We start from the raw sequence: 55320 nt of genomic DNA, 5'->3' as shown, positions 1-55320 counted from the left end.
CAGATCTTGGCATGACCGGTGCCGGTTTACCAGGGTCGGTCGGAGTACCTACCCTGGTAATACCGCGTATTACCAGGGTAGGCTGTGCCGGTGGCTATCGATTGGCACTACCGTCTCGCGTACTTGCTCGGCGTCGCCGGAATAGACATCGACGATGTCGTGGACGCTCTGGTCGATTGGCTCGGCGGGCAACAGCGAGTATGGGTGCGCACTACCGATAGCCAGTACGTCGTCGTGTGGATGCGCACGGCTGGCGGGCAACCCGTGGAAATCCTGGCGCGTGTCGCCGGGAGCGATCTGTACCTGGTCGCGGGGCGGGTTTTGGCCGGTGACCGGCTCACCGACTTCGAGAAATGGGAGAACGCCGATGACTGAACAGAATGATCCCACCACCCCCGACGAGGTGAACGCCCTGCTCGATCGCCTCGTGTTCACCGACGCGCCGATCGACTTGCCGGTGGAGCTCGGCCAGGACGACGGGCCGGAACTGAAGCCGCGATCGGTCAAGATGAGTGATGACCTGACGCGCCGCGGCAAGGCGCGCGCTGTCAATCTGGGGCAGTCGTTCTCCGCCTATGTCCGGTCTCTCATCGAGCGCGACCTTGCTCAGGCCGAGCACAAGGGACCGGCCGCGGAACTGTCCCGGATCGCCGCCGACCTCAGCCGCGCGGCGGCCGAACTCGACCACACCGCTGCGGAACTCGGCCGAACCGCCTGATCGTCAGTTGTCAGGCTGATCTCGCCGCTAACCCGCTGGCTGCGGCGCGCGTCGTGACGATGGCTGGCCGCCTGGGCTGAGGTCCTCCCGCACAGGTGACCTCTTGGCGAAGTGGCTACTGGCCGCGTTTACCTGTTGTCGCCGGGGTGGGGCGCGGGGGGAGCTTGCGGCCCAGATCGGTCCACACCTGAAGCCACTCGGCTGCGCGATCGTGCCGCCCAAAGACCGGGTGGGGGCCACGGTGGTGAATCCTGCTGTAGGAGGCGGCCCGATGCAGCGTTCCTGGCTCTTGATCGACTGGCTGATCCGTGCCTGGGACAGGTGCAGCCGCCGCGCGGTACGCCCGAAATGCAGTGTCGCTGGTAGTGAGGCCGTCGAGTTCTCCCTTGTCACCGCGGGGGAAGGAAAAGATCTGACCGACGTGCACGCCGATCACCTGTTCCGGTGCGAGACGCCCCAATTCGGCGGCAACGGCGGCGCCCACATCGCTTCCGTGCACGCCGTAGCGGTCGTATCCCAGGCGCAGCATCAGTGTGTGGTAGGCCGCCGCTGTGCGCGCCGGATGCCAGGCGGGAACCCGCGTCGGCCCGGAGAACGCATACCCGGGGTGCGACGGAATCACCACATCCACGATCCAGGGTGCCGCCACAACGAAATATCCTGCACTGCAACAGAACCCGATGCCAACTCGCCGAACCTGTTAGGAGCTCTCAGGCACAGTAACCCGAATAGATCACGTCTATTTCACGCGATTCGCCGCCTGTTTGCGGCTACCCTGCCGCACCTCATTGTGCGGCGGCCGCGCCGGTGTCGCCGGGGCCGTGCGGATCCGGCTGGCCAGCATCGGATCCGAGGTCCAGTTGAAGCTGTGGCACTGGCACTTTGCGTGGCTTGCGCCAGTGGCGCAGCCGGACCTGCTCTGCCGGTTCAGGTTCCGGCACTGGGGGAGGGGTCAGGTGCGGTCCAGAGAGCTCAGCGAGGGTCTCGCAGTCCAGTTCGGTGCCGGGTATCTGCTGGCGGGCGGTGTTGCGCAGGGTGCGCGGTGAGATGACCAGACCTTCCTGGGCGCCGATTGCTCGGATGACGAAATGGACACCGCGGCCGGTGAGCGCGGTGGGTTCCTCGTTGAGGTTCAGGAACAGCGCCGATACCTGTCGCCGCCCGAGCAGTTCACGACGACGGTGTAGCCAGCGCCGCTGTACCGTCACCGTCCCCGGTCGTAGCGGCCGCCACACGGGCTCGCCGTCGGGACGCCGGCAGCAGAGCTGCCCGGTGTTGTGGCTCGGGTCCAATCGCAGATCCGCCGCACCGAGCGCGACCACCTGGTCCACGGTCGGCCCGAGATCGAGTATCAGGGCTGCCAAGGCGATATCGCGCTCACCTCGGCTGGCCGCGCTGCGCAGCACGGCGCTGTACTGCTGCCGGTCGAGGATCTCCAACGGCCGCTCGGGGGGCTCGGGCCGGGGCAGACGCAGACGTGTGGTGAAACCCAGCCAGTAGTAGAACAGGTCCACGGCCCGCAGCATCCCGCTCACGGTCGACTCGGCGAGGCTGTGCTCGACCTGCATCGCGTCACGGTACTGTCGGACCGCGCGTCGTCGACCGTCGTCGTCGGCGAAGGCTTCGCGATGGCTGATCCAGCCGGTTTCCACCTCGAAGACGTTGTCGCTCAGCCAGTTCAGGAACAGCCGCACGTGGCGGTAGTAGGTCGCACGCGACCCCTCCGACAGTGGGCGGTCACCGATATCTCCGCGGGCAAGGGCCCGCGAAAACCGCGTCAGCGCTTCGTCATTGGCGTCGGGACCGCGCTCACACAGCACGACCCGGACAGCGGCACCACTGCTCGTCACGGTAACCGGGCCCCTCTCCTCACTGCTGAGTTGGTGCCACCAGGATGGCAGGGCCCACCGACAAATTGATACCATCACAGATTTTTACAGCAGCAGTGTCGGACTGCTGTAAAAGTCATGCCGCTGCCGTCCTTTCGAGGACCAGGACCGGCTGTGTCGCGATCTTGGTTCCGCCGGTGCGCCAGGCAGGGTCACGCATTCCTCGGTAGATCGTCATTGGTGCGTGCTCGAGCAGGTGGCCGTCGTAGGGGTCGGGGACGCTGGCGAGGATCCGGTCGCAGGCGTTGGCGATGCGTTCGCGTTGTTCCAGCCACAGCAGCCATGCCCGCAGATCGGCGGGATCCAGACCCCGCAGCAGCTTCCGCCGCGCCGACCGTCGCGCCTGCTGCTCCTGTGGGCTCATCTCGCGGAACCACCGGCGCTGAGCCCACATTGAGCGCAGTAGCTTCGCCGGTCGGGTCTGGCTGGTGGCCAGGCGCTCTCCTGGACCGAGCTGGGCCAACGCATCGTTCAGCAGCCGCCACAGCTTGCGTTCGTAGCTGTGGCGGCGGTCTTGTTTCGTGGCGTTGCAGCGGCCGCGGGGAGCCGTCGGGGAGGGGGTGCTACGGCTAGTGGGGGACTTTTCCGAACGGACCCGCGAGATCTCGGTCTCGACGATCGGGGTGACCGCGAAGGTGTCGCAGCTCTTGGCTCCTCCTGCGTACCGCCCGGCGAAGACCAGCAGGCCCGCCTCGATGGCTGCGTCGCGGGCGCGACGCACGGTCTTGTCGTCCATCCTGGTGGCCCGGGCCAGATCCCGGATGCTGATCGACCCGTCTCGGGTCACCAGGATCGGTGCCAGGTGGTAGAGCATCGTCTTGATGCCCTGCAGGCGATCCCGGCGCATCCGGGTGCCAGCCAGCACGAGATCGGCGGCGGCGTCCAGGCCACGGCGCACCTGCGCGATCCGGTCCTCGATCTCCGGATCCGGCGTCGTCGGCGCATCATCGACACGCCGCCGCCGCGGACGCTCCTGCGCAGCCTCCTGCAGCGCTTTGCGCCACAACGGCTTCCACCACCGGAACCTGATCTGCGCGAAACGGGCCGGGCAGGCATCCAGAGCCGCCTGCCACGCCTCGGCTTCCGACAGGCCGTTTTCGGCGGCCGCGATGGTGACCGCGGGCAGCCAGATGTAGCGCCGCCACCAGCGTTCGCTGCGTTGCGATTTCGCGCCCGGGCCGCTGATCAGCTTCCACGCCTGCGCCCCGGTGTAGCCCGCCCGCGCCATCGCGCACGAGCGCCCGTACTCGGCCGCCGAGCGGCTCGCATCCCCACCACGGGTGCGCGTCTTGCGCGCACTGGCGCGGACAACGGATTTCGCGCGTGTGCGCGGGGGCACCGCGGCGGCGACGACCGCCGGGGTGAGGGTGCAGCTCACCACCGGACTCGGCAGGCCCCGCCGGTGCGGCGCGGTCAGCGTCCGGATCACCTTGCCGGTGCGGTCATCGACGGTGATGCCCAGCTTTTTGCTCAGCCGCGCGCACACCAGCGCCCACGCCGCCGCCTGCAGCGGAGTCCGAGCGGCCGCATACACGTGCCATCCGCCGGGCCGCCCGGAGCGACGCGTCAGATACCGCAGCCGATGCTCGACGCACCACGCCACCAGCGCCTCCGCGCACACGTCACCCAGCACCGCCTGGTCCGGGCCGGGGTCGATGTCGGCACCCAGCATCCCCGCATTCAGGTGGCCGGCCAGCGTGCGGGCGCGGCCCGTCTCGACGGCGGCGTGCGCGTCGGCCAGCGTCTTGACCCATCGGATCTTCTGGTTGTCGGCATCGATCAGCAGCCACTTGCCCGAGTACATCGCCTCGTCGAGCGAGGCCAGGAACTCCGCCGTGGCGGTGTCGTAGGCACCGACCGTGTTTTGCGCGTGCTGCTCCGCGCTTTCTCGCGCACATGCGCTGAGCAGCGTCATCCATGCGAGACCGACACGGACGGCGTGTCGTTCGCGACAGGGGTGGAATCGATATGAGGGCGTGCGCTACCCTCGGACCTGCATTCCAATGCAGCCTCCGCGGTAGACGGTGGCAACGCGGCCGACGAGTTCCTGCTCGTCTCCCGCCGAAGTCCTTGGGGCCGAGAGTGTTCCCGCACTCTGGCCTTCGTCCTTAGCCGACCGAACCTCCCTTCCCGGGGAGGAGTTTGTCCGGCTGGCGGATTGCCGTGATGCCTCTGTGTAGTTGGCCCATGTCATAGCGGTAACTAGTTCTGCTGAGTCCTCCTCACATGCGTGTTCAGTGCGCAATCAGCACGCTGGATGACACGCCTTCGGAATGGGTGGCGGACACTGGCCGCGCCGTCCGTAGTGGGGCCTGCGGACTTCCGCTGCCGATCGAAATAGTCAGCGTGTGTGCCGCATGTGGCCAGCTGAGTCGGGTGGGGGAGGCGGGCGGTAGGGGCTGGGGTGGTACATCCAGTGGGGGAAGATCTCCTGTGATCTGACGAAACAGGTTGCAGCGCAGCAGGTCCGATCAGGTAGGAATCGCAGTCGCTGGATCCTCCGCCGTAGCGGCGGCCGTAGAGCAGTAGTCCGCTGGCGATGGCTGTGGCGAGCGCAGCGCGGGCCCAGCACAGCCGTGCCCATTCATTCATCGGGACAACGGAATTGGGGACGACTGCGACGACATGGCGGCCGCCGGATTCGCGCAGCAGGTGAGGGACGGCGTGCTCGACGCGCCTCGCGATGAGAGCTTCGGCGCAGGCGTCACCGATGAGCGGGTCGGCGGCATCGATGCCGGCGGCGAGCAGTCCTTCGGGGAGCTTGCCCGCGGCCGTGGCGACACCTTCGTCGCCGAGTGCCGCCCGGGCGGCGCCGAGGGATTTCACGATGCCGATGCCAGCTTGTCGGCATCGATCTTCACCAACTCCGGGCGGTACATGCCCCGCTCGAGTGTGGAAAGAAAGCTGGGGGAGCGGTGCGAGACGAGCGCTGCGGCGCTGTCGAATTGCGATCGGGTGAGGTCGGGATCCTCGACACGCGCCGAACCGACTGTACCGGGCTCAGGGCGCAAGGTATCCTTGGACCTGGATTCTTTCAGCAAGAAGCCTGTCCTTTAGCGGGGATGAGTTGCTGGAGGGATCCACGGGGCGAGTGGGCAAACTCGCCCCCCACACTTCCGAACCCCCCGGCTGACGCCGGGGGTGTTCTGCGTTTACGGGGGGATTCCTCCAGAAACGAAAGTCTTCAGTTCTGAGGCATCTGCCGGGTTTGGCTACCCGGCCGGGATCGTCGTCGTCGCAGCGTCCGCGCTAGGCGGACTCGGGCAAAACCTCCTGGTTGTTGTCGCGCAACAGCTCTTCCAAGGGCACGCCTGTCTCTCGCGAGATCAGTTGCGTGACGAGCATTCCGGCAGACACGCCTTTAGTTTTCGCTACTTCACCCAGCGCCTCCTTGGCGCATTCAGCCATCCAGAGCTTCGTCTGATGGAGTTCATACGGTAACGGGGCTGGTCCGCGTGAGCCTCTTTTGCGAGCCATGCGGGCGATCCTTCCACAACCCGTAACTCTGGTACCAGAGCGACACGCCATTTCAGGTACCGCAGTTTCGGGATTTCGGGATTTCAGTTGTTCTGTGGCTGAGCTGGATTCGGCGCGGCAGGTTCGCACGTTGCCCGCGTGCGAGGGGCTGCCGCACCAGCTTCGCTGGCTTGCCACGGAATATGTGCTGGTCACTGGAGGTGCGCGAGCTGAGTAGTGGTCCATACGGGTTGTTTCTGTGTGGTGATGAGGCTGATAACGGTCATCGTGATGGGTGGTTTGCCCGGGGTGGTGATGGTCAAGGTGGTGGCGGTCTTGCGTTGCCATTGGGCGGCGGTGTCGGCGGGGTGTTGTTCTGTGCCGATGGCGGTTTGAGCTGTGACGGTGGTCTTTTCGTCCATCCACGCTTGCCAGGTGGGGCGGGGGATGGGGTAGGGCTTGTAGTCCTCGGCACCGCGCACACTGAACAGCGGCGCGGCGCGGCGGGCGGCGTTTTCGGGGCCGGTGTCGCCGCGCTCGGGGTGCCAGTCGAAGACGGCTTGCACGGTGGCGACGGCGACCGCGGCGGGGTCGTTGCGGTCCAAGGCATTCCACGGTGAGGGCAACGGCGGCAGGGTGGCGATGCTGGCGCCGGAGGGCACGCCGGTGCCGGTGTCGTCGTGTTCGCCGTAGGTGTTGGTGTGGGTGCTTGAGCAGGCGGCGGCCGCGGCGGTGAGCGCCACAGCGGCAAAGGCGGCCAGGCGGCGCGCGTGGCGAGGTGTGTGCGCGGTGGCGGTGCTCATCGGGCCCCCTCGGGCAGTGCGGCGGCCGGTGCCAGCGCAGTCGTGGTCGTTGTTGTCGTGGTGGAGTTTTGGGCGAATCGTCGGATGCCGATGAGCATTCCGCCGGTGCTCACCGGTGCCTCGGTGACGTTTTGTCCCTCGGTCGGGGCGTGCACCATCTGGGGGACTCCGCCGGAGGTGCCGATGTAGACGCCGACATGGGTTGCGTCGGAACCTGATCCGAAGAACACCAGGTCGCCGGGTTGGGCCTGGCTGATGTCGGTGACGGCTTGGCCTTGCTGGAGTTGGCCGGATTGGGTGCTGGTGCCGGTGAAGTGGGGCAGGGTTTGGCCGGTGCCGGCGTGGACGGCGTAGAGGGTGAGTCCGGAGCAGTCGAATCCGCCGTTGGTGGGGCCGTTGGTGTCTCCGCCGCCCCAGACGTAGGGGCGCCCGATCTGGCTTCGGGCGGCCGCGACGATGGCGTTGCCGTTTCCGGTGCCGGAGTTGCCGTTTCCGGTGTTGCAGTTGCCTGCGCCGCCGATGGCGGCGTGTCCGGCCAGGCGCGCGAACAGCGCGCGGGCCTCGGCTTCGTGGTTGCCGTATTTGCCGCGCAGGTCTTCGCGGGGTTTCTGGACGTCGGCGGCGGCTTCGGTGAGGGACTTGTTCTGCCAGCTGGTCGCCAGTAGTCGTTTGTAGAACTCGGTGGCGGCGTGGGAGGGGTCCATGATCTCGGCGACGGTGCCGTAGCCCATTCCGGCCTGCTGCTGCATGATTCCGATGCTCAGTCCGTCGCCGGGGGCCACCTCGTCGTGGGCGTAGTTGAGCGATTCGGGTACGGCGTTGCTGGCGAGGTTGCGTAGTTCGGATTCGACCAGGCCGACGGCGAGGGCGATGACGATGGCGTCGTCGGCTGCTCCGAGGGATTGGCCGACGGCGATGACGGTGGAAGCGTTGCGGTCTTGGGCGGTGCTGGTGGTGGCGGCCTGCTGGTTGCCGTTCTGGCCGGGTGTGGTGCTCGTGCCGGTTTGGCCGTTCTTGATGCGCTCGAGGATCGTGGTGGGGTCGATGCGGGTGCCGCCGGACAGGCGGTTGCCTTCGGCGATCTCGAAATGCAGATGGGGGCCGGAGGATTCGCCCGCGTTGCCCGAGCTGGCGATCACGTCGCCGGATTTGACCTGCTGGCCGACGGTCACGTGTACCCCGCCCTTGTTGATGTGCCCGTAGACGCTGCTCATTTCCTTGCCATCGATGACGTGCGACAACACGACCCAGCCGCCGAAGCCTTGGACTCCTTCGTCCTGGGCTGCGATGACGGTGCCGTCGGCGAGGGCGTGGATCGAGGTGCCTTCGGGCACACCGAAATCCACGCCGTAGTGGAAGCCGCCGTCCCGGGGTCCGTAGCCGCTGGTGATCGGGGTGGACACGTCGACCGGGTAGGACAGACCGCCGACCGAGACACTGGGGGACTGGCCGCAGTTGTTCTTGTTCTTGTCGGTGGCCTTGCTGCATTGGGCAAGGACCAGCAGCAGGAGCAAGATCGTGATGAGGATGGCCCGCCGGTACCGGTAGAGCGCGATGACCGCTGTCACGCTGGGTTACTCGCGCTCCGAGCGCAGGGCCGCGCTCGTATCGTGGATGCCGAGTTGTTCTTCGAGGGGGCTGATCCAGGTGCGGAACGGGACACCGGGTTTGCTGGGGTCGTCGGACCATTTGCAGATGAATCGGCCCATGCCGTCGTGGACGGCGCGGCGGTCGTGGCGGGTGGGTGAGCCGGAGTCGGACCAGGATTTGAGCAAGTCGGCTTCGGCGGCGGTGTATTCGATGAGTCCTTGTTGTTCGCGGATCTCGCTGCCGTTGATGGGGCCGATGAACTTGACGCGGCTGCGGCTGATGAATCCGGTGGCCTGCATCTGTTCGTGGACGCTGTCGGAGACGCCTTTGTAGTCGCCGACGGTGTGGGTGCTGGTGCCCAGGGTGGTGCCGTCGCTGCGGTTGAGTCGGGTGATGCGGTTGACGGTCGAAATCTGGCTCGAGCCACCGACTTCGAACAGTTGCCAGAGCTCGTCGAGGATGATGTCGGTGACGGTTTTGCGGGCCAGGCCGTGCGCGGCGAGGAGGTTGCGGGCGCGGACGGATTCTTGGGCTTCGATGCCGGTGATGGCGATGACGGCGGCGCGTAGGTCGCGGGCGGTCTGCGGGATCACTGAGAGGTCGACGTCGATCATGGCGGCGTCGAGGTTCATGCGTTGGGTGGATTGGCCGTTGAACGCGCGCCCGAGTGAGCCTTGGACCAGTGCGCGCAGCGATTGCAGCAGGCGTTGGGTGATGTGGGCGAATTCCTCTGTGCTGCGGGCGGCGGCGTTGGCGCACATCGCTTCGGTCGGGTCGTCGAATGCGGCGATGAGGTCGGACAGGATCGGGGCGCGGGTGGGGGAGAAGCGGCCGCCTTCGTAGAGGGCGGCGATGGCGGCGTCGATGACGCTGGCTTCGTAGTCGGCGACCGGTCCGCGGCGCACGAGGGAGACCAGGGCGATGACGTTGTGTGCTTGGGCTTCGTGGAGTTGGTCTTTGAGTACCCAGGCGTCGGGGCGGTCGCCGAGCCGGTGCACTGCGTCGGCGAGTGCGCCGGGGTCGAGGGCGTTGAGGACACCGCCGCCGGCACCGATGTGGAAGATCTGCCCGTCGGGCCCGAGTAGTTCGCAGAGTCGCCGGCCGTCGGGTTTGGCGTCGGCCAGCCACATCACGTGTCGGCCTTGATACAACGCGTTGATCGCGAATTGCCGCAGCAGGGTGGACTTTCCGAACCCGTTGGGTCCGATGATGCTGTAGACGGGTGCGGAGATGAGTCCGGCTTCGAACCAGGCCAGGGGGTCGAACATGAAAGGGGCACCGGCGAATTGGCGGCCGACCGGTAGCCCGGGAGTGGTGACCTCCGAGGGCAGCGGGAACGGGTACAGGCCGCAGATGCGGCAGGTGGTGCCGCGCACGTAGGGCAGGGGCATCGGGGTCTTCATGTAGCCGCCGTGCCGGGACAGGTAGCCCTGCGGGGTGGGGATGCGCCGGGCCTGCCAGGGCTGGCGGGCCTCGGCGGCAGTGAGCTGCCACAGCGCCAGTTCATGAGCCGACAGGCGGCGCGAGGCCTTGAACCGTGCCCACGGCCCCATGGTGGGCAGCAGTTCGCGCAGTTCGGCGGCTTCTTCGTAGTCGAGTAGCCCGACGGGGGTGTCGCGGCCGGGTGAGATGCGTTTGCGCAGCGCGGTGGGCAGCGCGTCGGCGAAGGTGTCAGGAAGCAAGAGCATCGGTCACCCCGCCCTGGGTTTCGGTCATGTCGGGGAAGACACCGATTCCCAACGCCACCAGGAACATTGACGCTTGATCGGTGTAGCAGGGCGCGAATTTGAGGCTGCTCGACAGGCCGGTGTCGTCGACCATTTGGGCGGCGTCGCGGCCGTTCTGCTCGAGGCCGACGGTGATGGTGATGAGCATGCCGACGTCGGCGAGGCCGTGGCCTTCGGCGAGGTCTTCGCGGGTGGCGGCCAGGTCGTCGTAGCGCATCTGCTGGCGGGCGTCGACGAGCCCGCGGTTGCGGCGTTGCACGGCGGCGAAGGCGTCGCGGTAGTCGGCATCGACCATGCGGCGCGCGTCCGAGGGCCGGTAGGGGCGGTAGATCAGGGCGACGCGCTTGTAGGGGGCGCGGTGGTTGGGGCGCAGGATCTTGGCCAGGCTCATTTCGTCGACCGGCTGCACCGGGTAGTCGTAGGCACGGTAGGTCATTGACCGGCCCGAATCGTGCAGGTAGTAGCGGGGCTGGTCGTCGTGGTAGCTGGGTCCGGCGTCGGCCCAGCTCATGCCGGTGTCGCGGTGGCGGGCCATGTGTTCGTCGATGAGTGGGGCGGCGGCGGGGTTGAAGGCGGCGTGGACCTCGGCAATGACTTCGGCGCTGGTGGCCCAATCGGCTTCCAGGCCAGCGCGGGCGGCGGCCTGGCGCAGCTCGGGCAGCCGCCGCGAGACCGAAGCCGCGCCGTCATTGAACGCACCGCTCGAGTAGCGGAAGGTGATCGCGATGCGTTGGGTGGTGCGCAGGGTCTCGGAGGCGAGGTCTTCGGTGCGGGCGTCGAGGATTTCGGCGGCGAATTCCGGCGCCAGCGACGAGTGACGGTTGTCGATTTCGACGGCGTGGAACGCGCCGGTCTCGGGCCGGATATCTGAGACGACGACGGCGGCGGCGACGTCGCCGTGTTCGCCGAGCACGCGCAGGAATTCGCCCCATCCGGCGACGCGGCCGTCGATGATCGCCTGGGGCAGGGTGTCTTGGCCGTGGGCGCGGACCCACAGTTCGACGGTGATGGTGTTGTAGACCAGGTTGAGGATGGCCGCGACGTCGGATCCTGTGTCGGGATCCCAGCAGTTTTTGAGCACCAGCGGCAGCGCGAAGCCGGGGAGCTGGGAGCGGCCGCCCGGGATGTGGCTGAACAGGCCGGTTTTCACGATGTGGGCTTCGCGGCGGCGGATGGGCAGAGTGTGGACCCAGGCGGCGACCAGGTCACCGGCGGAGGATCCGCGCACGCGGATCATGGTGGGGGCGATGCACAGCACCGACACGACGAGCACGGTGAGCGCGGCGATGGGGGCGTTGCCGAAGAACCACAGCCCGACCACGATGGCGGCCGCGAGCACGGCGAGCACGGAGGTGGTGACCGACAGGCCCGGAATCAGGCCGGTCGATTCGGGTTTGCGCCAACCGGTGTACTTCTGCTGTCCCATGAGCGGGGAATCTCCTTGTCTGGCAAGCGGTGTCGGGGACCGCGGGCCCGCGGTGCGGGCCCGCGCAACCGGTTAGGTGATGCGCCGGAAGCTCGAGTCGCGCGGGCCGGTGCGGCGGCGGGCTCGGTCTGTCCGGGCGGGGGTCGGTGCGGGTGCGGGCGGGGTCTGTTCGGCGGTGGCGCGGCTGGGGCCGGAGTTGGGATCGCTGCGGTCGCCGGAGCGGGCCGCGCCGGTACCGCTACCACTGGTCGGCGGTGGGGCGGCGGGATGGTTGCCGCTGGTGCGCGACCCGCTCGTGCTCACCGAGGCGCGACCGGACTGCCCGGACCCGGATCGGGTTGCGCTACCGGTGGATCCGGTACTCGACGCTGGGGCACCGTTGCGGCTGCTCGAACCATTCGCGCCGTTGGTGCTGGCGGATCCGGTTGTGCCGCCTGCGGTTGCGCCGCCCCGGGTCGAGGTGGTGGTGCCCGCGGTGTTGGTCGAGCGGGTCAAGGTGGTGTTGGTGCCGGTCTGCGACGGTGCGGGCGCGGGTCCGGCCTTGCCGGTCGCCGTGCCGGTCCCGGTGCTCGGGCTGGGTGGATTGCCGGTCGAGGGCGGGGTTTTCGCCTTGTCGTCGCGGCGTGAGGATTCGCCTTCACCGCTGGTGCCGTCTCCGGCGCGGCCGCGGCCGCCGCCGGTGACCGCTCCGGCCATCCGACCGATGCCGCGAGCCCTGCGGTAGGTGCCTGCCAGCATCGGGGCACCGGAGTAGGCGACGGCGGTGTTGCCGACGAGCCGGGTGAGCACGGGTAGGCAGAACGCGGGGGCGACCATGGCCAGGACGGCGGTCACCACATCCGATCCGGAGTTGAGGTCGCCGATCTGCCAGAACGCGACCGCGAACAACAGCGCGGCAATGGGTTTGAACAACAGCACGCCGACCCCGAGACGGACCATGGACCAGAACACGGCCTTGCCGCCGCCGGTGACTGATGCCGCGCCCGCGATCGGCAGGCCCGCGGCGACGTAGATCAGCCAGGCCTTTTGCAGGACGAGTTGAATGGTGAGCTCGAGGTAGGCGATCAGGCCCAGCAGCGCCAGCGCCAGCGAGATCACGTCCTCGGTTTTGAGTCGGGCGTCGCGGCCGCTGAGTGCGGAGCTGAGTTTGTCGACGATGTGGGTGGTGCCGCCGGCCTGGTTGGCGGAGGTGGTGAACAGCCATTCGGCCAGGGCGTCGCTGGCTCCGGCCAGCGCGAGCAGGGTGGGCGCGGCCAGGGTCGCGGCCAGGGCCCAGCGCACGAATCCGCCGAAGGCCTCCGGCGCGGCGTTGTCGCCGGTGAGCATCATGCGCTGAAACAGGATCTGCAACAACGCGATCAGCAGCCCGAGCCCGCAGGCGAGCACCTGGAGCTCGCCGGTCATGTCGTTGACCTTTTGCAGGGTGCCTTGGGAACTGCTGGCGTTGATGTCGACGTGGACGAACAGCTGCCACGCGTACTTGATGATCCAGATGAACCCGCGCAACACCTGGTCGACGATGTCGGAGAAAAACGAGCTGACCGCATCACCGGCGGCGCTCTGTACCGAGTTGGGGATCGGGGTGCACCAGTCGGTGCCCGGAATGCGGATGTGCCCGTTGCAATCTCCGCCGCCGCCGGTGTCGGTGGTCGTCGGGGCGGCCGTGGTGGTGGCCGGTGTGGTGGTGGCCGTCGGCAGCAGGCCGGTTGTCGTCGGGGTGGCGCTGGTGGTGGGCGCGCCGCTGGTGGGGACGGTCGTGGTCGGCCCGGTCGAGGGTTGCGCCGCGCCGACGGCGGCGAGCACGAGCGTGGCCACCGCCAGCGCGAGGAGCGCGGCGACAAGGCCGCGCAGGGAGCGGCGGGGGGCTTTCACCATCGCGCCCACCCGGCGGGTTCGTCGGCGTCGGTGGGGGTCTTCTGGTGGCCGGAGTAGCCCATATCGAGGATGGATTGCTCGGTCAGGTACCAGTCGTCGCCGGACCAGACGACGGTGACGTCGAATGCCGAGCCGCGCTGTTTGCCTGATTCGGGCAGATACCAGAAGCTGACGTCGATGACGGTGTCGGAGACGGCTTCGGTGTGGTAGCGGGCTGGGCGGCGAATTCCGTTGGTGGCCAGGCAGTTCGATTTCCGGGTGGGGATATCGGTCTGGTCGACTTTGAGCACCGGCACGACACGGTCGTGGTCTGCGGGGGCGATGATGCTGGGCAGGGCCTGACGCTCGGTCGCGGTGCCGCCGAAGTTGCGCAGGTGGTAGGCGGCCAGCGCCGCGCCGAAGGGTGTGCGGGCGAATCCGCCGTAGATGGTGTTGGCGCGCAGCTTGGTCGGGCCGTCGGTGGTGGAGAACGGCAGCGCTTCGCACTGCACGCGCTGCCACATCGCGGGCCCGTCGAGGGGGGCGCTGTTCTGCGGCAACACGGTGCCGTTGATGTCGGTGGCCTGCTCGACCGCGCGCGGCTGGAGCGCGGTGTTGGCGGCGAGCAGGGGCGTGCCGAACGTCTTTTTGAACCAGTCGGTGTCTTTGAGTGCGGTGCTGGAACGGAGCGGGGGCTGACCGGGGACCGTGGCGGTGGTGTCGCTGGTGTGGCTGCCGCACGCGAGCGCGCCGACGGCGAGGGTGAGCACGGCGGCCGTCGCGGCGAGGTAATGGCGGGTCTTCATCGGAAATGTCCTCCGGCGCAGCGGGTCTCAGGTTTGGGGCAGGGCGTTGGTGTCGGTCGGCAAGGTGTCGTAGGCCTTGACGATGCCTGCGGTCTCTTTGGGGAGCTCGATGAGCCAGGTTTCGCCGGACCAGACGAGTTTTCGGGTCAGGCCGGTGATGGAGTGGTCGGGCTGGTCGAACAGCACTTCGACGGTGGCGGCGGTGTCTTCGTAGCCGAAGAACCGGAATCCCTTGATCCGCGGCACTTTGGCGGGGTTGGGGACGCCGGTGATGGTGATCTGTGCGCGGGCGGCGAGGTAGGCGCTGAGGCCTTCGCCCGCGGCGAAGTAGTCGCGGGCGATGCCACCGAAGGTGGCGTCGTCGGCGATGTCGAGCATGGTTTGGGAGTCGACTCCGGCCATGACCGCGCCGTCCATGGTGTGCGGCCATTTGATGCGGTCGCCTCGGCCTGCGGTGGCGGGCGGTTTGATCTTGCCGTCGGTGACCCAGTCGGTGCCCTTGTAGTTGGCGATGGTCAACGGGGTTCTGGTGGAGTGCCCGCCGCAGGCGGTCGCGACCGTGGCCACCGACGCGGCGGCCACGGCGAGGATGAATCGTCGAATCATGGTCGGGGATAGTCGCTTTCGCTTCAGTGGAACCAGTTGGCGATGTCGAATGTCTTCATGGCCACGGCGGCGCAGAACAGGATGACCAGCAGCTCTTTCCACAGGTCGATGAAGTCGGCTCCGCGGTCGTAGCGCAGCCACGCGCGCACGGACAGGATGAGGATCGCGCCGACTGCGAAAATTCCGGTGAGGCTGATCAACTGTGAGGCCAGGTTGAGGAGGGGCCGGGTGACGCTGTCGGGCAGCTGCTGGTACGCCAGGGTGGCCATGGTCAGCTGCCGGTGGTCCAGTTGACGATCTGCGCGGCGCCAGCGGCGACGAACATCAGCACCAGGCCCATGCCGATCCAGGACAGAACCTCGGATTTCTGCATGGTGACTTTTTGGTAGTAGTAGACGCACACCGCGCCGATGAGGGCGGCCACCGCGATAGCGCCGGAGAAGTAGTAGATCAAGCCCAGGAACTTGTTCATGATCGACTCGAACGGCCCGCCGTCGGGGGTGGGCTGGGAAACGGCGAGGACCGCGACCGCGTCGTAGATGTGGGCGTTCACTGGTTATGCCTCCTGGGCGGGCTGGGCCGATTCGCGGTCGGCGATGGTGAAGAACAGGCGGGTGTAGACGCGCGAGAGTGCGCGGGGCACACCGGGATTGGTGGCGTGGTGCGGGGTCCACGCGTGGATGCCCTCGGGTGGGCTGGGCATGTCGGCGAGGGCGGGGTCGTGGTCGGTGGTGATGATCTGCACGCCTGCGGCCTCGGCGGCGGAGATGAGTTCTTTGAGCGCTAGCCCGCCGCTGGTGTTGGCCTTGGCCGGGGCTAGGACGACGATGGCGGCCACGTGCGCGGCGGTGCCGGCGGTGCGGGTGAGTGCTCCGGCGAGCTGGCGGGCGCGTTTGATGCCTTCCTCGGTCTTGGGCGCGGTGAGCACGAGATACGGGCTGCGGCCGGGTGTGGGTCGCCAGGTCGGGTTGTGGGCGATCTCGGCCGAGCAGGCGCACCAGCCGTCGAGGGTCGACGCGCCGCCGCCCTCGACGGCGGGCATGATCTGCCACAGCGGCGCGTCGTCGGTCTCGTCCTGGACCTCGGCGGCGGATTCGGGCGCGGGTGCCGGGGCCGGTTTGGCGAGTTCGGCCGGCGCGGCGGTGGATTGGGCGGCGGCGAACGGGTTGGCGCTCGGTGCATTTGCGGCCTGACCGGTGGCCTCGGCGGCGGCGGTCTGGGCGGGTTCTGCGGGTGCCGGGTCGGGTGTGGGGTCGACGTCGAACGGGTTGGTGTTCATAGCGGCAACACCGCCAACAGAATTGGCGCGGCGGCAGCGATCATGAGCAGGCTGGCAATCGATTTCGCGTACTGTCCTCGGGTCGCGAAGGCGGCGCGGTGACTGCGGGCGCGGACGGTGTCGCGGACTAGGAGCGCCGCGAAGGCCGCGATCCCCGCGAGGCTGGCCACGGTGGTCGCGATCAGCGCGAGCCGGATCAGACACAGCACATCGGGTTCGGCTGTGGCCGTGGGGTTTAGGGCGATGCTCACTTGGTGTCCTTGCTGGTGGCGGTGGTGGCGACGAGCACGGGTGAGGCCAGGTGCAGCAACATGGGCGCGGGCCCGTCGCCGGTGAGGGCGGCCAGGCGGGCGGCGATGCTGGTGGTGCCGTCGGGGAGCCAGGTGATAGGGGTGGCCGGGGTCACGGTCCCGGCCGGGGCAGGCGCGGTGACGATCCGGACGTCGCTGGGGGTGTCCTTCTTGATCACGGTCGACAGGTCGGGCCGGTCGGCAGTCGGGGAGGTGGGCTTGCCGGACTTGTCCTTGTCGTAGGGCTTGTCAGGTGCGGGCGCGTCGTGGTCCTTGGGTCTTTTGGCTTCCGTGGCCGCGACGCGGGCGGCTTTGTAGTCGCGGGCGGCGGCGATGATCCAGTCGGCGGTGATGTCGGCGGGGGTGGATCCGTCCTGGGCGATGCGGGTGGTGCGGTAGCCGCCGTTGGTCGAGGCGTTGTTCCACAGCCGGGCGTCGGTGAGCACGGCGGGCAGGTCGGAGTTGTTGGTGACCTCGTTGATGAGCAGGTCGAATATCGAGCTGATCTTCGTCGATGCCGACTGCGGCGGAATGATGTTGACCAGCGCGGACAGGGCGTTGCTGGCCAGGGTGACCACGGGGGTGAGCAGTCCGGATGCGGTGGATGCGGCACCGGTGGCCGCGCCGGCTCCCGCAGCCGCCAAGGCGGCCTCGGGCCCGGCGACGCTGGCGGTGACGGCGCTGGTGACCGCGCCGGAGGCGGCGGAGGTGAGCACCTGCGCGCCTGCGCTGATGAGTGAGGTCAGGGTGCTCGAATTGAGCACGGTGCCAAGGAAACTGGTGACCGAGCTCATCATGATCTGCCCCATTTTCAGCACCCCCACCAGTGGGTTTGTCTGCTGGGTGGTGTTGGTGGAGTCGGCGGCGTCGGCGAGACGCTGGGAGATCGAAGCCTTGGAATCGAAGTAGACATCGGCCAGGCTCGAGCCCTTGATGTCCTTGTCGGCGAAGGTTCCCAGACCGGTGGCGAGGGTGTTGGCGGTGGCAGTGGCCAGTTGCGCGGCGACACCGAACGGGTCGTGCGTGAAGTCCAGCGAGCTTTGTCCAGCGATGCCGAGCGCGACTTTGGCCAATGAGATCGACTTGGGCGCAGAGCATGACAGATCGCCGGTGATGCAGAACTGCGCGACGCGACCGTCGAGCGCGCCGAACGATGTCGCGATATCGCGGTCGGGCCCGATGCCCTGCCCGGTGGGCGAGACGTACATGTCGGGAAACTTGGTGGCGCTGGGCTGCTTCTTCTGGTCGAGCCCGGGCCACGGTGCGGGCCCGACCTGGCCGGGCTTGTTCGCGAACAGCGGGGCACCCGCGGCGCGAGTGGGATCGCTCCAGGTCACCACGAGCGCGATGTTGTCGGCGGTGATCGCTCCGGCCTTGCCGGTGGCGACCTGTTGGGCGTACATGGAGGCGGCTTGCCCGCCCTGCCCGTTGCCCAAGATCACGAGCTTGGTGTCTTTGCACTGGTAGATAACGCGGGCGGCGACCTGGGCGAGGCGCTGGTAGCCGTCGACGACGCTGGATTTGTAGGCGGCCGAGAGGCCTTGGGATCCGGCGTCGCCGGGGTAGGAGACGTAGGTGCGTTCGATGCTGAGGTCTTGGGAGCGGGCGGCTTCGAGCACGGGCACGATGACCCCGGACAGTTCGCCGCTGTCGGTGTCGCTGGGGGAGTCGACCGAGGTTTGCGTGGTCGGCTGCACGGCCAGGACGTGAATGTCGGGGCAGCTGGTGGGGGTGTTGTCCTCGGCGGCCGCCGGTGCCGCCGCGAGGACCGGCGCGACCAGCACGAGCGCGCCCGCGCCCGCGGCGGCCGCGCGTGCGCTGCGCTGGATTCTCGACATGGCTTGTGCTCCTTCTGATTTCGGCTCAGGCGGCTTTGTCTTCGACACGGACGATGGTGTAGGTGCCGTTGTTGGCGGCGACGGTGATGTGCAGCAGCCACAGCACCGGCTGCGCGCCGGTGGCGGGCAGGTACTTCACGGAGGTCTCGAACACGTTCCCGCCCAGGTCGGTGATCGACACGCACCAGGGCGCACCGACGGGAACGTCGGCGATGCCTTGGGCGAGACCGGATTCCGAGGGGAGCCCGACACCGCGGTCGGTGACGTCGAGTGCCTTTTTCGCGTCCCGGTCGGCGAAGAATGCGTGTTCGTAGGCGGCGATGACACCGGGCCCGGTGGCCCGGTCTCCGGCGAGATTGGTGATGATCGCGCCGCTCACCACGCCGGGGGTGCAGAACGGTGACGGGACGGCGGTGGTGGCGGCGGCCGAGGAAATGGTGGGGGCCGTGGTGATGACCGCGTAGGGGCGGGCGGTGTCGGTTCCGCGTCCGGCTCCGGATCCGGTGAGCACGATGGCGGCCACGGCCGCCCCGCCGAGCGCGGCGGCGGCCGCGACCGCGACCACGGCCACGCGCGAGCGCCCGAGTTTGGTGTCGGCGGTGGGCGCGGGGCGAGTCCGCGCGCCGCGCCGCCGGCCCGTGGTGGGCTCGGTGGTGTCGCGGGAGATGGCCGGATCGTCCAGCCATTTCCGCCACAGCTCGGGATCGGTGTTCACCACGGGTTCCCCTCGGTCTGGTCAGTTTTCGGCTTTCTCAGGCGACGGCGGCGCGGGCCGCGCCGAGCAGGTCGTTGATCGGTGCGGCGAAGGGTGCGCCGGGATCGAGCGCGGGCATGGAGTCCAGCGCGCCCCGCAGGTTGGTCACCAGCTGGTCACCGGCCGGGCCGGACGCGGCGACCTGCTCGGCGACGGTGGGGGCCGTCTCGACCGGCTGCGGTGCGGGTGCCTCGGCGACGGGGGCCGTGTCGGCGACGGCTTTGCCCTGGTCGAGCTGGTCGCCCAGGGCGTTGCCGAGCGCGCCGCCGGTCATCGCGCCGAGCGCGGCACCGGCGACCAGTGCGGGCACACCGACCACGACACCGCCGACGGCGCAGCCGATCACGCCGCCGATCGCGGCTCCGACCGGTCCGGCCACGCCCGCGGTCGGGATGCCGCCGATGGCGGCACCGGCCAGGCCACCGATCGCCATACCGGCGAAGCATCCGCCGATGGCGGCGACCGGCACAGAGATCACGCCACCCAGGTAGCCGCCCACGCTGCCACCGGCCAGCGCGGCGGCGGCCGCGTGATCAGCAGCGTCCTTGGGGTAGCCGAGCTGGTCGAACAGGTAGGCTGCCCACCATTCGGCGGCGTCGGAGGCTCCCTGGGCGGCGTGCACGGTATCGGCCGAAATCCAGTCGGGGGCTTCGAGCTTGGTGGTGCCCACACGCAGCAAGTGCGGGTCGACGATCACGGGGGCCGCAGGGGTCTCGACGGCCTGGGTGGTGTCGGCTCCGTCGTCCTGCGTCATCGTCACCGTGGGTTCCTGCTGCTTGGGACGCTGACGCGGCGGCGCAGCGACGGGCAACTCCTGGACCTGCACGGGCGCGGGTACCACCTGTTGCTGTTGTGGGGCGGCGGCCTGTGGCGAGGGGGAGGTCTTGGGGGCCTGCGGCGAGGGGGAGGGGGCCGGGTCGGCGTGGGCCACGCCCACGCACACGGTTGTGGTGATCGCTGCCGACGCGATGGCGACTTTTCGGACGTTCATCGTAATCTGTTCCCTCTCAGTGATTTTCGTGCTGCACTTCGAATGCGGTCAGGTCGTTTGCAGGGCCAGGAACCGGGCCGCTGAGCCTTCGTGAATGACCCAGAAAATGCCGGTGTGCTGGCGGCGCACGTATTGCGGCGGGACCTGGAACGTCTGTTGCGCGCGAGCGGAATTGATCGTGAAGCCGAACGGGTCTCCAGCGGCCTCGAGCTGCCAGCGCGTTCCGGCGGCCTCGGTCACGGTGTCGGGTAATGCCGAGCGGCCCAGGAAGATCGCGACACCGGCCCCGAGTAGCCGCCGCTGCATCTGGGCGTCGAGTGAGTAACTTTCGATGGTCTGACCGGCCAGGATGAGCCCCACTTCGGCGGCGCGGGCGGTCTCGAGGATCTTGGCGGCCTCCTCGGCGGCGTCGACGCCTTCCTCGACCATCTGCGGGAATTCGTCGATGGTGACCGACAGCGGTTCGGTGTTCCCGGTGCGGGCGCGCGCGACCAGGTAGTCGCGCAGGTCGCGCAGCATCAGGTTGGCCAACAGCAACTCCGATGCCAGCACGGGCGACAGGGAAACGATGGTCGCTGAGCCGGAGGGGAGTTTGGCGAAGGTCCAGCCCTGCCCGGTTTTGGGCAGGTACTGGCGGATCGGGGCGAACATCGCCTCGACGGTCTGGGCGACTTCGGCGGCCGCGCTGTTGCCGTTGCGGGCGGTGGCGATGATCGGCCCGGCCAGTTTCGCGCCGACATGGGCGGCGGGGTCGGCGAGCCGGTCGGTGAGCTCGTCGAGTGAGCGCACGAGCGGTTTGGTGCCGCGTCCGTCGATGACGATGTCGAGCACCCGGCGCAGCCGTTGGGTGTAGTAGTCGGTGCTGGCGGTCTTGGGTGCCAGGAACATCAGCCGTTCGAGCAGCTGGTCGCGGTCGCAGTCGAAGAAGTCCCATCCGCCGCGTTCGACGCGTACGTCGGCGGCGGCTCCGAGGTATTCGCGCTGGGCGCGGGCGTCGGTGGCGAAGCGGTGCGCGTCGGCGGTCATGCCTTTGAGGTCGATCAGGACCGAGGTCATGCCCGCGCGGTTGGCGGTGGCGTGGAATCCGGCGATCAGTTCGGTTTTGCCGGTGCCGGATCCGGCGATGATCAGTGCGCGCATCTGCCCGGCTCTGCGGGGAACGAGCAGCAGGTCACAGCCTTTGGCGGTGTAAGGCGCGGATCGTTCGAAGTCCGAGAGCCGGTCTTCGGGGATGAGTACGCCGATGCCGTAGCGGATCGTCTCGCCGACCTCGACCGGTACCGGCGCGGTCAGGCGCAAGGCGGGATCGACGACGCGCGGGTCGACGGTGTCTTCGGCCAGGGTGACCCCGACCGAGCGGGCGGTCATTTCGTCGTCGGCGCGGCGGATCGCGTCGGCGACCTGCGCGGTGGCGAGAACGTCGTTGGTGCGGCCTTCGAGCACCTGTTGACGCAGGTGGCGGCGGGCAGAGACGAAAACCCCTGGGGCTGCGGCGATTCCGGCGGCCAGGGAGACCACGCCGACAGGGATGAGGGTGCCGGTGCGGCCGGTGCGCAGCAAGGTCAGGTCGTAGACGGTCGCGGCCGCGATGAGGCCGATGCACGCCAGGGCCAGCCATGTCCACCACCGCCGTTCAGGGGTGAGGAACAGCCACCAGCGCCGGTGTTTGGCGGCGGCGTAGCCGCGCAGGCCGGCCGCGGCGACAAGGACAGCCACCGCCACCCCGGGGACGAGCACCCCGATTATCACGGTGGCGAGCACGCCCACCAGGGCTTCGGAATGCGTTCCTGACTGTGGGTTCTGCTGCTGAGTCATGTTTCCCCCTCCCCAATTTCGGCTTTTAATTGCTGCTTTTAATTGCGGCTCATGAACAGCCAGCCGGGATCCGGCCGATCAGTCGCAGCGTGATTCGCGGGTTCGTTCCGGCGGCGTTCCGAGACGCCCGCGAACCGGTCGGGATGAGTCGCGGTGACCTGGTCCGGCTGGCCGGGATCGCTGACGAGGGCACCCCGCGGCGTTGGGAGTTGGGCCAGGCCTGCCCGCAGATCGACGTACTGCGGCGCGCGCTGGCCGCGATCAACGGTGAGGCGGAACAGAAACAGTTGCCGCCGGTTGGCGTGGGTGAGGTGATCGTCACCGACGCGGCGACGCGCTATCTGTCGGATTGACGGCACCTGGCTTTGCTCACTCAACCCGTGCTCGGCAGGGCCGTGGGGTTGGCTACGTCGAAGATCACCCGCCACGAGCGGGGCCAAGTGACCCTCGACGCCGGCGATGCTGCTCGGCTGGCGGCCGCGCTGGGTATCGATGCCGATGAGGTCTTTCGCGCCTGGGAGCGCGCGCGGACGCGCCCCGTGGGCGCCCCGGCCTGAGCGAGCACGCGCGGCCGCCCGCGTTCGCCGACACTGCGCCCCGGCCTGGCCGACCGGACGTGCGATGACGACGGAATTCACCGCTGATCCTCCCCGTCGTCGGCGAGGGTGGTGAATCGGATCAGGGCCGCGAGGTCGGCTTCGTTCCAGTCATAGAACGTGGGGAACTCATGCCCGTTTGTGACGACAGGCGGGTCGGCCGGGTCGTCGTCGATGTCGATGTCGATGTCGAGTAGCAATCGCCAGGCGGTTGCCTCGCGCACAAGAACGGCAGTGTCCACGCGCGGATTGGTCAGGGTCAGATGCAGGCGGGCAAGGTCGGTCTTGGCGAGCTGGCGGGCCTTGGAGGCGAGAAAGATGGCTTTGGTGGCGGCGGAGGTATCGGCGCTGACCTGATCCCCCTTGCGGTGGTAGCGGTCTCGGTCGTGAAAGGTGCCTTGCCAGAGCAGGCCTCCTTGCCCGTCGCGGACGGTGTAGGTGTTGGTGGCCGCCGCGCCGGCGGCGGCCAGATGGATCGACGGCACGCCTTCAGAGGCTGCGGCAGTGAGTTCGGCCAGGCGCTTGCGGGCGGCAGCTTGACGCAGGGCGTCGTAGTCGATGCCGATTTTGCGCAGCTCGCGTCTGGCGGTGCCGGACTGCGGGCCGGTCAGGTCATGGGCGGCGGCCCATGCATAGAGCTCGCTGTGCCCGGCATCTGGTTGGACAGTCGCGACGAGGGTGGGCAATTGCTCGTGAGTGGTCATGGAATCGCCTTTCCTGAAAGGGATTTCGTCGGCTGAGCGCGGCTCACGCAATTGCGCACCCCTGGCCGCACGGTGACCACGGATGCGGGAAGCACCTTCCCCGTGGTGGCGCGGCCGGGGGTGGCGCTGATCATCCGAGCGCGCCAATATCCCCTCCGCACTGGCTGTTGTCGGATGACCCGGCCTCACTACACCCCCTGCTTTCGCGATCATTTCTGATCTTCAATGGCAGTAAAGCACAAGATCCTGTGCGGGCCAAGATCATTGGCGCAGCAAAGGCGCAGGTAGGGCATGCCATCCCGAGCGATTGGTGGATGCGTCCAACCACGGGCGAATGGATCGACATAGGGCTCGACCGCGCTGAGCAGGGCCGGAGTGACCTATTCGGCGCTCACAAATGATCTCGGAAATGGAAGACTCGCCGTCATGACCGAAGCTTCGCCGAACACCCCCACTTTGACCTGTGGTAGCCGCCGACGCTCCCAGTCCGACGCACTCACGCGCGCGGGCCGGCTCGGATCGGCGATTCTGGCCGCCGGTATCGGCCGCGGTGACAAGTGCGTCATCATGGCCCGCAATGACATCGAGTTCCTCGAGATCTCGGTGGCTGCCGCCTCTACCGGTGCCAACCCGTTGCCGATCAACACCCGCTGGACCGCTCCTGAAGTGGCGCATGTCCTGCGTGACGCCGACGTGCGAATGATCTTCGCGCACACCGAATTCGTGCCCGTAGCCGCAGCTGCGCGCGAGCTCGCCGCCAACGACGCTCCGATCATCGAAATCGCCATGTCGCCCGAACTGCTCGCCGAAGGTGGGTGGGATCAGGGCCTGGCCGAGCCCACCGGCCGTTACGAGCTGGTCGAGGCGCTGATCGCCGCGCACCCCGAACCGGTCGGGCACATCGAAGGCGCGATCGCCGACAGCCTGGGCGTCATCTACACCTCAGGCACCACAGGCAAGCCCAAAGGTATTGCGCGCGAACCGATGACCCCGCATCAGCTGTTGAGCATCGCGGGCGCGAATGCGCAGCGTATGGGTCTGGCCCCCGGCGTGCCGATGCTGGTTGCGGGGCCGCTGTATCACACCAGCCCGAACGCGCTTGCCGTGTTGGGGCTGCGTATGGGTGCCGACATCGTGATCATGCCCAAGTGGGACGCACGAAAGTTCCTGGCGCATGTGGACACTCACCGCATTCAGCAGGTCAAGATCGTTCCTACGATGGTCTCGCGCCTGCTGAGCGTGCCTGCCGAGGAGCGCGCCCGCTATGACCTGTCGAGCCTGACTCACGTCATCCACTCCGCCGCCCCCTGCCCTCCGGCGCTCAAGCGCGCCGCGATCGAATTGTTCGGTGAGGCGCTGTGGGAGTTCTACGGGTGCAGTGAGGCCGGAACGATTACCTGGATCGGTGCCAGTGAATGGCTGGCCCATCCAGGCAGTGTCGGACGCCCTGCCGACGGGTCAGCGGTCACAATCGCTGACGAACACGGAAACTCGCTGCCCGCGGGAGAAGTCGGACGCGTCTATGTGCGGGGCGCGGACTACTGGCCGAGTTTCGAATACCTCAATCTCGGTGCGCCGTCCTCGCCGGTGCCGGGCATGTTGTGGGTCGGGGACCTGGGCTATCTCGACAGCGATGGTTACTTGTTCCTGACAGGCCGTGACGCCGAAGTGGTGATCCGGGGCGGGGTCAACATCTATCCCGCCGAGATCGAAAACGCCATCATCGCCCTCGACGGTGTCGAGGACGTCGCGGTATTCGGTATCCCCGACACCGGTGACCTCGGTGAAGTCGTTGCCGCGCACATTCAGCCGCGCCCCGGCGCAGATTTGACCGAGGCGGCGGTGCGTGACGCGCTGGCCTCACAGCTGGCGAATTACAAGGTCCCCGCCCATATCCGCATCGTCGAGGCGCTTCCTCGTGACGACAGCGGCAAGGTCTACAAGCGTCAGATCCAGAATTCCTACGCCGCAGGCGAATCCGTGGAATCCGGTGCCGGGGTGGCGTGACGTTCGTCGTCGGCGCGGCGAGCCAGCATGTATTCCCGGGTTTCGCGGGCTCGCCGCACCGCCGTACCGATCTGCCCGCCGATCAGTCCGCCGTTGATCAGCACCAGCGACGCCAGCCCGACGGCGACACTGACTGGCGACTCGAGCGGGATGGCCTCGCCGGTGACGTAGCGGACCGCGGTCCCGGCGATTTTCCATATCGCCCAGCCGACACCGGCCATGCATCCGGCGAAGATGTACCAGCGCGCTACCCCGCGCTGGTAGCGCCACACGAATACCCCCAGTGCTCCCAGGGGCAATCCCAGCCAGGCGGCGAAGATCAGTTCATAGACCACGACGCGCAGATCTGAGCCGTAGGCGTTGAGGAAGTCGGTGCTGGGCGCCAACGTCGGTCCTGGCAGCCACATGACCACGCGAAGCGCGATCGCGCTCACGATCGCCGAGCCGCACAACCACAGCGTTTGCGGTCGGTTGGTCCCCGGGGCCGTACCGTCTTTCTTTCGTGCGATGAGCAGCAGCAGCGCGAGCATCGAGGTGCCGGCTGCCACTGACAAGCTCACTGACCACACCCGTTCATCGGTGGTCAGCGGTGCCCGCGCACCCGAGACCCCCAGGCGCGCATAGAAACGCAGAGCCAGCGCGTAGAAGGCGATCCCGACCCCTAGCAGTTGCTGGGTCCGCACCCCGTGCCACATACCCCGCCCGAACAGAACCACCCCGGCCAAGAACGCAAGCCAGCAAGCCCCCTCGATCGTCGCGCCCACCTGTTATGCGATCCCCGTTCTCCACTCCCCTGTACGGACAACTCCCCGACCATCAACCGTGCATGCCGAATGCCTCGGCCAAGTCCCGCGCGGCTGAGGGCATCGGCGCGGACTCATGGGCCTGCTGACGCCTGATTTCCAGCCCCACCTTACGGGCGAAGCGCTCGCAATTGGCTTCCCGCAACCGCGCTTTCACCGTTGCCCGGTAGCCGAGCAGCTTCTTCTGTGTGCAGTTGTGCCCTTGCAGCAAGTGCCATAATTCGTGCGCCACGATATGGATCTGAAATTCCTCGGTCGCGTCGTCGGGAACCAGGATCACCCCGCAGTCACCGTCGCGTACCACCATCCCGGTCAGCGGTGTCCCCCGCCGCACCCGAGGCAGCACGATCAACCGCATGCCCAGCAGTTGCCCGGCCCGATCCACCAGGCCTGACATTGTGTATGGCTCGCCGACGATCCGCGCCGCGATGTCGTTCATCCGGCCCCAGTGCGAATGCATCTATCGCTCCGGTCCCACCTCGTCATCGAGTACCTGGCGCGCAATGTCCATCAGCTCTCGCAGCTCTGCGTGTGCGGCAGGGGTCAGATCGCTCGTCGCACGTAGACCAGCCAATTGCAGCCGTGACTCGCGCAGCACCGCAGCGACCTCGTCATCGGTGTTGGCCGAGAAATATCCCAGCGGCTTACCGAAGAACGCTGCGATGGCCTCGAGGACCCGGCCGTCGACCTTGCGGACCTTCCCGGCGCGGATCCGATAGATGTACTGCCGGTCGATGTCCCGGCCTGTCGCCTGAGAAACGAAGGCCGCTACCTCCACAGTCGCCGCGCGGCTGCCCTCGGGCCAGCGCTCTGCGAATAGCGCGTCGATCCTGTCAGCCAGGGATCTGCGGTCACGGGTCATCCCAACCACATCCGAAGCACCACCGACGCCCGCCTCTCGCCGCATCATGCGGCAACTTTGTCCGACCCATCGAGACATACGTTCCCTCATGAGACGTACGTAGCAAGATTAACTATCCACCCACGTCGGCGGAAGCCGTACGGTCGCTCGAGGGTGGTTAGCGGCAGCGGAAAGCGCTTGTGCTGCCGCCAATCTGCGTGCTTCCGTACTTGTCGGTATGACCTGCGATCCTGAGGGGATCTGGCAGGGAGGTGTGAGCGGTGGCCGCTGGTGGCGTGGTGTCGGGTGAGGATATGGCGGATCTGCATGAGATCGGGGTTGCCGCGCTGCGGGATCCGGTGACTGATCCGTGCGCGACTATGAAACCCACGAAGCGCGCCGCTGGGCCGAAGCCATGGAGGTCGTGGGCCAGGTGCCCGAGGGGACGGCGGCGCAGGATCCCGATGACCTGATCGGGATGTGGCGCGCCTACACCGCGACACAGGCCGATCAGCAGGCCACCCAGCAGGCAGCCAGCGCCAGCACCGGCAGCGACCCGGCGCGGGGCCGTTCGGGTCAGAGCAAGGCGGGCAAGGACGGGGGCCGCTCGGCGACACCGAAGGCACCGACACTCAAAGAGCTTGTGGGTGACCGGATTCCCGGCTGGGTGTTCTCCAAGCCCGGTTGGCGTCAGGGCGCGGAGACGACATTCCGCGGACTGGTGGCGGCGGGCGCGGATCCGCACAACCTCGCCGATGTGCTGGCGGGCCTGCGCTACGACGATGCGCGCAAGCCGGTGGCGTTGACGATTTGGGCGATGCGCAAGGCGGTCGGCGCGCAGGATGCCGACTTGCTCGACCTCGACCAGAACAACGGCGGGTTACGACCGTGGATGACATGTTGTCCGACACGGGCGCGCAACGTGGTGCGGGGGCGGGGATGGATCCGGCGGCCGCGCGGGCGTGGAAGGTCACCAATCGCGCGTTCGGCACCGATCCGACTTCGCCGGTGCAGCCGTCGAACGCGACGACGCCGGGATCGCCGGTGCCGCCGATGAACGCGCCGAACCGGACGCACGACAAGGGCCGCTGAGATGGACGATCAGCAGATCGACGCTGAGGTAGCCCGCCAGCTCAAAGCACTGCTGGCCAAGACCGCGGGCGAGAAGCTCGCGGCGGCGCTGGACGCCGATCCCGAGCTCAAACGCGCGATCGAGGAACGATCGGAGCGGGCCGCGCAAGCGCAGCTCGAGCGGCTGGCGGCGGAGGCAGCGAGTCCGGCGCCACCGATGTTCGACCACCTCGCCGACTGGGTCGAAAACTATCTGGCCTACGTGTATTGGCGCGACGTGGACGGAATCGACGAGACGGCTGGCGGTGGTGCCCGGAGTGGGTCCAGCATCCAGAGGCCATGGAGCGGCTCGAACCCGCTGTATCAGCGGTGGCGGGACCTGTCAGGCACGCCGGAAGGCATGTTGGCCTGGTGGGATGTGGCCGACCGCATGATGGGCAAGCTGATGGCCAGAAACGGCCCGTACAGCCGGTGCACGACAGCGGCCCACTACGGCGAGGAGGACGGGCCGAAGCTCGCCTGCGAGCCTGCGCCGGCGGAGCTCGTAGCGGCGTGGACGGCAGCGTGAACGGCGCGGCCGCGAAGTCGGCGGGTGCTGTCGAGCACCCGTCACGGTGGGCGTGCACTTCCTCGAGGTCAACGTGCTCGACATCCAATGGCACTGAACAGCGCTGAGGAATTCACGCGGGGGTGGAGATTCGATATCCGGCTGACGTCTCTATGAATGTCGGTCGATATCGAAAGGTTCGGGAATGCTGTTCTGGTTCGTCGTCGGGTACGTGGTGTTCGTCGGTGCGCTGGTCGCGTATTCCGCTCACGTGGCAATTTCGTGTTCGGATGCCGCGCACCGTGCCGACGCATACAAGGTTCTGAAACTGATATGGCTCAGTGGAACCGGGGCGGGCGGGGTCACCCTGCTCATCTTCAATGTGGTGATCAAGCTCCGAGAAATCGGAGCTATCTAGACAAGAAAAGGCGGGCACCGGTTACGGTGCCCGCCTTTCTTACTCGCCGGGATGCCCGGAAGACGGCTACTTCCGGGTATCGCTCAGCCGCGAGTTACGGGAACAACTCAGTCTCGCAAGGGTTCCCAAGAAGGCGCGCGCTTCCGGGTGCGAGAACCAGCTGTCAGCACAGCTCAATGATCCCGCAGAGTCGGCTTCGCCGGGCGATACGGTTCTTTGTCATCGTGACACCTTTCCTGTTGGGTTCGGGGCCTCGCGCTGATTCAGTCAGACCTTTTCCCTCGCCTGCCGAGTCAGTGCGTGGCCATGTATTCCGCGCGTTCGGGGACACCCCTCTGGTACCCCGAAGAAACACCCTGTTTCGGTTCCGCTTCGAGTCGGCTATTCAGTTGTTCGCGTGGTGATCGAGTGCGGTGCGTACACTCCCGGCCACCCAGCTTCTACTGGCCTTTCTGTTTCCTCGGCCTAACGGCCTGTTCTCGCCCCAAATATGATCGCCTCCTGGGGTCGATCTGCACCGGCCCCGGGACGGGGCGCGGCCGGTTGCGAACCGGCCGCGCTCGTTCCCTATTTGGAGGTCGGGTCACTGGAGTTGTCGAGAGCGTCCGCGGTTGCCATGATTCGATTGAACAGACGACCGAGATCCATCTTCGCCATCTGCGTGTCGATTACACGGGCGTCCGCGGTGAGGCGCTTTTCAACGTCCACGGTTCCCTTCCTACCGATTATTATTGGCCCGGGGTATCGGCCGTCGCTCAAGGCGCAGGGAGCGTCAGCTCAGCCTCTTCTCCAGCTTTTTCCGGGCACGATTCAAATGCCTGCTGACCTGATCCGCGCGGATCCCCATTTCCTGGGCGATCTCCGCCGGTTTCATGTCGTCGTAGTAGTGCATGAGGACAATCGAGCGCATCGTTTCCGGGAGTTCGTCGATCGCTTCGTGCAACGGTACGTCGATAGACGCCACTTCCGGGTCGGGAGCATCGTCGATCTGACTGACGATATTCTCCTTACGCCGGTACTTCCTCCTCAAATGATCCTTCCAGGACCATTCGAGCGCCGTGTACAACAACGGTACGGACAGCGCGGACTGGCTTTTCACCTGGCTTTTCAGCACCCGTTCGAATGCTTCCTGAGCCAGATCTTCGGCCACATGGAAATCACCGCAGAGATAGAGCGCGCGCCGGGCGATCCTGGAAAGGTTCTCCTGGACAAACGCCGCGTTCTCTTCGCTGCGGCTCATCAGGGGCGGCCCTTACGCACAGGGTTCGCCCTACTGGTTGCACACCGGTGGTGATCAAAGATCATCATCGCGATGTCTACCTCCAACTCGCTACGGTTCCGGTACGGCCCGCACCTGACCACAGGCGCGGCCTGTCCGGGCCGCGGGGCCGACCAGGGTGAGAGTCGGGCACCCGGGACCGAAATGGTTCGGTCCCATGTACAAGAACGTCCGGGATCCCCGGAATCTCCACCCTCCTCCCAAGTTTTTTTCAACCCGGGTCCAGATCGGCGTGGCGCGTGGCGTGTCGGTGCCGCGGCCTACCCTCGGACGACCGGATTTCGCGTTGCGGGGCAGCGGCTCTCGCGCATCGGTGAGACAGGGGACGGTCATGGGGCGGCGGTATCGGTATGGCACTGAACACGATTCGTTAATCGAAACCGGCCCAGCCCACTGCGTTTTCGGGCTGGGCCGCATCCCGCCGAATCTCTCGCATCCACTCGGTCGTGCCCATGCGGATACCCGTGACTGGATACCGTCGATGGGGACAGCGTTGAATCTGAGCAGGGAGCTGCGTCATGGGGGGCGGGTGGTGGACGTCGGGCGGGAAGGCGAGATCGGCCGATTCTGTCGGAACCTGCTGTCACACTGAGTGTTTCAGGGCGGCGTGTCCGCTGCCCGGGATTCGATGGGGGTCGATTCGCATGCCGAAGTCCAAGGGGCGCAAGCCGAAACACACCAGTCGTCCCGGGTCGCGGCCGCTCGCGTGAGTGCCCGGTACAAGCCGGGCGTGCTCGAGATCGACCTTCGACGGGCGAACCGGAATCGTGAGGTCCGTGCGGTCGCGCTCGCAGTCCACGAAGGCCCCTGCCATGCCGGACCAGGTTGCGTCAGCCTCTCCCACGACAAGGAGTTGATGCCCTGGCCGTCGGTAGTGTTCTATGCGCGATTCCCACTCGGCAGCGTTGAGACCGGCGGCCTGATCATAGGTTTCTAGGAAGGCTTCCGGCACGTCGCTCAGCGCCTTGAGGCGGAGCGCACGGAGGCGAAGCCCGTCGCCGGGTAGCGCCCTGCGGATGGTCCACTTCACGGCATGTCTCCTGATTGAAAACAACAGGCCGGTGGTCCGACACACGCAGTCGGCCACAGACCACGCCGGGCCTGATTGGTCAGCTTCGGACCAGCGCCAGCACGTCATCCCGAATTCGGGCCATGGTCTCGACATCTGGGGCTTCCACGTTCAGCCGCAACAGCGGTTCTGTGTTGGATGGCCGCAGGTTGAACCAGGCCCCACCGTCGAGTTGCACTGTCAGGCCGTCGAGCCGATCGGTTTCCGCGCCCTGGAAGTGCTTTTCGATCGCGGCCAGGGTTTCGGCGGCGTCGGCCACTTCGGAGTTGATTTCGCCGCTGGCCACGTAGCGGCTGTAGTCGGCCACCAGTGCCGACAGCGGTCGGTCGGCTGTGCCGAGCGCGGCGAGGACGTGCATAGCGGCCAGCATCCCGGTATCGGCCCGCCAGAAGTCGCGGAAGTAGTAGTGCCCTGAGTGCTCGCCGCCGAACACCGCATCCTGTTCGACCATAAGCGATTTCATGAAGGTGTGGCCCACCCGCGTACGCGCGGGCGTGCCGCCGTGCTCGGTGATGATCTCCGGCACCGCGCGGGAGGTGATCGCGTTGTAGACGATCGCCGCGCCCGGCGACTTGGCGAGTTCGCGCGTTGCGATCAGGGCGACGATCGCCGACGGTGGCACTGGGTCGCCGTTTTCGTCCACGACGAAACAGCGGTCCGCGTCCCCGTCGAACGCCAGGCCGATATCCGCGCCGGCCTCACGGACCTTGCGTTGCAGGTCAACAAGATTCGCGGGATCGAGGGGGTTCGCCTCATGGTTGGGGAATGTGCCGTCGAGCTCGAAGTACATCGGCACGATCTCGAGCGGCAGCCCGTCGAAGACACGCTGCGCCATGTAGCCGCCCATGCCGTTGGCAGCGTCCACAGCAACGCGCAGCGGCCTGATTCCGGACAGGTCCACCAGTTCACGCAGATAGGTTGCGTATTCGGGGGCCAGGTCACGGCGGGTGATCGTGCCTAGCGTGCCGATGAAGGGCGGGATGCCAGTCTCGAGGGTCGTGCGGATCTCGGCGAGCCCGGTGTCTTGGCCGACGGGTGCCGCGCCTGGCTTGCACAGCTTGATTCCGTTGTAGCGGGCCGGATTATGGCTGGCCGTGATGACAGCACCGGCCACGTCCAGATGCCCGGCCGCGTAGTAGACCAGGTCGGTTGAGCCGAGGCCGCAGTAGATCACGTCCTGGCCTTGGCTGGTGACGCCATCGGCGAAGGCCATCGCGAACGGTTCCGACGATGGCCGCATGTCGTGCACGATCGCGACCGAGGTTCCGACCAGTCGTGCGAAGCCTGCGCCGACATCGCGCACGAATTCGGCGTCTATCTCCTCACCGACCAGCCCGCGAATGTCGTATGCCTTGATCAGCTTGGACAGGTCCCGCATGTGATGTCCCATCGTCGGAATTGTGGTCAGCAGGAATGGAAAACTACCCACGTGCGAGTCACCCGAGGTGAAGACCGTGAGTCGCAGGGCATGGGATCTCGGGCTTGTCGTCGCGCAGGAACAGCAGGATCTCGCCGCCTGAGTTGCGGATGATGATTTTCGAAGCCTCAGCTGCTCCTCGTAGTCGTTGCGCGGGCATCGGTGAACGCAGGAATCGGGTGCGGCGGCCAATGCACCGTCGCACCAGCATGCGCCTGGAACGCTGCGCAGTTGTCGGCGCGGTCGTCGATCAGCAGCGCATCGGCGAAGCTCAGCCCGTTCTGCTCCAGCCACGGTCCGAAGAACCGTTGGGGGTCTTTCGATTTCAGCACGCCCAGATCACTCGAGCTGAGTACGTCGTCGAACATGGCCGCAGCCGACGCGAGCGTGGGAACCGCGCGAGCTCGCCCCGCCAGCTTGCGGGCGGGGGCGCGAGCGGTGCTGGCGAACACGTCGATATTGTCGGTGGCCAGCACGACCACCACGCCCGCGCGGGCGTGGTGGACCAGGGCCTCCAGCAGCTCGGACGAGACCGGCATACGTGCGATGTCCTCGGCGAGCAGCGTCAGCAGCAGCTCGACATCGAGGATGCTGTGGCGAGCCGCGAGCTCGGTGACGATCGTGCGGGAGCTGCGCACCCCGCACATCCATTCGCAGCCTTCGGCGTTGCCGTCGGTGAAGAGTGTGTCGAGGTGGCGGCTGAGGATCTGCTGGTGCGGATGGGCAGGATCGTCGACAATGCTGTGCCAGTAAGGTTTTCGGCATAGCACGCCGTGCCAGTCGCAGAAGATGACCCGGGGCGTGCCTTCACCTCGGGTCGGCAGCAGGGACCTCACGCTCGGTACAGCTCGGCGGCGACTGCGCGAGGAAGCCGGTCGGCGGTGAGCAATCCGTCGATGATCCGATGCTCGCTGACGTGGCGGTCGACGAGGGCGCGCAGCACTTCGTCGCCGTGCTCGGACAGGTGGACGCCGTCGCTCCAGATGCTGGGCGTTGCGATGGCCGGTCGTGACGGGTCGGCGGGGGACCAGCCCAAGCAGGTGGCCGCGAACATGATGTCCTTCCAGACATCGACGAAGTGCGCGCCGTAATCTTCGGCGGTGCGCCGCGCACGATGGTTGTAGGCGCCGATATCGGCGTTCGCGGACGCGACGGTGATGCTCGGTTCCCAGCCGATGGGCGGCTCTCCGATGACCAGGACCCGGCGGGCCCGGGTGGTCAGGATCTCGAGCGCCGCACGGAGATTGGTGTCGAACTCGTCGATCTCGACGGCTTCGGCCAGCCGCTGTTGGTGGATCCTCCAGACATCGTTGATTCCGGCGCCGAGCACGGCGAGATCCCATCGCTGCTGCGGGTCCTGGGTGGCGGCGCGGATGGTGGCGAGGATGTCGCGGCTGGTCGCGCCGCCCTCCCCGCGGTTGTCGGAGGTGAAGGTGATCCAGGGGTAGCGCACGCGCCAGGTGGTGAGCAGCCCGTGGACGTAGCCGCGGTTGCGCCACTCGGTGACCTCGACGGCATCGCCGACGGCGGGGAGATCGGCCTGGGTGCTCAGGCGCGGGTTGTGGGCTTCGTAGTGTTCCATCAGGCTCGTGCCGAACCAGCCGACCCGCAGCTGCGGGCGTGGCTGGGTGGGGTCGAGGACCCCCGGGGTGCGGTCGGTGACGCGGGCCGGCGTTCCGACGGTGGTCGAGTTCGGTGGCACGGACGCGTTGACGACGGCGTTCGCGCCGATGCGCGCGTTCTGGCCGATGGTGACCCCGGCGGTGACGCTGACGCGGGCCGAGAGGATGGCTCCGGCGCCGATGGTGATGGGTGCGACCTCGAATCCACTGGCCCACGGAGTGATCGGGGTCGCGGGGATCGAGCCGGTGCGGGGGAGGTGGTTGTGATCATGGATGTCGACCATGTTGGAGATGCCCGCGCCGGGGCCGATGCTGATGCGGTTCATAGCCGACACGACGACGTTCTCGCCGATGGCTACGTCGTCGCCGATCTCGATTCGGCCGCCGGTGTTGGCTTGCAACGTGGTGCCGCGGCGAATGCTGACGCGGTCGCCGAGGGTGATGGTGGCGCCGGGGTCGAGGATGAAATCTACGTCCTCGGCGATGTCGCAGCCGGTGCCGATGCACACGGTGTCGCCGTGGCGGTCGCGGATCCGGCCGGTCACGGTGGTCGTGTCGGTGGAGGTCACAGTGCTCATCATCCTTCGTCGAAGAAGCGGGGGAAGGGGCTACCGGGTGGTATTCGAGGCGGTCAGGTCGACGAGGTAGTCGCCGATCGCGAGGGCATCCAGTCCCAGCCGCGCGCCGCTGGCCAGTGCGTCGGCCGGGGTGGCGACGATCGGTTCGCCGGGCCCGTTGAACGAGGTGTTCAGTACGACGGCGTGCCCGGTCTCGGCCTGGATTTCGCGCAGCAGCCGCGCGTAGGTGGGTTGGATCTGCGGATCGACCCGCTGGGGCCGCAGGGTGCCGTCGACGTGCACGACGCCGGGGATCTGCTCGTGGGCAGTGTCGGTGGCGTGGTGGGCGACGATCATGGCTTCGGCCGGGCCGTGTGGGGTGGTGGTCCATGATGTCAGGTCGAGCATGGACGGGGCCAGCGGCCGCCACATCTCGCGGCGTTTCACGTCGCGGTTGACGTGGTCCCGCAGTGTGGTGCTGCGTGGGTCGGCCAGGATGCTGCGGGCTCCCAGGGCGCGTGGGCCCGCTTCGGCGCGGCCTTGAAACCAGCCGACCACCTGCCCTGCCGCGATTCGGTGCGCGGCGGCGGCGGCGATATCGTCGGGCGTGCTGTAGCGGGCTCCCGCTGCGGCAAGTGCGGTCTCGATCGCGGCGTGGGAGTACTCGGGGCCGAGCAGCGTGTGTGCCTGGCGGGGGCCGGGCACGGTGAAATCGCCTCGGCGGCGCGCGCATTCGAGCGCGGCCCCGAGCGCGCATCCGGCGTCGCTGGCGGCGGGCTGGACGAACAGGTCCGCGATTGCCGGTGTGCGGGCCAGGATTCCGTTGCTGGTGCAGTTGAGCGCGACACCGCCGGCCACGCACAGTGTCGCTGTGCCTGTGAGCGTCAGCGCGTTGGTGGCGAGGGCGAGCATGGCCTGCTGCAATGCCGCTTGCACCGAGGTGGCCAGGTCGACCGCCATACGGTCGGGGTGATGCCCGCCGGGTGGTTGGGCGGGGACTCCAGCGTCGGTGAATGCCTTGGCGTAGGCGAGTTTCAGGTCCCGGTAGTAGCTGAAGTCGGTGTAGCGGCTGGTGGCGTCGGCGCCGAGGAAGGGCGGCAGGCCGTAGCGGGTGAGATCGAGGTGATAGCCGTCGTCGGTGAGGTGCAGGAACGGCAGTTCGATGCGGGGTTGGCCGTAGGCGGCCAGCCCCATGAGTTTCCCGGCGTTGGTCCAATCACCGAGTCCGACATGGGTGGTCGCGTTCTGATACATCCAGCCCAGTGACTGGGTGTAGGGCAGTTCGCGCACCGTGCGCAGTCCGACGGGGCTGCCGTGGTGGATGCTGGTGGACACGCCGTCTCCGGAGCCGTCGACCACGAGCACGGCCGCCTCGGTGACCCCGGCCGGGTAGAACGCCGACGCGGCGTGCGCGAGGTGGTGGCCGATCACGGTCAGCCGTCGCGGCGCACCGGCCGCGCGAGCATCCGGGCCGAGGAGTTCGGCGATCAGCTCAGCGTCACCGATGCGGTCACAATAGTTGGGCCAGTAGGGATTCCACGCCACCGCCACGTCGTCGATATCGGCCCAGCCGATACCCGACTGGCGCAGGCACCAGGCCGCGGACTGCGCCGCGCTGCGGGAATCGCGGTGGTGCTTGATCCGGGAGAACCGTTCTTCTTCGGCGAAGGCGAGCACGCGGCCGTCGCCGACGAGGCAGGCTGCCGCGTCGTGGTGGTAGGGGCCGCCGAGCCCAAGCACGTATCCCATCGGTCAGACCTTCCTCAGTGCGGCGGGGCGCTGGCGGGTGCAGGAGCGGACGGCGGCGTGCACGTCGGCCACGGCGATGGTGCCCATGCAGCCTCCGGCGCCGCCGCAGGTGACCTGATGCGCGCACGGCGCGCACTCGAGTCGGGCCCGCGGGGCGATGACGTTGTCGGCGTGTTTGGGGATCACCTCGGCGGGGTTGCTGGGCCCGAACAGCGTCACGACCGGGGTGTCATGGGCGAGCGCGAGGTGAAAGCCGAGGCTGTCGCCGGTCACCATGGCCGCGCAGTATTCGGGGACCGCCGCGAATTCGGCCAGGGGCATCGGATCGTGACGCACCCGGTCGGGGGCGGCGGGTGCGAGGTCGCGCAGCAGCTGGTGACAGGTCCGGGCGTCGTCAGGGCCGCCGGTGATGACCAGGCCATATCCGTCGTCGAGCAGGCGGCGGCCCAGGGCACTCCAGTGCCCGGCGGGCCAGATCTTGGTGGCGCGGGAGCCGCCCACGTTCAGGCACACCCAGTCGCTGCGCTGCCCGAGCCGGGAAGCGACCGCGGCGCGGGCCTCGTCGGGCACCCGCAGCTGGTAGGGCTCCCCGGTGTAGGTGTAGCCCGCGACCTCGAAGTACAGCTCGGTCCAGGTCTTGGAGTTTCCGCCGGTCCGGAAGGCGTTCCAGGTGTTCATGGCGAAGAAGTGCCGCGCGGGCTCGCCGATCGGGTACAGCGTGGAATGCGGGCCGCCGTAGGCCAAGCCCGCCCGGTGGGTGGCGTTCAGCCGCGGGACGAGTCCGGCGGCGGCGGGGTCGCGTTCGAAGCTGTAGATCGCGTCGAAGGACTCGGCGGCCAGGATGTGCGGTGCCTGCCAGTCCCAGACCAGGGTCCGGTCTACGTCGGGAATCATGTCCACGATCGGCGCGGATTCCGCGCCGACGAGCCAGGTGATATGCGCCCCGGGGTGGTCGGCCTTGATCCGGGTGGGCAGGGGTGAGGCGATGAGCATGTCGCCCATCCGCTTGAGCATCACGATCAGTACCCGGTGGGTGACCGGGCTGTAGTGCGAGCAGCCGGGGCAGGCGCGCCAGTGGCGGCACGGCATCCCGCCGACGAAGTGGCGGCAGTCCTCTCGCCACGCGAATCCCTTGGTGGACAACGGGAACGGCGGGAAGCCCGGAAGGGGCAGATTGGTGCTCATGCCACGCCCACTTCCTGTCGGTCGGACGCGCGCAGGAAGCCCGCGAGTTCGTCGGTGCCCTGCCGGTCCTCCGGCGAGGTCAATTGCTCGCGCAGGGCCTGCACCTCCGCGGCGACGGCCGACGCCGAAACACCTTGGGCGAGCAGCTTGGCCAGGACTGCGGCCAGCACGGTCGTTGCGTCGCGGTCGAGTCCCCAGCGGGTCAGTTCCTGCACGCCCAAGCGCAGGCCCGGCTCGGACAGGCCCGGGATGTCGATGGCGTTGACGACGATTCCCGCGTCGTAGAGCCGCTGGGCGGCCACAGCAGCGGGGCAGATCGGCGCGATATCCACCCAGATCTGGTGGGAGGCGGTGGCGCCGCGCTCGTCGGCGCACACCGGCAGCCCGCCGACGGCCAGCTCGGTAGCGAGGTGGGCGGCGTTGGCGATGACCGCGGCGGCGTAGTCGCGGGCGTGTTGTTGCATCCAGGCCGTCGACAGTGCCAGCGCCGCGAGGTCGGCCGGGTGATGGTGCGACACCCACCCTGCGGCGTGGGTATCGAAGCGGGCCGCGAGCGCGGGATCGTTCGTCGCGACGATGCCTTTGCCGACCGGTCCGGGCCAGGTCTTGTGCACGCTGCCACCGAGGCTGTCCGCGCCGTCGGCGAGGGGGTTCTGGAACTGATCGCCCGCTATCAGCCCGAGCGGGTGCGAGCCGTCGTAGTGGATGAGCGCCGAGTCGCCGACCGCCGCGCGAATCCCGGTGAGGTCGAAGGGGAATCGGGCCATGAACGCGTCCAGATACAGCACCAGCAGGCCGGTGGCGCGCGCCTGCCGGGCCAGCGCGTCCAGGTCGATCGCACCTGTGGCGGGTTCGACGGGCAGTCGCTGCCAGTCCAGGCCGAAGCGCTGCGCCACGAACCGGGTGCTGCCGTGGCCGCCGTCGGATTCGGCGAGGCTGAGCACCGTGGCCTTGTCTCCGGCGTGTTCGGCCAGCGCGGACAAGGCGATGGTCATTGCCGAGAGCCCCGAGATGGGCCGCAGGTTGACGTGCTGGGTACCGAGCAGCGCGCCGAGCGCGGCCGCAGTCTCGGCTTCGAGGTCGATGATGGTTTCACGGCCCGGCCAGGCCCAATTGTGTTGCCCGGGTTCGCCGAAGGCGTAGCGGGCCATGGTGCCGGGCAGCATGTAGGGCACCCGGGTGTCGGAGTCGAGCGGGTTCTCGCTGGCGATCAGGTGCAGCCGTCGGGAGGTGCCGACCTCGTAGCGCGCGAGCTGTTCGAGGATGTCGAAAGTGTTCATGAGTGGACCTGTCGGTGAATGCGGGCGTGGACGGGCCCGGCGGGTGTGCGCACCGGCTGGTAGCGCGCGATGGCGGGCCGCCCGGTGGTGAGAAGGTCGATGCGGTGGGCGGCCAGTACCGCCGCCGCGGCGAGCAGCGTGATCGCTTCGGCGAAACCGCGGCCAGCGCACGAGTGCGCGCCGCGGCCGAAAGCCAGCAGCCCGGCCGCGCGACGCGGCCCATTCAGATCGGTGAAGCGGTGGGCAGCAAAGAGTTCCGGGTGCTCGTACAGTTCGGGCAGTAGCCCGGTGGCCGGGGCGCTGTAGGCGACGTGCCAGCCGACCGGGATCGTGTAGCCCCCGACCTGCACATCGCGGGTGGCCACCCGGGTGGCGGTGGTGTTGGGGGCGTGCAGGCGCAGGCACTCGGTGAGCACCGCCCGCAGGCCCGGTGCGGCACCACGGTGCGCGGCCAAGGCCGGATCCGCGAGCAGGGTTCGGGCGTCTGCGGTCAGGGTGGCAGTGAGGTGGGGATCGAGCGCGCATTCGATCAGCAGCCAGGTCAGCAGGCTGGCTGTGGTCTCCCGGGCGGCGATCAGCAGCGCGAGCAGATGATCGACCACTTCTCCGCCGGGCACGCGGCCCGCGCACACCAGCTTCGACACCACCGACGGCGATTCGGCCAGCGAGGAGCGAAACACGCACGCCCGCAGAACTGTTCGCAACTCATCGGCAGCGCGTAGCGCATCGGTGTAGATCGGATCAGCGCTCGGCGCGTCGGCGGGAACCTCAGTGCCCGCGACGAAACGGTCGAACAGGTCGGGGACCAGCAGGGCCGCCGGATCGGCGGCATGCAGGCCCAGGATCGCCGACACACAGACGTCCATGGTGAACGTGCGCGCGGCCTCATACAGCCGCACCACCGGCTGTGCTTCCCACACGGCGACGTGCCGACGGGCGGTGACCGCGACCGCGGGCAGGTAGGCGGTCATCACCTCGTACCGGAGTCCGCCGGCCAGGAAGGTGCGGGCGGCGGCGTGCTCGCGCCCGCCCAAGGTGAACACCGCGCGCTGGAACAGGGCATGCACGGTGGAGGTGTTGTGGACCGCCAGCGCGGTGTGTTCCTGGGCGAACAGCTCTGCGACCGCGTGCGGGCCGATGCAGAACACGGTCGGCGGGTCCTCGGCCGACATTCCGGACAAGGCATACGGTCGGCCCTGCTGGCGGTGGTGCTGCTGCGCGAGGAATTTCGGCAGCTCGTGCGGCACCACGCCGGTGAGGATGGGCGGGGCACTCATGCGAGGCCCTCGCACAGATCGAGGATGCTGCGTGTGCGCGCGAGGATGGTCTGCTCGTCGAGCGCGACCGATTCCAGCGGTGGGCGGCACCCGCAGCCGGTCGGCAGCTCGGTGAGGTCGCCGCTGATGCTGTAGGCGACCAATCCGGCCACGATGTCGTCCGCGCAGGCCGGACACGAATCGGGGTACAGCGACTCGAAGTCGCTGCCGCGCATGTTGATACAGGCCACCCGCACCGACGCCTTGTCGTGCGCGCCGCGTACCGCGTCGACGACCGTCCACAGGTTCGGCGCGGCGTAGTGGCCGTGCTGATGCAGCCACCACGCCACAGTGTTCGGCGCCAGCCGCGTCGGGCACAACGTCACCTGCCCGACCCCGAGATCGGCGACGTAGGCGGTGGAATCCACGACATCGGTCACCGCCTCGGCATCGGTCAGAAAAGGCGGCTTGATCATCAGATAGATCTTCGCCAGCACCCCGAGGTCGGAGAGGACGGTGAGCGCGGATTCGAACTGGCGCTGGGTGATTCGGGTGTTGACCAGGGTTTCACGCACCAGCCGGTGCGCTGATTGCACCCCGATGCCGACTTCGAGTTGGACATCACCGAGCGCTTCGACGAACGGGGACAAGGTCGCGGCGGTGAGGAAGCCCGGCAGCGACTCCACTACCAGCCGCCGCACGCCGGTGGCCGCGACCTGGCGGGCGATGTCGAGCTGCACGTCGACCAGCACTTCCCTGGGGGCGAAGAAGTTGCCGTCGTTGTAGAGCGCCAGCGTGGTGTAGTCCGGCTCGGTGTCGGTGCGCGCCAACATGGTCGCGACCTGCGTCCGCAGCCCTTCGGCATTCGCGCCGTGCCCGTGATTGTTGTAGTTGGTGAACGGGCACATCGTGCACGTCGGGATGGAGCAGCCGCCGGACATGAGGATCACCTTCTTGCGGCCGTGCACCGCACCGGCAGCATCACGGATGCTGTCGTAATCGACGAATCGCGGCTTTTGCAGGTGCGCGACCGAGGTGACCTGTCGTAGCGACCGCGATAGCGTGGTGATCCGCTGCCGCACAGCCTTTTCGGCTGCACCGGCCGCAGTGGTGACGGGGGTGGCGTAACTGGTCAACGGTGATCAACCTCCGGTAGCAGGAGCGAGGGTGTGGGTGCTGGCGGCGCGGGAATCGGCTCGCGCCTGCTCGTACAGGGCGTGGGCGTAGGCGCGCAGCCCTTCGCCGGTCAGCGGTTCCAGGCCCGGCAGCGCTGCCTGCAGAGCGCGGATGTCCGCGCAGGTCCAGTACTGGTAGCGGTCGCGGACCGGGTTCGGCGTCGCCTCCATGGCCACCGGTGCCCCGCCCCACTCGGTGCACCAGCCCAGCAGCGCCTCGAAGCGCAGCGGCACACCCGATCCGAGGTTGTAGATTCCGGTGACATGCGGGGCGCCCAGCAGCCGAGTGACCCGGTCGGTCAGCACCTGGACCGGCAGGTAATCGCGTGCGGCGGTGAGTGAATCGTCGAACAGGCGCACCGGCCGGCCGGCGGCGGCCGCGGTGAGGATCTGCGACAGGATCGAGGCCATCGGCCCCTTCGCATCCTCCCCGGGCCCGAAGACGTTGGTGTAACGCAAACCGACGCAGCGCAATCCGAGAACGGCCGCGCGTCGGGCGAGCTCGCGTTCCATGGTCAGCTTGGACTGCGCGTACGCGTTCAACGGACCCGGCCGATCGGTCTCATGCGAGTAGTGGCCCCGGGGCACAACGCCGTACACGCTGCCGGAGGAGGCGTACACCAGCCGCGTGCCCGAGACCACGCACGCGCGGGCGATCTGCAACGGCATGTCCACGTTCGCCTTGCGCAGCCGCGAATCGTTGGGGGCGAGGGTGCTGGTGATCGCGGCGTTGTGCACGACCGCCGCAAATTCTCTGTCCCGGATCCGGGCCAACACCGCCGCATCGTCGGCCGAGCAGATCAGCGACTCCCACTCGACCCGGCTGCGGGGCGCCCGCACGTCGACCCCGGTGACCGCCCATTCGGCCGCGTGCAGTGCGGCCGCGGTGTGGGAGCCGATGAACCCCGACGCGCCAGTGACCAGCACCGTGCCCGTCATGACTGCACCGCCCGACCGGCCGCTGCCCGCGCGATCAGCTCGGAGGTGGAGACACCTTCCTGGTAAGGGCCGAGCACGACCGCGCCACCGTGGCGCTCGACCACCGCCTGCTCCGGCATCGCGCTGGCGCCGTAGTCGCCGCCCTTGACCCAGATGCCCGGGCGTAGCAGCTCGAGTGCGTCGGCGGGGGTGTCCTCATCGAAGACCACCACCGCGTCGACACATCCGAACGCCGCCAGCATGGCCGCACGTTGCGCTTCGGGCACCAGCGGTCGCCCCGGGCCCTTCAGCCGCGCGACCGAGGCATCGGAGTTGAGCAGCACGATCAGGCAATCCCCGAGCGAGCGGGCGGTCTCGAGCAGCTCGCGATGTCCATCGTGGAGGATGTCGAAACATCCACCGGTCGCCACGACCATGCCCCCGCCGGCGCGAACCCGCTGCGCCAGGCCGAGCCCGTCCACAGTGCGCGGCCGCCGCCCCATAGGCTGCGGAACCCGGTACCCGACAACGTAATCGGAGGCACCGGTGACGGCGCGCTGCAACGCCGTCGCGGGCACCTTCTTGTCCATCAGGGCCTTGAGCAGCAGCACCGCCAACATGTCCCCGGCGCCGCAGGTGTCGCCGTGGATCTCACGACGCGGCGCGGGAACGGTCTGCGCGGGCTCGGTGTCGGCACCGACCAGCACCGCGCCGTCGCCACCGCGCGTGACCGCCACATATCCGGCCTGCCAGCGCGCGCGCAGCGCGCGGCCACGACGCACGTCGGCGTCGAGCCCGGCCTGCGGTGCGGAGTCTGCGGCCAGAGCGAGAGCTTCATCCTGATTCGGCACCACCACGCGCACACCCGCCACCGGGTCCGCGCCGAGTCGATGCGGATCCCACACCACCGGCACCTGTGCCGCGGCCGCGGTGAGCAGCTCCCGGACCCGAGGCTGGGCGGCGACGCCGCGCCCATAGTCGGCAACGAGGACACCGTCGGCCGCCTGCAGGGCCTTGCGGGCCTGGAGAGTCGGATCACCCACGGCGGCAACCGGTCCGGTGTAATCGACGCGCAGCAGCGTCTGCCCTCGGGCGCGCAGACGCATCTTCACCGGGGTGGTCCCGACGGTCGGCAGGCCCGCTACCGTCACTCCGGCCGCGGTGAGATCGGCGCGGATGCGGGCGGCGTGCTCGTCGGTGCCGAGCGCGGCGACGAGGGTGACCTCCCAGCCGTCGGCGGCCGCGAACATCGCGGCCAGCCCAGCGCCGCCGGGCCGCCACCGCTGTCCCTCGCTGGTCAGGATCGGCACCGGTGCTTCTGGTGAGATGGCGGCGACGTCCCCGACCACATCGCAGTCGGCCAAAACGTCCCCGACGATCACCAGCCGCCGGGGCCGCACCCGCGACGGCAACACCGCCGCTTCTGCCGAGCTGTCGTTCAGCGTGCACGGCTGCGCTGCGCCCGAGTCCATGAGCGCGGCATCGAGCGCGGTGCATATCTCGTGCACCAGCAGCAAGTGGCATTCCTGAATCGTCGAGGTCGACGTGGCGGGCACCGCCACCACCGAATCGCAGCAGCGGGCCAGTGGACTCTCGGTGCCGCCGGTCAGACCCCAGATAATCAGGCCCATATCCCGGGCGGCCGCGGCCGCGGCCAGCACGTTCGGGCTGGCACCCGAGGTCGAGATCGCCAGCAGGACATCACCGGCACGCGCGTGCGCGCGGATCTGGCGCGAGAAGGTCTGCTCGTAGCCGTAGTCGTTGCCCACCGCGGTCAGCGTCGCGGTATCGGCAGTCAACGCCAACGCGGGCAACGGAACTCGCTCCGCCTCGAACTTCCCGACCAACTCGGCCGCCAGATGCTGAGCCTGCGCTGCCGAGCCACCATTGCCCACGATCAGCAGACGTGCCCCGTGCCGCAGATGATCGGCCAGGTGCGCGCCCCACATCCGGACCTGCTCGAGGGCTTGGCCGCCGTTGAACGCGGCCGCCACCGCGGCGACGCGATCCGGCATCGGGTCGGGCTGTTCGTACTCGGTTCCCATCAGCGAATCTCCTTGAGAATCAGTGGCTTTCGTGTACGCATGCGCTAGGGCAGCTTCGCGACCGCGCCGTAGCAGCAGATTTCGGTGTCCGGACAGGGAGCTGTCCAGTGCTGGGCGGCCGCGTGAGCGCGGTCGGTGCCCGGATCGGGACGCCAGTGGTGGGCGGGGACCAGGCCGGGCGGCAGCAGATCCCAACCGGCCAGGATCGCGGCGATCTCCGACCGGGTGCGCGGGTGGAATCCGATGCCGTGATCGCGGTAGATCTCGGTGGCGCGCGCCAGCATGGTCGGGTGCACATCGCAGGTGACATGACTGAGCGCCGCGTACGATCCGCGAGGCAGGCCGGTCGAGATCGCCTTGACCACGGCGGCCGGATCATCGAGAAACTCCGCGACGGCAGATAGGCAGATGCACACCGGCACATCAGGTTCGGTCAGCTCGGCGATGGCCGCGATGACCGGATCGGGGTCGGTCAGGTCGGCGTGAATGAAGTCGACGAGGTCGTTGTCGAGCAGCAGCGCCCTGCCGTGGGCGCTCACAACCGGGTGGTTGTCCACGTACAGCGTCCGAGCGCCGCCCGCCGCGCCGGCCACGGTGTGCACGTTCGGCTCACACGGATAGCCGGAACCGAGCTCGACGACCAGGCCCACCTTTTCCTCGGCGACGAGGGCCCGCACCGAACGCAGCAGGAACAACCGCGCAACCTGCGCGGCCGTCTGATAGGCGTTGGCCTGGGCGATCAGCTGCTTTCCGACTGCGAGGTCGACCGCGTAGGAGTCCTTGCCCGCGCTGATCAGCGCATCGTGAATCCGGGCGCTTTGTGCCTGCCCAACCGCGGAGACACGACGCGCAGAACGCGACCTGCTCATGCGCACCGCCCCCTCAACTGCGACCACCGACCATGCACCTCAGCGTCGGCGCGATCCGCGCGCGGCGGAACCGACACTTCTACGCGTTTCACCGACGTTTCACCGTCATTCGGCGTCAGGGGGAGATGCCAAGGCGTTGCGGCAGTGGGAATATGAGCCGCATGAACCTCAACGGCGCACCGGTCACGGCCGCCCAGCTCTCCGCGCTGGGCCTGGTCGGATACGGCCATTTCACCTCGATGCGCGTCGAGCACGGCGCAGTCCGTGGCTTGTCGCTGCACATGGACCGGCTGCGTCGCGATTGCCGCCAGGTCTTCGACACCGACCTGGACACCGACCGAGTGCGCGACCTCGTCAGCGCGAGCCTGCCGACCGACGGCGGGGCCACCATCGTGCGGGTCACCGTGTTCGACCCAGCGCTCGAACTCGCCCGCCCCGGCGCGCCTGCGCAGCCGCAGATTCTGGTGACCACCCGCAAGGCACCGCCGACCCCGCAGGGACCGTTGACCTTGCAGTCGACGGTCTTCCGCCGCGACATGGCCCGCATCAAACACGTCGGACTGTTCGCGTCGCTGCACCATCGCGCGCTCGCGCAACGTGCCGGCGCCGACGACGTACTGTTCACCGAACCCGACGGCACCATCTCCGAGATCGCCACCAGCAACATCGGATTCATCGACAACGCCGGCCGTCTGATCTGGCCCGACGCCGAAGTGCTGATCGGCACAACCATGCAGCTGATCGACCGGGCACGCGACGCCGACGTGCTGACCGAGAAGATCACCCTCGCCGAGGTCGACCAGTTCGCCGCAGTGGTGGCCACCAACGCCGCGGTCGGCGTGCGCCCGGTCTCCGCCATCGACGACAGGCCCTTGCCGATCGACAACGACCTGATCGCGGCGCTGCGCCAGGACTACGAATCCATTCCGCCGCAGCGGATCTGACCCACACTGGCGCCCAGCTGCAGCTACGCTCTTACGCCATCGCAATCGCACGGGGATGGGAGCGGACAGGCCATGATCACGATGCTCCGGCAGTGGACCGGAGTCGAGGTAGGGGCTTTGCGCGCGGCACGCCGGATGAGCTACATCGACTTCGCCGCTCACCTCGGTATTCCCACCCGCAGCGTGGAACGCTGGGAAGCAGGAGGAGACAAGGTCACACCCCGCCCGGTCAACCAGGCCGCCCTCGACACCTCCCTGCGGGAGCTCAACCACGAAGAGCGCCGCCGCTTCACCGACCTCGTCCCCGACAGCGTGCGCGAAGAGGACGACAGCGACATTCCCGAGCAGCCCGCGCTGCTGCGCCACCCCGTCGACGGCAAGACCATGACCTGGATTCCCGAAGGCATCTACCTGTCGGGCCTGCACGAGCAACCGGTGTGGGTTGCCGGGTTCTGGATCGACGTGTTTCCCGTCACCAACTCCGACTACGCCCGATTCGTAACGGCCACCGGGCATCCCGCGCCGCGGCACTGGGATGGTGCCCGCCCGGCCAAGACACTCGCCAGCCACCCCGTGGTGTGGGTGAGCCACGACGACGCCACCAGCTACGCGAACTGGGCGCGCAAGCAACTGCCCACCGCCTCGCAGTGGGAGAAGGCCGCCCGCGGGACGCAGGGCAACGCATGGCCGTGGGGCAACACCGTCTCCCCGGCCAAATGCAACTGCAAAGGCAGCCGGATCGGCACGACCACCCCAGTCGACCAGTACAAGAGCGGTGTCAGCCCCTACGGGGTCTACGACCTCTGCGGCAACGTCTGGGAATGGCAATCCAGCGAAACCACACGTGACCGCTACGAACTGAAGGGATCGGCCTTCACCTCGCTCTACGACCGAGCAGCCCCCGCCGCCTTCAATGACGCCCATCACGAGATGCTCGACGACGACACCGGATTCCGCTGCATCACAACCGAAGCGATGAAGTAGAAGCCGCTCGTGAGGGAGTGCGTGGAGACCGGCCACGCCCCGGCGGATGAGCTCGGCGTTGGTGATGGCCCGTGGGGTCCTCTCGAAGGCGGTGACCCCGCCGCGGCCGCGCACATGGCGGCCTGGGCTGATTCGCGTCGCTGCCGGGGCTCGGATGTCACCATGTATTCCTCGCTCTCACAGCGTGATTCGGTCGTAGCAGGTCGCGGGCGCAAGTCAGTGGTCGCACAGGCTCCATAGGCCGCCGCTGTCGCGGCGCCGAATGAATCAGCCCGTGAGGCAGGCGAAAACGCAGAGGTGGCCGGGTCGCGGGCTCTCGATCCTCCGAGCCGCAGCGGCCGCCCGGATCTGTGTCTGTAGCGGTCGGTCAATAACACCGGTGTGTGAGGGCATTCGATCTCCACATTCGGCCCGAAAATGGTTGTCGGGCAGCGATTCCGTAGACACCAGCGTCTGACCGTGAGAACAATCGTGGGACCGTTACGGCGTTGCCTAATCGAATGGGGGCGGTTCATGCTGGTGACAGGTGAAATGCTCAGATCGGCGCGCGAGGAGGCAGGTGTCTCGTTACGCGAGATGGCAGCCCGCATCCCCCGCGATCAGGGCTATCTGAGCAGGATCGAAAGGGACCTGCGACCGGTCCCGCAGCGGATCGTTGACGAGTACGAGAAAGAGCTTGGAGTGGACATCAGCCGGCGGACGCTACTCGGCGGCCTCGCAGCCGGGGCCGTCGTCCCGAGCGTGGTCACCGACGCTGTTCGACGCATGTTCGAGGAGGAAACCACGCCACTCGCCGTGGACGCCTGGGCCGAGCGCATGGAGATCCACGCAGCTGACTGCCTCACCGTCAGCGCGGCGGAGATGCAGACACGGATAGCCGCGGATCTCATCGCCATACGTCCCCAGCTGACGGACCGGCGCATGTGGGCGATTGCCTCGCGGCTGATGGTGCTGCACGGTGCGCCGCTGGCCGATGTCGCCGACGCCAGCGCTTGCGCCGGGTGGTACCGCGCCGCCGTCGATGCCGCCGACAGATCCGTGGACGTGAGTACGCGGGTATGGGTGCGCGGCCGCTCGGCACTGAACATGGCCCACCCCAGCGCGGCCCTGGCCGCCTGCCGCCAGCTGGCCGCCGAGGCGGCCGAGATCACCGATACGGCAACGGTCGGTCAACTGATGGCGCTGGTGTCGCTGGCGAATGTCGCGGCCCTCCAGGGCAATCCGGCATCGGCACGGGCCTATCTGGACCGGGCCCGACGGGTGTTCGATGCGGTCGGCACCACCGAGGAGGCTTCCGACTACACCATGCCCGAATGGCGGATGTACGTGGACACGTCGCTGGTTCTGGCCCGTCTCGGTGACCACCACGCCGACCGCATCCAGGCCGAAGCCACGGCGGCGATGCCCGCCAAGTTCGCCCGTTACGCCACACATCTCGAGATTCACCGCGGACTCGCGTTCGCCAAATCCGGTGATCGGGTCGAAGGAGTCGCGCACGCGCGGAAAGCGCTGGCGGAATTGCCCATTGATCGGCACAGCGTCGCATTGCGCCGCCTCTACAACGAGGTCTCGACCGCGCAGCCGCCGAAGCGGTAGGCAACGCCTAGGCAACGCCTAGGCAACGCCTAAACGGTTCCGGTCGCCCCGGTGCGCTCATAGCGTCGGATTCGGCACCCGGCACACCGGACAGTCCGTGTTTCCCTCTACGCGGGCCTTGCGTCACCGGTCGCTCGCAACCGGCGCGCGGTCCCGGTGGCTGGGTGCCTCCGCCACTGCCGGACGCGAGGACCAAACCCATGGACGAACCAACGCCCCAGGACACACCGACCGACCGCTGTCACTACTACCAGCAGGCGTGTGGGCTCCCGGCCGGCATGCATCCCGAGACCGGCCGCATTGTCGTCCGAGCGGGGCTGGTCTGGGCACTGACGATGCCGTCCGCGCTGGGGCAGATTGTGAAAACCGATCTGGAGCACCGACAAATCGAGGTCGGCCCGATCATCTCCCACCCCCGGTCGCAGCGCTGGACATTCCTTATCCGTCCGGACCTGCCCGAGGAAGACAGGTTGTTCGCGGAGCTGTTCCGCATCAACGTGTCGGTGGTCCGGTTCGGAGGTGAGATCGCGCTCCCCTCACCGACGGATCAGCAGGGGACCTTTCGCCGGTGGGTCCAGTGGCCGAATGGCACCTACCGTCCCTCCGGCGTGGCCGTAATCGACTCCATACGCCGCGCGAATCAGCGCGACCGCCATCGGGTTCAGACCGCCCCGTAAAGCACTGGGTCACTCCAGCCAATCAGGTCGGTGTTCGAGAACAGCGTTGACAGTGCGGACGGCGTTCGTCACCGCTTCGGCGGCGGTAGGACCAGCGGTGCGTTACCGCGGGTCGACGATGTTAGTGCCGTCGGCGAGATGGATTACGACGACGGGTTTTTCGGGGTCCTCACCGAAGCGGGCACGAACTGCAGCGAGGACTAGACCGTCGGCGGCGACCTCGACGTGGTCGGTGCCAAGGCTGGAGGCTACGGTGACGGCGACCGCGTCCTCGGCGGCGTATCCGGTCAGCCCGAACCAGCCGATCTCGCTGTTGTCCTTGCGGTACAGCTTGGTCCGCTTGCTGTCGAGGGGGCGGCCGGGCCCGGTAGTGATGGCGCGCGTGGTGTGACGGAAGGTTGACCCATTCATGACGCCGGGCAGACGCCACTCCGTACCGTCCCATTCGACGAACACGAGCACACGGGCTTCGGTGTCGCCGTCGAACGGGCTGTCGGTGGCGACCAGCACGGCCATGGTGTCGTTGCGGTCGATCGCGGCAACCAAGCGGGCCGCCCTGCCGCCCCCGGAGAACTCACTGAGGGCGAGATCGACGGCCGGGTGCGACAGGGTGGTCATGAGATCAGATCCTTTCCGCCAGGATGCCTCTCAGCATGTCAGACCAGCCAATCAGGTCGGTGTTCGAGAACAGCGTTGACAGTGCGGATAGCGTTCGTCACCGCTTCGGCGGCGGTAGGACCAGCGGACACCATGTCCTCGCGGCCCCTGATCCGCACCACGCAGCCGAAGAACGGGGCGTCCGGCCACGGTAGCGGCTGACCGATTTGGATCAGGGGTGCGAACTCGCCCGGCGGCGGACCAAGATGCTTGCCGACCGACATAGCGGGGGTCTGGTCTTCGCTGGTCATGCCGGGCGATGCTACCCCGTAGGTTTGGCGCAGTGATAGAAGCCGGGAGTAGCGCCGCTGGCCACGGTGCCGACCCAAATCCAGTCACCCCACACGGGCATCCCGTCTATCGCCTTATCGGTGTCGTGCCTGCACACGCAGTACGCCTCACCCGCTTCAGCTTTCGCGCTGTCGGGAAGTTTGAACACAGTGGTGGGAAACGGTTTGCCGCCGAAGCCTTCGCACACCTCGGCGGTCATGGCCTGGGCGGTCCCGGTGGTCAGCCAGAGGGCGGTGGTCGCGGCGGAAGCAAGCAATGCGATGCGGATCATGATCTGTCGCAAGGCAATTCACCTCATCTAGTTGTTATTCTCTTTTTCCAGCTCGTCTGGGCGAGCCGTTCCTCAGTGTCCGAGCTCGGTGTCGGTCACCGAGAATGCCTCGACGTCGATCGGCGAATACCGCTCGACCGTGGGCGAATCGGGCGCGATGTCGAATTCGTGTGTGTCGTCGTCGATGATGGGCAGGCCGTCGTCGCCGATCGCGACGATGCCGAACTCGGTGTGATGGAAGCCGCGAGGGCCGCCTTCGCGGCCTGGATTTCTGCCCTGCAGCCGGTGCACGTCCCCGGTCACGGTGCGGCCCTCTTCGCGCTCGCTGCTCGGTGCGCTCGCTGAATACGATGGTCCGGCTCAGGTCATAGCCTGTTCTCTTGGCCGCGCGCCGAATTCGCGCCTCATCTTGTGGCTGGTTCAGCCCGGAAACATCGCTGCGCAGAAAACCAATGGCGGACGGCAGCAGACCCATGGTCACAACCCCCGGCTGATCGGGACGTACGTGCGCGGTGGCTCGGCGGCGAGTCGGGCGCGAATCTCGCTGACGGTCAGCTTGTTCTGGCGTCGTATGTGCTCGTCGCTCGGTACGACGAGCGTGGCGGCGCCAGCGAACACTAGCGCGGCGAGGGTGAAAACGAGGATGATTCCCACGTCGGGTGCCTCCAGCTCCTTGGTATGGATGGAGTGCACCCGGCACCAGAGCGTTTGAGGGATTCGCGTCTGGTGCCGCGTGCTCATCGAGCCTCGCGCACCGTACGACCGGTTCCCAGCCACGAAACCGCACGCAAGTAATACGCTTCCGACACAGGGCATTGCGCGGGTCGACAGGGGGCGTCGATGATCGTCGGCAAGTGGACGCGCACGGAAGTACTCGCGCTGCGAATTGATGCACTTCGCATGACGCAAGAAGAGTTGGCCGAGCGGACCGGCTTCAAGGCACCGACCGTGCGGAAGTGGGAGAAAGCAACCGACGCTCGACCGGTCCGCGGCGATTCCGCAGGAGCCCTCGATACGTTGCTCGCGAGGCTCGACGACGATCAGCGTGCACGCTTCCGGGCCGCGCTGAATACGGGGCCGGTCTCGACCGTCAACGCCGGTTTCGGTACCACGGAGCCGGATACCCTGGCAATCGACGGCTCGGAGCGTGGTGAGGTCAACGGCGAAGTGAAGCGACGAGAGTTCGGAATTCTGCTGGGCGCAACGCTACTGGCGTCTGGTAGCCGCACCCTGGGCGTCGCCGACGCGAAGCGCGTTTCGCGCGCCGTCGCCGAGTTCGCCCTACAGGACCAGCAGATCGGCGGCGCCAGCCTGGTCGAAATGGCTGTACGGGAGCTCGAGACCGCCAAGGAACTCATCGAAATGTGCTCGTTCAGCGATAGCGCGGGCAAGGAATTCGCGAGCGCCGCAGGAAATCTCGCCACCATCGCAGGATGGCTCGCCTACGACGCCGATCAACACCAACTCGCCCGGCGCTGCTACTCCGATGCGTTCTCGCTCGCCAACCAGGCCGGCGACGACGAGCTCACCGCGCACGTCTGCGTCGGCGCAGCACACCAGGCGATCACACTCGCTCGGCGCGACCTCGGCAATCCACACCGCGCACTGAGCCTGGTCAGCCGGGCGCGCGAACTGACGCACGGCGTTCCGCCCGGACGAATCCATGCGCTCATCGCCACTCGGGCCGCGCAGGCGTACGGCGTTCTCGGCGATCGTGTCGGTTTCGGCCGCGCGATCTCGACCGCTTGGCGCGAGCTGGATTTCGCGCTCGAGCATGAGCCGCCCGAGGAGTGCGCCACGTGGTTGCATTTCGTCACCTCGACCGAGGTCCGCTGTCACGAGGCCCGTGGTCACAGCGATCTCGGCAATCTGGCCAAGGCAGCCGAGCTTCACAGTGACCTCGCCCTCGAGCAGGCGGGCACACGCAACGCAGTGAACTACCGCGCCGGACTGGCGGCCGCACTGGCGGACATCGGCGACGTTCAGGGTGCGATATCGGTCGGCACACCCGCACTGGAACAGTTGCGCGAGGTTTCGTCTACCCGCACGCTGCGTCTACTCGACCCTGTTCGCTCGGCAGTACAACCTGACAGCGTTTTCGCAATGCAGTTCGACGATTTGGCATCTAAGGCGGCGAGAGAATGACCAGCCAGCAGCGATCGGCCGCAATGGCCGGCCTCAGCTTTGAACATCTGGACGCACGGGAGGCGCGCGCCCGGCGCGCTGTGGTCGAGGACATCTACCGCGAGGCGTACGTCGAGGCAATTCAGTCCGGCGCACCGTTCGCCGATCCGGCGGCGTTCATGAACCGTTTCGACGCCTACACAGCACCGGACAGGCCCGCCGGATTCTCGCTCGTCCTGGCCGTGGTCGACGAGCATCCCATCGGCCAGGCATGGGGGTGGCCACTGCACGCCGATACAGCCTGGTGGGGCGGCCTCACCCTGGACGACCCCCACGACATCGATGAATTCACCACCGAGGACGGTACCCGGACGTTCGCGCTGAGCGAGATCATGGTCAGCGCCAAGCTGACCGGCCGAGGTATCGCGCGGGCACTCCACGACGAGTTACTCGGTTCTCGACCCGAACAGCGCGGGACATTGCTCGTCCGGCCCACAAACACCCGGGCCTATCAGACCTATCTGCGTTGGGGCTGGCGACGAGTTGGCACTCTCCAGCCGAATTGGCCGGCCGCTCCGCTGTTCGACGTGCTGATTCACGACCTGGCCGTGTAGATCAGTCCTGTTGGCCGGCCTCGTCGGTGTGGTGGACGTGATCACGATGCCGCCCCGAGTACACCTATGCCCGGTGGTCCAATGGAGCTGTTCCGGACCGACGGCGGCTTCGGTGTCGTCGCCCGTCGGGGCCAGCAGGGGGACTGCCCTGGTCGACACGCCTTGCTGTGGCGAGGCTGCCTGGCCGATGTCGCCGTGTGGAGGGTGACCCGATCACGTCCGGTCAGGCCGTCGCAGGGTTCATCCTCGGCTGCGGGATCAGCGTGGCCGGCGGCGTCACCGTCGGAATCGAGCCCAATCAAGGCGTGGTTGGCGCCATTTCCCCGACAGTGACCCCTCCGACCATCTCCGTCAGCCCGCCGAGTGAGACGCCGACCGGGACGGTCACGCCCCTGCCGACGCCCAGCGTCTCCGTCACCCCACCCACTTTCAGCCTCGGACCCAGCGTCGGTGGGGCACTGGGTCTGACAGAAGTCTTGACGGCCACCCTGGGGCCCGGCCAGGTCACCACCGCGACAACGGCCACGGCAGCCCTGGACAACAGCACCGTGTTCCCGTACCACATCACGTTCAACAACGCCGCGTTGAACGTCGCCCAATGCGCCTCGCCGGTGTCGGCCGTCCCCTTCGTCACGACCACGGTGAGTTCCGCGCAGGGGGTGGTGCAGACCACCGCCTACGGCAGTCAGTTCACCTTCTGAAACCCCGACCGGATCCGATCCGATGGCGCGACTCCTGAACCCGGGGCGGATTCGCAGGCGCCGCAACGCTACTCGGCCTGTGTGGGCCACCGGCGCGAAATCCGGCGGTAGGCTGGTGCAGCCGTGTGCGGTCCTGCTCGGACACCCCCGTCAGGCCGGCGGGTCCGGCCAGGTCCCGCCGCGCGGGCACCGGCATCAACCCGTCGACCGAGGTCTGTCGGAGGTGGTCGCGACGCTGCGGGGTGAGGAACAGCTCGGCCAGCGTGTCGCCGTCGTCGGGAGGCACGGCGTCGATGAGAACCAGCCGGGCGACTCGGTCGGTCCGCAGGTCGGCCGCTCCGACGGCGGGGAAGACGCCGTAGATCGCCGGGCGGTTCGCGCTGATCTCGGCGACCGCCTTCGCATACGGCACCGGTGAGCAGCGCGAGGCGTGGCGGTCGCTGATCGCCAGCCTCGAAGGCATGTTGGAACTGCGCCGCCACAAGCCCGGCACGCTGGTCGAGCTGGCCGTGGTGGGCGGGCTGTCGGGCGAGGTGGAGGCGGTGATCCGCAGGGTGCTGCGGACCCGGTATCTGACTCGGCAGCGCCGGTCCGGTTCACGTCGGTGTGAGTCGGATGACCGCCCCGCCGTGCTGCCAGGTCTGATAGATGTCGGCCTTGTTGGGCTCGCCGGAGGCCTCGAAGCCGATGCCATGGAAGCGGGCATTGCGACGTTTATCGCGCGCGATCACCCCGTACAGCTCCATCACGGTGTCGAGGTCGGTGAACACCTCGGCCGTGGCCCTGCGTGGCGGGCCACCCAACGACACCCGGATCGAAATATCCGGGCGGATGTTGTTCACGCACAGCCGGGTCAGCGTGCTGATCAGCAGCGTGCCCTCGTGACGGGTGTAGGCAACCGGGATGTACCGGATTTGCGCCCGACCACATGCAGCACCACTAGCCTGCGCCCGACGATCGAGCCGAGGCCGGGTACCCGCCGCAGCGCACCGACGAACCTGTTGACCGCGCCCTGCGCCACGAAGGTGGGTTCCGGCCCCCGGGTCGAGGGGTGCCGTACGGGTTGGTCGCTGGGAAATCCGAGGTCATATCCGCTCCTCCCATTTACGCCCGCATCCAGCCGGTCGGTGTGTGGCCGCGCCGCGAGTGTGGTGGTGAGCCCGCTATTTGCGGGCGAGTTCCTGGTCGAGTTGCCCGGTGATCGTGGTGAG

Annotated in this window: 60 protein-coding genes; 16 read left to right on the top strand and 44 right to left on the bottom strand. The window is 67.8% G+C overall.

The genetic code is table 11. From position 1 onward, the window contains the following. The first annotated feature begins 90 nt into the window (after positions 1-90). Positions 91-375 (top strand): hypothetical protein, encoded by a 285-nt coding sequence (locus ACIRRA_RS39970; protein WP_402779608.1) that lies wholly within the window; start codon positions 91-93, stop codon positions 373-375. Then, positions 368-718, top strand: coding sequence for a hypothetical protein (locus tag ACIRRA_RS39965; RefSeq protein ID WP_402779606.1), 351 nt, complete (start codon positions 368-370; stop codon positions 716-718). Before ACIRRA_RS39970 ends, ACIRRA_RS39965 begins: the two co-directional genes overlap by 8 nt. A 115-nt stretch (positions 719-833) precedes the next feature. On the opposite strand, the gene ACIRRA_RS39960 is transcribed toward ACIRRA_RS39965, so the two are convergent. The 3 genes from ACIRRA_RS39960 to ACIRRA_RS39950 all read right to left on the bottom strand — a co-directional run bounded on the left by ACIRRA_RS39960 (position 834) and on the right by ACIRRA_RS39950 (position 4522). Further along, entirely contained in the window at positions 834-1367 is a 534-nt protein-coding gene (locus tag ACIRRA_RS39960; protein ID WP_402779604.1) for an alpha/beta fold hydrolase, read from the bottom strand. 136 nt (positions 1368-1503) lie between these two features. Beyond that, a complete protein-coding gene (locus ACIRRA_RS39955; protein ID WP_402779602.1) occupies positions 1504-2568 on the bottom strand; it encodes a hypothetical protein in 1065 nt (354 codons plus the stop codon). A 115-nt stretch (positions 2569-2683) separates the two neighbouring features. Beyond that, positions 2684-4522 (bottom strand): hypothetical protein, encoded by a 1839-nt coding sequence (locus tag ACIRRA_RS39950; RefSeq protein ID WP_402779600.1) that lies wholly within the window; start codon positions 4520-4522, stop codon positions 2684-2686. 710 nt (positions 4523-5232) lie between these two features. On the opposite strand from ACIRRA_RS39950, the gene ACIRRA_RS39945 reads away from it, so the two are divergent. Then, positions 5233-5664: a hypothetical protein gene (locus ACIRRA_RS39945; protein ID WP_402779598.1), complete on the top strand. Its 432-nt coding sequence runs from the start codon at positions 5233-5235 to the stop codon at positions 5662-5664. Between the two features lie 192 nt (positions 5665-5856). Here the strand turns inward: ACIRRA_RS39945 and ACIRRA_RS39940 are convergent, their stop codons facing one another. The 16 genes from ACIRRA_RS39940 to ACIRRA_RS39865 form a co-directional block, all read right to left on the bottom strand. After that, positions 5857-6015 (bottom strand): hypothetical protein, encoded by a 159-nt coding sequence (locus ACIRRA_RS39940; RefSeq protein ID WP_402779596.1) that lies wholly within the window; start codon positions 6013-6015, stop codon positions 5857-5859. Between the two features lie 260 nt (positions 6016-6275). Further along, positions 6276-6866 carry a hypothetical protein gene (locus tag ACIRRA_RS39935; RefSeq protein WP_402779594.1) on the bottom strand — a complete coding sequence of 197 codons (591 nt, stop codon included), beginning with the start codon at positions 6864-6866 and terminating at the stop codon, positions 6276-6278. After that, positions 6863-8434: a peptidoglycan DD-metalloendopeptidase family protein gene (locus ACIRRA_RS39930; protein ID WP_402779592.1), complete on the bottom strand. Its 1572-nt coding sequence runs from the start codon at positions 8432-8434 to the stop codon at positions 6863-6865. Before ACIRRA_RS39930 ends, ACIRRA_RS39935 begins: the two co-directional genes overlap by 4 nt. Positions 8435-8440: 6 nt before the next feature. Continuing rightward, on the bottom strand, positions 8441-10144 hold the full coding sequence (locus ACIRRA_RS39925) for a hypothetical protein (RefSeq protein ID WP_402779590.1): 1704 nt from the start codon (positions 10142-10144) through the stop codon (positions 8441-8443). Then, positions 10128-11609, bottom strand: coding sequence for an SCO6880 family protein (locus tag ACIRRA_RS39920; protein WP_402779588.1), 1482 nt, complete (start codon positions 11607-11609; stop codon positions 10128-10130). The genes ACIRRA_RS39925 and ACIRRA_RS39920 overlap by 17 nt, the downstream gene beginning before the upstream one ends. 72 nt (positions 11610-11681) lie before the next feature. After that, entirely contained in the window at positions 11682-13484 is a 1803-nt protein-coding gene (locus ACIRRA_RS39915) for a hypothetical protein (RefSeq protein ID WP_402779585.1), read from the bottom strand. Then, positions 13478-14269: a hypothetical protein gene (locus ACIRRA_RS39910; RefSeq protein WP_402779583.1), complete on the bottom strand. Its 792-nt coding sequence runs from the start codon at positions 14267-14269 to the stop codon at positions 13478-13480. Before ACIRRA_RS39910 ends, ACIRRA_RS39915 begins: the two co-directional genes overlap by 7 nt. Before the next feature lie 27 nt (positions 14270-14296). Next, entirely contained in the window at positions 14297-14875 is a 579-nt protein-coding gene (locus tag ACIRRA_RS39905; RefSeq protein WP_402779581.1) for a hypothetical protein, read from the bottom strand. A 23-nt stretch (positions 14876-14898) separates the two neighbouring features. After that, positions 14899-15144, bottom strand: a complete 246-nt coding sequence (locus ACIRRA_RS39900; RefSeq protein WP_402779579.1) for a hypothetical protein — start codon at positions 15142-15144, stop codon at positions 14899-14901. Positions 15145-15146: 2 nt separating this feature from the next. Next, complete coding sequence (locus ACIRRA_RS39895; RefSeq protein WP_402779577.1) at positions 15147-15428, bottom strand: hypothetical protein; 282 nt, start codon at positions 15426-15428, stop codon at positions 15147-15149. A 3-nt stretch (positions 15429-15431) separates the two neighbouring features. Further along, complete coding sequence (locus tag ACIRRA_RS39890; RefSeq protein ID WP_402779575.1) at positions 15432-16154, bottom strand: hypothetical protein; 723 nt, start codon at positions 16152-16154, stop codon at positions 15432-15434. Further along, positions 16151-16405 (bottom strand): hypothetical protein, encoded by a 255-nt coding sequence (locus tag ACIRRA_RS39885; RefSeq protein ID WP_402779573.1) that lies wholly within the window; start codon positions 16403-16405, stop codon positions 16151-16153. The genes ACIRRA_RS39890 and ACIRRA_RS39885 overlap by 4 nt, the downstream gene beginning before the upstream one ends. Then, positions 16402-18282 carry a cutinase family protein gene (locus ACIRRA_RS39880; RefSeq protein ID WP_402779572.1) on the bottom strand — a complete coding sequence of 627 codons (1881 nt, stop codon included), beginning with the start codon at positions 18280-18282 and terminating at the stop codon, positions 16402-16404. The genes ACIRRA_RS39885 and ACIRRA_RS39880 overlap by 4 nt, the downstream gene beginning before the upstream one ends. A 25-nt stretch (positions 18283-18307) precedes the next feature. Beyond that, positions 18308-18997 (bottom strand): hypothetical protein, encoded by a 690-nt coding sequence (locus ACIRRA_RS39875; protein WP_402779570.1) that lies wholly within the window; start codon positions 18995-18997, stop codon positions 18308-18310. 37 nt (positions 18998-19034) lie between these two features. After that, positions 19035-20027: a hypothetical protein gene (locus tag ACIRRA_RS39870; protein WP_402779568.1), complete on the bottom strand. Its 993-nt coding sequence runs from the start codon at positions 20025-20027 to the stop codon at positions 19035-19037. 48 nt (positions 20028-20075) lie between these two features. Then, the gene (locus ACIRRA_RS39865; protein WP_402779566.1) at positions 20076-21842 is read right to left on the bottom strand and encodes a hypothetical protein; all 1767 of its coding nucleotides are present in this window, start codon (positions 21840-21842) and stop codon (positions 20076-20078) included. Positions 21843-21931: 89 nt separating this feature from the next. Between ACIRRA_RS39865 and ACIRRA_RS39860 the strand changes: the two genes are divergently transcribed. After that, positions 21932-22195: a hypothetical protein gene (locus tag ACIRRA_RS39860; RefSeq protein ID WP_402779564.1), complete on the top strand. Its 264-nt coding sequence runs from the start codon at positions 21932-21934 to the stop codon at positions 22193-22195. 12 nt (positions 22196-22207) lie between these two features. Beyond that, on the top strand, positions 22208-22399 hold the full coding sequence (locus ACIRRA_RS39855; protein ID WP_402779562.1) for a helix-turn-helix domain-containing protein: 192 nt from the start codon (positions 22208-22210) through the stop codon (positions 22397-22399). Between the two features lie 77 nt (positions 22400-22476). Here the strand turns inward: ACIRRA_RS39855 and ACIRRA_RS39850 are convergent, their stop codons facing one another. After that, positions 22477-23142 (bottom strand): hypothetical protein, encoded by a 666-nt coding sequence (locus tag ACIRRA_RS39850; RefSeq protein WP_402779560.1) that lies wholly within the window; start codon positions 23140-23142, stop codon positions 22477-22479. A gap of 426 nt (positions 23143-23568) precedes the next feature. On the opposite strand from ACIRRA_RS39850, the gene ACIRRA_RS39845 reads away from it, so the two are divergent. Next, complete coding sequence (locus ACIRRA_RS39845; protein WP_402779558.1) at positions 23569-25149, top strand: AMP-binding protein; 1581 nt, start codon at positions 23569-23571, stop codon at positions 25147-25149. Here ACIRRA_RS39845 and ACIRRA_RS39840 read toward each other — a convergent pair. From ACIRRA_RS39840 to ACIRRA_RS39830, 3 genes are read right to left on the bottom strand one after another with little or no spacing between them, the layout of a single operon-like run. Next, positions 25104-25913, bottom strand: coding sequence for a hypothetical protein (locus ACIRRA_RS39840; protein ID WP_402779556.1), 810 nt, complete (start codon positions 25911-25913; stop codon positions 25104-25106). The genes ACIRRA_RS39845 and ACIRRA_RS39840 overlap by 46 nt on opposite strands. A gap of 52 nt (positions 25914-25965) precedes the next feature. Next, positions 25966-26391: a hypothetical protein gene (locus ACIRRA_RS39835; RefSeq protein WP_402779554.1), complete on the bottom strand. Its 426-nt coding sequence runs from the start codon at positions 26389-26391 to the stop codon at positions 25966-25968. Between the two features lie 21 nt (positions 26392-26412). Next, positions 26413-26814 carry a hypothetical protein gene (locus ACIRRA_RS39830; RefSeq protein WP_402779552.1) on the bottom strand — a complete coding sequence of 134 codons (402 nt, stop codon included), beginning with the start codon at positions 26812-26814 and terminating at the stop codon, positions 26413-26415. 349 nt (positions 26815-27163) lie between these two features. Between ACIRRA_RS39830 and ACIRRA_RS39825 the strand changes: the two genes are divergently transcribed. The 3 genes from ACIRRA_RS39825 (at position 27164) to ACIRRA_RS39815 (ending at position 28829) form a co-directional block, all read left to right on the top strand. Continuing rightward, entirely contained in the window at positions 27164-27850 is a 687-nt protein-coding gene (locus ACIRRA_RS39825) for a hypothetical protein (RefSeq protein WP_402779550.1), read from the top strand. A gap of 36 nt (positions 27851-27886) precedes the next feature. Continuing rightward, positions 27887-28432 carry a hypothetical protein gene (locus tag ACIRRA_RS39820; protein ID WP_402779548.1) on the top strand — a complete coding sequence of 182 codons (546 nt, stop codon included), beginning with the start codon at positions 27887-27889 and terminating at the stop codon, positions 28430-28432. Between the two features lie 184 nt (positions 28433-28616). Further along, complete coding sequence (locus ACIRRA_RS39815; RefSeq protein WP_402779546.1) at positions 28617-28829, top strand: hypothetical protein; 213 nt, start codon at positions 28617-28619, stop codon at positions 28827-28829. Between the two features lie 567 nt (positions 28830-29396). On the opposite strand, the gene ACIRRA_RS39810 is transcribed toward ACIRRA_RS39815, so the two are convergent. The 14 genes from ACIRRA_RS39810 to ACIRRA_RS39745 all read right to left on the bottom strand — a co-directional run bounded on the left by ACIRRA_RS39810 (position 29397) and on the right by ACIRRA_RS39745 (position 45277). Further along, positions 29397-29537: a hypothetical protein gene (locus ACIRRA_RS39810; protein WP_402779544.1), complete on the bottom strand. Its 141-nt coding sequence runs from the start codon at positions 29535-29537 to the stop codon at positions 29397-29399. A 64-nt stretch (positions 29538-29601) separates the two neighbouring features. Next, entirely contained in the window at positions 29602-30069 is a 468-nt protein-coding gene (locus tag ACIRRA_RS39805; RefSeq protein ID WP_402779542.1) for an RNA polymerase sigma factor, read from the bottom strand. Positions 30070-30691: 622 nt separating this feature from the next. Then, entirely contained in the window at positions 30692-31138 is a 447-nt protein-coding gene (locus ACIRRA_RS39800) for a hypothetical protein (protein ID WP_402779540.1), read from the bottom strand. A 79-nt stretch (positions 31139-31217) separates the two neighbouring features. Further along, on the bottom strand, positions 31218-32567 hold the full coding sequence (locus tag ACIRRA_RS39795) for a phosphomannomutase/phosphoglucomutase (protein WP_402779634.1): 1350 nt from the start codon (positions 32565-32567) through the stop codon (positions 31218-31220). 155 nt (positions 32568-32722) lie between these two features. Beyond that, a complete protein-coding gene (locus tag ACIRRA_RS39790; protein WP_402779538.1) occupies positions 32723-33430 on the bottom strand; it encodes a hypothetical protein in 708 nt (235 codons plus the stop codon). Next, positions 33427-34785: a GDSL-type esterase/lipase family protein gene (locus tag ACIRRA_RS39785; protein ID WP_402779536.1), complete on the bottom strand. Its 1359-nt coding sequence runs from the start codon at positions 34783-34785 to the stop codon at positions 33427-33429. Before ACIRRA_RS39785 ends, ACIRRA_RS39790 begins: the two co-directional genes overlap by 4 nt. A gap of 39 nt (positions 34786-34824) precedes the next feature. Next, positions 34825-36522, bottom strand: a complete 1698-nt coding sequence (locus ACIRRA_RS39780; protein WP_402779533.1) for a carbamoyltransferase — start codon at positions 36520-36522, stop codon at positions 34825-34827. A 3-nt stretch (positions 36523-36525) separates the two neighbouring features. Continuing rightward, the gene (locus ACIRRA_RS39775) at positions 36526-37707 is read right to left on the bottom strand and encodes a glycosyltransferase family 9 protein (RefSeq protein ID WP_402779531.1); all 1182 of its coding nucleotides are present in this window, start codon (positions 37705-37707) and stop codon (positions 36526-36528) included. Continuing rightward, positions 37704-38987 carry a hypothetical protein gene (locus ACIRRA_RS39770; protein WP_402779529.1) on the bottom strand — a complete coding sequence of 428 codons (1284 nt, stop codon included), beginning with the start codon at positions 38985-38987 and terminating at the stop codon, positions 37704-37706. Before ACIRRA_RS39770 ends, ACIRRA_RS39775 begins: the two co-directional genes overlap by 4 nt. Then, positions 38984-40264: a cytochrome P450 gene (locus ACIRRA_RS39765; protein WP_402779527.1), complete on the bottom strand. Its 1281-nt coding sequence runs from the start codon at positions 40262-40264 to the stop codon at positions 38984-38986. The genes ACIRRA_RS39770 and ACIRRA_RS39765 overlap by 4 nt, the downstream gene beginning before the upstream one ends. Further along, complete coding sequence (locus ACIRRA_RS39760; protein WP_402779525.1) at positions 40261-41379, bottom strand: hypothetical protein; 1119 nt, start codon at positions 41377-41379, stop codon at positions 40261-40263. The genes ACIRRA_RS39765 and ACIRRA_RS39760 overlap by 4 nt, the downstream gene beginning before the upstream one ends. Before the next feature lie 6 nt (positions 41380-41385). Next, positions 41386-42357 (bottom strand): NAD-dependent epimerase/dehydratase family protein, encoded by a 972-nt coding sequence (locus ACIRRA_RS39755; protein WP_402779523.1) that lies wholly within the window; start codon positions 42355-42357, stop codon positions 41386-41388. After that, entirely contained in the window at positions 42354-44381 is a 2028-nt protein-coding gene (locus tag ACIRRA_RS39750) for a PfkB family carbohydrate kinase (RefSeq protein WP_402779521.1), read from the bottom strand. Before ACIRRA_RS39750 ends, ACIRRA_RS39755 begins: the two co-directional genes overlap by 4 nt. Before the next feature lie 44 nt (positions 44382-44425). Beyond that, complete coding sequence (locus tag ACIRRA_RS39745; protein ID WP_402779519.1) at positions 44426-45277, bottom strand: SAM-dependent methyltransferase; 852 nt, start codon at positions 45275-45277, stop codon at positions 44426-44428. Between the two features lie 125 nt (positions 45278-45402). Here ACIRRA_RS39745 and ACIRRA_RS39740 point away from each other — a divergent pair, with 125 nt between their 5' ends. The 4 genes from ACIRRA_RS39740 (at position 45403) to ACIRRA_RS39725 (ending at position 49451) form a co-directional block, all read left to right on the top strand. Beyond that, positions 45403-46194 carry an aminotransferase class IV gene (locus ACIRRA_RS39740; protein ID WP_402779517.1) on the top strand — a complete coding sequence of 264 codons (792 nt, stop codon included), beginning with the start codon at positions 45403-45405 and terminating at the stop codon, positions 46192-46194. A gap of 72 nt (positions 46195-46266) precedes the next feature. Further along, entirely contained in the window at positions 46267-47178 is a 912-nt protein-coding gene (locus ACIRRA_RS39735; protein WP_402779515.1) for an SUMF1/EgtB/PvdO family nonheme iron enzyme, read from the top strand. Positions 47179-47595: 417 nt separating this feature from the next. Then, positions 47596-48774, top strand: coding sequence for a helix-turn-helix domain-containing protein (locus ACIRRA_RS39730; protein ID WP_402779512.1), 1179 nt, complete (start codon positions 47596-47598; stop codon positions 48772-48774). Positions 48775-48974: 200 nt separating this feature from the next. Beyond that, entirely contained in the window at positions 48975-49451 is a 477-nt protein-coding gene (locus ACIRRA_RS39725) for a DNA-directed RNA polymerase subunit beta (protein ID WP_402779510.1), read from the top strand. Positions 49452-49553: 102 nt separating this feature from the next. Here the strand turns inward: ACIRRA_RS39725 and ACIRRA_RS39720 are convergent, their stop codons facing one another. The 5 genes from ACIRRA_RS39720 to ACIRRA_RS39700 all read right to left on the bottom strand — a co-directional run bounded on the left by ACIRRA_RS39720 (position 49554) and on the right by ACIRRA_RS39700 (position 51363). After that, positions 49554-50069: a hypothetical protein gene (locus tag ACIRRA_RS39720; RefSeq protein ID WP_402779508.1), complete on the bottom strand. Its 516-nt coding sequence runs from the start codon at positions 50067-50069 to the stop codon at positions 49554-49556. Between the two features lie 38 nt (positions 50070-50107). Beyond that, the gene (locus ACIRRA_RS39715; RefSeq protein ID WP_402779506.1) at positions 50108-50359 is read right to left on the bottom strand and encodes a hypothetical protein; all 252 of its coding nucleotides are present in this window, start codon (positions 50357-50359) and stop codon (positions 50108-50110) included. An 11-nt stretch (positions 50360-50370) separates the two neighbouring features. After that, positions 50371-50682, bottom strand: a complete 312-nt coding sequence (locus ACIRRA_RS39710) for a hypothetical protein (RefSeq protein ID WP_402779504.1) — start codon at positions 50680-50682, stop codon at positions 50371-50373. 60 nt (positions 50683-50742) lie between these two features. Beyond that, a complete protein-coding gene (locus tag ACIRRA_RS39705) occupies positions 50743-50973 on the bottom strand; it encodes a hypothetical protein (RefSeq protein ID WP_402779502.1) in 231 nt (76 codons plus the stop codon). Positions 50974-51147: 174 nt separating this feature from the next. Then, complete coding sequence (locus tag ACIRRA_RS39700) at positions 51148-51363, bottom strand: hypothetical protein (protein WP_402779500.1); 216 nt, start codon at positions 51361-51363, stop codon at positions 51148-51150. A gap of 147 nt (positions 51364-51510) precedes the next feature. On the opposite strand from ACIRRA_RS39700, the gene ACIRRA_RS39695 reads away from it, so the two are divergent. The 3 genes from ACIRRA_RS39695 (at position 51511) to ACIRRA_RS39685 (ending at position 54109) form a co-directional block, all read left to right on the top strand. Next, a complete protein-coding gene (locus tag ACIRRA_RS39695) occupies positions 51511-52815 on the top strand; it encodes a helix-turn-helix domain-containing protein (RefSeq protein WP_402779498.1) in 1305 nt (434 codons plus the stop codon). Then, a complete protein-coding gene (locus ACIRRA_RS39690; RefSeq protein WP_402779496.1) occupies positions 52812-53408 on the top strand; it encodes a GNAT family N-acetyltransferase in 597 nt (198 codons plus the stop codon). The genes ACIRRA_RS39695 and ACIRRA_RS39690 overlap by 4 nt, the downstream gene beginning before the upstream one ends. 197 nt (positions 53409-53605) lie before the next feature. Then, a complete protein-coding gene (locus ACIRRA_RS39685) occupies positions 53606-54109 on the top strand; it encodes an MspA family porin (protein WP_402779494.1) in 504 nt (167 codons plus the stop codon). On the opposite strand, the gene ACIRRA_RS39680 is transcribed toward ACIRRA_RS39685, so the two are convergent. Together ACIRRA_RS39680 and ACIRRA_RS39675 are read right to left on the bottom strand one after the other, a co-directional pair. Beyond that, complete coding sequence (locus tag ACIRRA_RS39680; RefSeq protein WP_402779492.1) at positions 54099-54572, bottom strand: hypothetical protein; 474 nt, start codon at positions 54570-54572, stop codon at positions 54099-54101. The genes ACIRRA_RS39685 and ACIRRA_RS39680 overlap by 11 nt on opposite strands. A gap of 133 nt (positions 54573-54705) precedes the next feature. Next, positions 54706-54951 carry a hypothetical protein gene (locus ACIRRA_RS39675; protein ID WP_402779490.1) on the bottom strand — a complete coding sequence of 82 codons (246 nt, stop codon included), beginning with the start codon at positions 54949-54951 and terminating at the stop codon, positions 54706-54708. Positions 54952-55320 lie beyond the last annotated feature (369 nt).

Source organism: Nocardia sp. NPDC101769, from assembly GCF_044766925.1.
Lineage (GTDB): Bacteria > Actinomycetota > Actinomycetes > Mycobacteriales > Mycobacteriaceae > Nocardia.
This window is presented reverse-complemented; position numbering and strand designations above follow the sequence as displayed.

Excerpts from the sequence above, each read along its gene's own strand:
- ACIRRA_RS39795 (WP_402779634.1), bottom strand. The coding sequence starts at position 32,567 with ATGGGACATCACATGCGGGACCTGTCCAAGCTGATCAAGGCATACGAC.
- ACIRRA_RS39950 (WP_402779600.1), bottom strand. The coding sequence starts at position 4,522 with ATGACGCTGCTCAGCGCATGTGCGCGAGAAAGCGCGGAGCAGCACGCG.
- ACIRRA_RS39695 (WP_402779498.1), top strand. The coding sequence starts at position 51,511 with ATGATCGTCGGCAAGTGGACGCGCACGGAAGTACTCGCGCTGCGAATT.
- ACIRRA_RS39815 (WP_402779546.1), top strand. The coding sequence starts at position 28,617 with ATGCTGTTCTGGTTCGTCGTCGGGTACGTGGTGTTCGTCGGTGCGCTG.
- ACIRRA_RS39965 (WP_402779606.1), top strand. The coding sequence starts at position 368 with ATGACTGAACAGAATGATCCCACCACCCCCGACGAGGTGAACGCCCTG.
- ACIRRA_RS39945 (WP_402779598.1), top strand. The coding sequence starts at position 5,233 with ATGGCGGCCGCCGGATTCGCGCAGCAGGTGAGGGACGGCGTGCTCGAC.
- ACIRRA_RS39900 (WP_402779579.1), bottom strand. The coding sequence starts at position 15,144 with ATGGCCACCCTGGCGTACCAGCAGCTGCCCGACAGCGTCACCCGGCCC.
- ACIRRA_RS39730 (WP_402779512.1), top strand. The coding sequence starts at position 47,596 with ATGGTTGTCGGGCAGCGATTCCGTAGACACCAGCGTCTGACCGTGAGA.
- ACIRRA_RS39720 (WP_402779508.1), bottom strand. The coding sequence starts at position 50,069 with ATGACCACCCTGTCGCACCCGGCCGTCGATCTCGCCCTCAGTGAGTTC.
- ACIRRA_RS39740 (WP_402779517.1), top strand. The coding sequence starts at position 45,403 with ATGAGCCGCATGAACCTCAACGGCGCACCGGTCACGGCCGCCCAGCTC.
- ACIRRA_RS39890 (WP_402779575.1), bottom strand. The coding sequence starts at position 16,154 with ATGAACACCAACCCGTTCGACGTCGACCCCACACCCGACCCGGCACCC.
- ACIRRA_RS39765 (WP_402779527.1), bottom strand. The coding sequence starts at position 40,264 with ATGAGTGCCCCGCCCATCCTCACCGGCGTGGTGCCGCACGAGCTGCCG.
- ACIRRA_RS39755 (WP_402779523.1), bottom strand. The coding sequence starts at position 42,357 with ATGACGGGCACGGTGCTGGTCACTGGCGCGTCGGGGTTCATCGGCTCC.
- ACIRRA_RS39915 (WP_402779585.1), bottom strand. The coding sequence starts at position 13,484 with ATGGTGAAAGCCCCCCGCCGCTCCCTGCGCGGCCTTGTCGCCGCGCTC.
- ACIRRA_RS39935 (WP_402779594.1), bottom strand. The coding sequence starts at position 6,866 with ATGAGCACCGCCACCGCGCACACACCTCGCCACGCGCGCCGCCTGGCC.
- ACIRRA_RS39835 (WP_402779554.1), bottom strand. The coding sequence starts at position 26,391 with ATGAACGACATCGCGGCGCGGATCGTCGGCGAGCCATACACAATGTCA.
- ACIRRA_RS39750 (WP_402779521.1), bottom strand. The coding sequence starts at position 44,381 with ATGGGAACCGAGTACGAACAGCCCGACCCGATGCCGGATCGCGTCGCC.
- ACIRRA_RS39820 (WP_402779548.1), top strand. The coding sequence starts at position 27,887 with ATGGACGATCAGCAGATCGACGCTGAGGTAGCCCGCCAGCTCAAAGCA.
- ACIRRA_RS39940 (WP_402779596.1), bottom strand. The coding sequence starts at position 6,015 with ATGGCTGAATGCGCCAAGGAGGCGCTGGGTGAAGTAGCGAAAACTAAA.
- ACIRRA_RS39715 (WP_402779506.1), bottom strand. The coding sequence starts at position 50,359 with ATGACCAGCGAAGACCAGACCCCCGCTATGTCGGTCGGCAAGCATCTT.
- ACIRRA_RS39845 (WP_402779558.1), top strand. The coding sequence starts at position 23,569 with ATGACCGAAGCTTCGCCGAACACCCCCACTTTGACCTGTGGTAGCCGC.
- ACIRRA_RS39830 (WP_402779552.1), bottom strand. The coding sequence starts at position 26,814 with ATGACCCGTGACCGCAGATCCCTGGCTGACAGGATCGACGCGCTATTC.
- ACIRRA_RS39910 (WP_402779583.1), bottom strand. The coding sequence starts at position 14,269 with ATGAAGACCCGCCATTACCTCGCCGCGACGGCCGCCGTGCTCACCCTC.
- ACIRRA_RS39770 (WP_402779529.1), bottom strand. The coding sequence starts at position 38,987 with ATGAACACTTTCGACATCCTCGAACAGCTCGCGCGCTACGAGGTCGGC.
- ACIRRA_RS39775 (WP_402779531.1), bottom strand. The coding sequence starts at position 37,707 with ATGAGCACCAATCTGCCCCTTCCGGGCTTCCCGCCGTTCCCGTTGTCC.
- ACIRRA_RS39680 (WP_402779492.1), bottom strand. The coding sequence starts at position 54,572 with ATGCCTTCGAGGCTGGCGATCAGCGACCGCCACGCCTCGCGCTGCTCA.
- ACIRRA_RS39925 (WP_402779590.1), bottom strand. The coding sequence starts at position 10,144 with ATGCTCTTGCTTCCTGACACCTTCGCCGACGCGCTGCCCACCGCGCTG.
- ACIRRA_RS39735 (WP_402779515.1), top strand. The coding sequence starts at position 46,267 with ATGATCACGATGCTCCGGCAGTGGACCGGAGTCGAGGTAGGGGCTTTG.
- ACIRRA_RS39725 (WP_402779510.1), top strand. The coding sequence starts at position 48,975 with ATGGACGAACCAACGCCCCAGGACACACCGACCGACCGCTGTCACTAC.
- ACIRRA_RS39870 (WP_402779568.1), bottom strand. The coding sequence starts at position 20,027 with ATGAACGTCCGAAAAGTCGCCATCGCGTCGGCAGCGATCACCACAACC.
- ACIRRA_RS39805 (WP_402779542.1), bottom strand. The coding sequence starts at position 30,069 with ATGAGCCGCAGCGAAGAGAACGCGGCGTTTGTCCAGGAGAACCTTTCC.
- ACIRRA_RS39865 (WP_402779566.1), bottom strand. The coding sequence starts at position 21,842 with ATGACTCAGCAGCAGAACCCACAGTCAGGAACGCATTCCGAAGCCCTG.
- ACIRRA_RS39880 (WP_402779572.1), bottom strand. The coding sequence starts at position 18,282 with ATGTCGAGAATCCAGCGCAGCGCACGCGCGGCCGCCGCGGGCGCGGGC.
- ACIRRA_RS39905 (WP_402779581.1), bottom strand. The coding sequence starts at position 14,875 with ATGATTCGACGATTCATCCTCGCCGTGGCCGCCGCGTCGGTGGCCACG.
- ACIRRA_RS39780 (WP_402779533.1), bottom strand. The coding sequence starts at position 36,522 with ATGGGATACGTGCTTGGGCTCGGCGGCCCCTACCACCACGACGCGGCA.
- ACIRRA_RS39690 (WP_402779496.1), top strand. The coding sequence starts at position 52,812 with ATGACCAGCCAGCAGCGATCGGCCGCAATGGCCGGCCTCAGCTTTGAA.
- ACIRRA_RS39920 (WP_402779588.1), bottom strand. The coding sequence starts at position 11,609 with ATGGGACAGCAGAAGTACACCGGTTGGCGCAAACCCGAATCGACCGGC.
- ACIRRA_RS39850 (WP_402779560.1), bottom strand. The coding sequence starts at position 23,142 with ATGACCACTCACGAGCAATTGCCCACCCTCGTCGCGACTGTCCAACCA.